The organism is Staphylococcus sp. FSL H8-0121, from assembly GCF_038008425.1.
GTDB classification, from domain to species: Bacteria; Bacillota; Bacilli; order Staphylococcales; family Staphylococcaceae; genus Staphylococcus; species Staphylococcus pasteuri.
The window spans coordinates 115,343-172,036 of sequence record NZ_JBBOZB010000002.1; the positions used below are offsets into that span (position 1 = coordinate 115,343).

A 56,694-nucleotide genomic window follows, 5' to 3' on the forward strand; every position below is an offset into this window, starting at 1 on the left:
ATCATAGCTTGTTTTTTCACTAATGTTCCTTGAATTCTTGGTCCAATGTCTTCTTCAGGGTGATTATATGCAGAAATAGAACCGCATACAGGTATACGCGCATGACGATTTAAATGTTTGAATACTTCATCACTAATTTGGCCACCAACATTTTCATAATATACATCAACGCCATCAGGTAATGCTTGTTCTAGATTACTTGAAAATTGATTGTCTTTATAATCAACACCTGCATCAAACCCTAATGTGTCTGTTAGGTAAGATACTTTTTCTGGTCCACCAGCAATACCAACAACACGACATCCTTTAATTTTAGCAATTTGACCTACAACAGAACCGACCGCTCCAGATGCCGCTGATACAACAACAGTTTCACCTTCTTGAGGACGACCAATATCTAATAATCCATGATAACCAGTCTGTCCTGGCATACCTAGTACACTTAAATATAATTCTAACGGTACCTCAGTAGATGGTACAACTCGTACTTTATCACTAGTTACAGTATTATATTTTTTCCATGGTAATACGCCGGTAACAATATCACCTTGTTTAAATCCATCTACTTGTGATGCAGTTACTTGTGCTACAACGTGACTTTCTATAGTTTGTCCTATTTCAAATGGTTGAACATAAGAATCTCCTTTAGACATTCTTCCACGCATATATGGATCCACTGAAATATATAATGTTTTTAGTTGTACTTCACCATTTTTAGGCTCAGTAATATCTATGTCTTCATATTTGAATGTATCATCTTGTGGCATACCTTCAGGGTATTTATTAAAAATAATTTGTTTATTATCCATGAAATCATCCTTTTTAATTATTGATAATATTTAAATACCTCAATTCAAGATGTCTAAATCATGCCAACTTAATTGTATAAGAAAATAAAATTTTAAATTAAGAATGAATCGTGGTAGTGATTTCTTAAAAAATATAAAAAAGTACAATCTCTAGCTGTTTTCGACTTAACCGATTAATTTTAATAATTAAGTACGAATTCATATCAGTTAGAAACTGTACCTTTTTTTATTTAGCCCATAAAAATTCTACGATTTCATCGGCAACTTTTTTATTTTCGTGTAATTGACTATGTTGAGCAGATTCACCTGTATATTTAGATTCTTTATAACTACTAACACTATTGCCAATTAAGTATTGAAGTGACTTTGATGAACTATTAGAGACACGTCCATCCGAATGTGTGCCGTCTTTTAAATCTCCATATATATTCAATACCTTGATATCTTTATTTTTATAAATATTTTTCAGCGGTAATAATTCTTTAAAATTATCAGTCATTTTGTTTGGCTTACCATTTTTATCAACACTAATTTCATTTACTTTTTCATTTAGATTTAATACGCCGTTAAAAGTACCTGCTATATTAACCTCTTTATTTAATTGTGGTAACTTTTTATCTGTACCATACATTTTCATGAAATATGCAAAGGATAAGTTGCCCATTGAATGACCTACGAAATTGTATTTCTTTATTTCATATTTTGACTTTAATTGGGATAAAACATTTTTAATATTTTTTGCGTTTTGTGATGTGTCCCCATTTTTATTATCTTCCAATCCTATTTTGATAATAGGGTTTATAGCTTTTGACTTCATATGTCCTTTGAAGTTAACTTCACCATTGCTATCTACCTTAGTTGTAATTACATTTTGGGTTACACCCTGTTGATTTGCTTGTTTTACCATAAACGTTTCAGACTTTTCGCTTCCACCATATCCATGTAAAAAGATAGTAGCCGTATGACTTTTTATAAAACGTTGATCGTTTACTTTAGTAGAATGATGTTGACGTGTAATCATCACTGTAGCAATTGCAATGAATGCGATGATTAAAATACTTATAATTAATAGCCATTTTGCTTTCATTAGATTACCTCTTCTATTTTATATATTCTATTAGTATATAGTATTTTTACAACCACCGCACATAAAAACAAGGCGCATTATTTTAAATACACCTTGTTTTATAAGTTATTTTATTTCTCTTGTTTCAGCTACTTGTTTATACCAATATGCGCTTTTCTTCGGATAACGTTCTTGTGTATCAAAATCTACATAGAATAATCCATATCGTTTTTCATAACCATTTGACCATGAGAATACATCCATTAATGACCATAAGAAATAACCTTTTACATTAGCGCCATCTTTAATTGCATCAGCAATAACATTTAAATGTTGCTTAATGTAGTCAATTCTAGCATCGTCATGAACTGTTTTTTCAGATTCAATAAATTCATCTTTATAGCCTAATCCATTTTCAGTGATATAGATTTTATGATAATTCGGATAATCTTTTACAACTCTCATAATTTGATCATATAAACCTTGAGGATAAATCATCCAATCCCAGTCCGTTCTAGGTACATCGACATCAAATTCTCTTTGGCCAACACCTTTTAATTGGTACTTTGATCCACCTTTATCTCCAGTTGAATTATGTGTGATGAGACATTCACCATCATATGCTTTCATCCAATCGCTCATGTAGTAATTGATACCTAAAAAGTCATTTAAATCTTTAGCAGCGTCTAAAATTTGATAGTCTTCTTCTTTAATATCTAATTTACCACCATTAACAGCTAAAATATGTTGAACACCTTCCATAGTTTCTCTTGAATATTTACCTAAGTATGTTGCATCTAAAATAAATTTATTGTGAATGATGTCTTCTAATTCTGCTGCTCTAACGTCTTCTGGGTTGTTAGGATTTAATGGATATTTAGTCGGCAATGCATGTACAACACCAATTTCTCCTTTATAACCACCATCTTTAAATAACTTTACTGCTTTAGCATGTGCAACCATCATATTATGATGTGATTGAAATACTTTTCCGAAATCGTATGTAATTCCTGGTGGGAATTTTCCAACTAAGTATTGTCCATCACCAATAGGTCCAATTTCATTAAAAGTAGTCCAGTATTTTACTTCTGGAAACTCTTTGAAACAATATTCAGCATAATCTACAAAATATTCAATGGTTTTACGGTTTAAAAAATCACCATCTTTATGCAATACTTCTGGCGTATCAAAATGATGTAACGTAACAAATGGCTCTACATGACGTTTATGGCATTCTTTGAATAAATTATGATAGTATTCTACTCCTTTTGGATTAACTTTCCCAAATCCTTTAGGAAAAATTCTTGACCATGCAATTGATATACGGATACCATTAACACCAAATTTTTCACTTAATTCTAAATCAATTGGGTATCGATGATAAAAATCACTTGCTGGTTCAGCAGTATACCAGTAATTTTCTTCTAGATAAGTATCCCATGCAACACGTCCTTTACCATCAGTTTGAGTTGCTCCTTCTGCTTGATATGCGGCAGTCGCTCCACCAAAAATAAAATCTTCAGGTAATTGTTTAGTCATTATGAAAAACGCTCCTATCTAATTTTCAAATTGTTTTTGTACAAATGCTAATGCTGCTTGTCCATCACGTGTTAAATTAATGTACTCGACACCTTGAGTTTTAACTAATTTAATACCTAATTTATCAGTGTCTTGTTTAATATCTTCAAAATTGGATGCTACTTGAGGGGCTAAAATGATTAATTGATAATCTTTCATAATATCGTTATGTGCACCATATCCTCCAGCAGCTGCTTTAACTGGAACATGATATTCTTCTGCTGCTTTATTAAGTGCATTAGCTAGTAATCCACTTGTTCCTCCCCCAACACAAAGGACTAATACATTCGTTTGTTCTGTAATATTATTAGTTAAGTCAGATGTTGACTCTGCTTCTGTATTAGAATGTGAAGCTAATATTGCATCTGCTTTTTTAGTATCAAAGTTAGCTGCTACTTTATCTTGTAATTCGCTATTACTTTCTTTATTACCAGCTTCTTCTTCTAAAATTTCATTATCATAAACTTTTAAGAATGGATAATAAATAATAATATCCACAATAATTAATACTAATGCTAAGACAAATGATAATAATGCAAATTGTGTACCCATGGCGATACCTAAAGGTGCCGGTGTAGTCCACGGTAAGTTAACAGAAAAACTGTTCATCCCTAATACATCTACGAAAAATTTAAAGATCCATACGTTAACAATTGGTGTTAAAACAAATGGAATAAAGAATACAGGGTTTAATACTAAAGGTGCACCAAATAAAATTGGTTCGTTAACACCAAAGAATGTAGGTACCACAGACGCACGACCTATAGCTCTATTTCGTTTAGATTTAGCTATCCACATAAACATAAATGGAACTACTAATGTTGCACCTGTACCACCCATAGTTACGATAAACATTTGAGTACCAGAGGTAATAACATTGTCTGCGTGTTCACCCGCTTGAATTAACTTAAAGTTTGCTTCAATGTTTGCATATGTAATAGCTGCAATAGCTGGTTCTACAATAGATGGACCATGTATACCAACAAACCAGAACAAAGCAAATGCACCAAAGATAATTGTGATTCCAATCCATCCGTTTGCTGCAGTAAATAATGGTTCGAATACTTTAAGAACCGCTGCTGCAACATTAGTTTCGATTGTTGCTCTAACAGTTAAATCAAATCCATAAAGAATTAAAATGACTGCTGAAAATGGAAAAATATCTTTAAATACTTGAGATATGTTTGGAGGTACTTCTTTAGGCATTTTGATAGTAATATTACGTTTAATAAAGAAGTTATAAACAATAACAGTTACAAATGCAGAAATAAACGCTGTTAATAAACCTTTTGTTCCTAAAAATGCGTTTAAGAATCCACCTTCTTTAGCAGGATCTGCTGCTAAGAATAAAAATCCACAAATTGACGCAAGCATAGTAGAAATAAAGTTAATTTGATTCGTACTTTCTAACTTGCGGTTATATGAATCTGTTAAAGATTTGGCAGTTGTTCCAGCAACTAATAATGCTACAAGACCCATTGTGTAGTTATAAGGCTTCATTAAAATGCCTTCCATCTCTTTATCCCACTTAAAGCCAAATACATTCGGTACAAATGCAATCAATAGGAATAAACTTGAAAATAAAATAACAGGCATTGCTGATATAAAGCCATCACGAATGGCTCTTAAATAAATATTTCTCGATAACTTTTCAAAAAATGGTTTACCCTTTTCAATTTGAGCAATTAACTTTTTCATCAAGGTCTTCACCCTCTTTTATATAATTCAATTAAATGTGACATCACATCTTTTAATAATATAGTTGTCATTAAATGGTCTTGACCATGCATCATTGTCACACTATATGCGATATCCTCTCCTTGGGCTTCTTTAGCCAAAAGACTTGTTTGTGCTTTGTGCGCGTCTGCAATAAGACCTTTTCCTTCTTCAATTAAAGCTTCAGCTTTATCGAAGTCTTTATTTTGTGCAGCAGTCAATGCTTCTAAAAATTTAGACCGTGCATCTCCTGCAAAAGCAACTATTTCAAAACCAATTAATTGTACTTCTTCTCTATTCATGAGCGATATACTCCCCTCAATTTAAATTATGTTATTTCCAAGATGTCGCTGTTTGAGTTAGTACTTTGTTAAGATCATCTATATTTTTAAATCCTGTTGTTCTTAACCATTCACGTGCAGCGGCTTCACCTTGTTCAATATATACTTGAACTGCACCAGCCCATGTTGCACGGCCGCATAGTACACCATTAAATTTAGCCCCTGATTCATGTGCAAATTTTAATGTTTCTTGGAATAATTCTGCAGAAACACCTGCACTTAAATAAATGTATGGAAGATTCGTTGATGCTTCTTGATTTCTAAAATGTTGAGCCGCTTCTTCTTTGCTATAAACAACTTCTCCATCAGCAAATCCTTCAACATATTTCATATTTACTGGTACTTCAACTTTTAGTACGTCCACGTTAAAACGTGGTTCAGAGAACAATTTCATAGCTTCGTTAACCTTTCTAGGTTTAACTTTTGCGTATTCAACACTGCTATTATCTGAAATATTGTCATCATATGATAAAACTTCTAAGAAAAATGGGATGTCTTCTGCAACACATTCAGAACCAATTCTTTCAATATATGCTTGCTTTTGAACATTGATATACTCATCATCATCAACGTCGTAGTAAAGTAAAAATTTAACTGCATCTGCGCCTTGTTCTTTTAAACGTTTAGCTGACCATTCAACTAAACAATCAGGTAAGCGACCTTTAGCATTTACGTCATAACCTGTTTTTTCATATGCTAATAATAATCCGCAGTTTTTATTTCTAGCTTCAGTAGCTGGTAAACCATATTCTGGGTCTAATAAAATAGATGATGCATATTGTGTAAGTTCTTCAGCTACAAGTACTTTTAATTTTTCAATTTGTTCAACTGTTGGTTCAGTTGTTTGGAATTTAGACATCATTCGCTTTAAAGCACCACGTTGGTCAAATGCTAATGCTGAAATAACACCATTTTCATTACTTAATTGTGAAATTGCTGTCGTTTTATTTTGAGTTTTTACCATTATTTACACCTCTAATAATTCAATTTGATGATATAATTCGTCATAGTTTTTGATATTGACATATCCTGTACGTGATTCTTGAGCATTGAGCATACCTAAGGTGTTAGCTTTTTTGAGAAGTTCATCATCACTTTCATTGTTTAACAATGCAGAAGCTATACCGGCAACTGTAGAATCTCCAGAACCAACTGGATTTAATACTTTAATAGAAGGTATGTTGACTTTGTAATATTGATTATGATGCTTAGCGAACATACCCTTTGCTCCTAATGAAACAATGACCCATTCTATATCTTTGAATAATGAATCATTTACTGCTTGTTTTAGCCCATCTATACTTTCATCAACAGGTTGACCTAATAACTGATATAGTTCATCAATATTGGGTTTTATAACAGTTGGCTTATGTAATCCTTTTAAAGAAGATACTAATGTTTCTCCAGAGCTATCTAGTATTAATGGAACCTGTTCATCATGACATTTTCCAATAATCTTCAAATAGTAATTGTTATTTAAACCTTTAGGTAGACTTCCTGAAATAACAACCACTTTAGTTTGTCGAATCAATTCATCAACGTGTTCTAAGAAGTTTTGTCCTTCTTTTTTACTAATAGTTGGCCCTTTTTCCAAAATTTCCGTTTGCTTACCTTGATGTAAAATAGCAATACAATTTCTAGTAACATCTTTAATTTTGAAAAAAGAATGTTTAATATGTGAGTCTTCTAATTGTTGTTCAATAAATTCGCCCAGTTGACCACCGATTAATCCACTAGCTATAACTGATTCGTTTAGTTGATTCAATACTCGAGTTACATTGAGTCCTTTTCCGCCAGCAGTTTTATCAATGTTCGATACTCGATTCACAGTATCAAGCTGAAAATCTTCAATAGCATATGAAATATCTACAGACGGATTTAAAGTTAGTGTTAATATCATATGTGTCTTCCTTTAATCGTGATATTCGCCTTTATCCCATTTTTCTAAAAATTCATTAAAGAAATTAGGGTTCGTTTGGTCTTCGTTATGTGTTTCTAAATGTTTAATTTTCGCAATTAATTTTTCATTTTTTTCAGAAGGTTTATACTCTGCTTCAATGAAGGCTTCGATAATGTCACACATTAAAAGTTCACCAATGATTTTACCTCCAAAACCAATGACATTTGCATTTAGCTCTTCCTTGGCATAAAGGGCAGAAGTCATATCTCTTACAAGTGCGGCTCTAACACCTGGTACTTTATTAACTGCATTGTTTATACCAACACCAGTTCCACAAATACAAATACCTAGATCCGCATTCCCACTTGTTACTTGTTCACCCACTTTTTTACCAAAAATTGGGTAATGAGTTCGCGCGAAATCATGTGTTCCTACATCGATAACTTCGTGACCTTTTGATTTCAAAAACTGTGAAACTTCCATTTTTGTATCAGTTACAATATGATCGCAACCTAATGCTATTTTCATTGTTAATCCTCCTCTAATTAGCACATTTTATTAAGCATATCTACGCGTATTTGGTGACGCCCGCCATCGTAGTGTCCATTAACAAAACCTTTAACTACATTTTGTGCCAATGTGTCCCCTACGATTTCTGAACCTAACGTAATCATTTTTGAGTTATTATGACCTCTTGTCATATATGCAGATCTTTCATCTGACACTTCCGCAGCGATCATACCTTTAATTTTTGTAGCAACCATAAAGCTCCCAACTCCGAACGCATCAATTGCGATTCCTAAATTGTCATCATTCTTTTGTACTTCTTTAGCAATGGCAAGTGTAGAATCTACAAAATCTAAATCTTTACCTTCAGTAACGTCTAAAATATCAAAATTACTTTCTACTAAATATGTTTTAATTAAATCTTTTAAACGCTTACCATCCACATCTGATCCAATTATGATTGTCATAGCAATTCTCCTTATCAAATATAGTCATTAAAAGCATCTTATATATATTTAAAGAAAAGGCTTTCAAATCTTTACGTTTAAATTATAAACTTAAACCAACATAAATTCAACATTATATGTTTGTATTTTGTTTGAATTAAACACTTTTCCAAACATTTGTAGCTAAATATTCGATTTTTCACAGAAAAATGTTTTATTATGTTGAAATTCGTTTAATAAGTAATTATTTCAAACAAAAAACCTCGAATCGTTTGATTCGAGGTCATTTATTCTGAAAGTAATATATTATTCTACTACTTCTATATATGTTTTAATTTGTTCTAGCTTCTCTTGATCTTGATTATCCATTATAACTGCGGTCAGATCATCCAAGTGACAAATTGAAGTAAAATCATTTTTTCCTATTTTGGTATGATCTACTAGTAAATATTTTTCAACTGAATGTTCTACTGCAAGTTGCTGTGTGTAGGCTTCATCTAAAGAAGACGTCATAACACTACCTTTATTAACACCATTACTACTAAAAAACATTTTACAAAAACGAAGCTTTTCTAATACTGAGTTTGCCATTTCACCTACAAATGCTTCTGTTAAATGTCTCATTTCTCCACCTAGTAAATAAACTCTGAAATTGGTTGTTTGTTTCTCTAATAATATCTTATAAACGGGCAAACAATTTGTTATCACCGTTAAAGAATGATGGTTTATTTCTTCGGCAAGAACTTCAATCGTCGTTCCTGGTCCAAAAAATAATGTATCACCATCTTCAATTAAACTGGCTGCTTTTTTAGCAATATATCTTTTTTCTTCAATTTGGTGTGTGTGCTTTTCTTTATGTGACATTTCTTTATATTGAAAATTTGAATTACTACGTGCTCCACCATGTATTTTCGTTAAAACACCTTGGTTTTCTAATTCAACTAAATCTCTTCTTACTGTCATATCAGAAACATTTAAACCTTCAACGATTTCATTGGTCCTCACTGTTCCTTTTTTATTGACTAGCTTAGCAATCTCATCTAAACGTTCGTGCTTATTCACTAAATAAATACCTCCTTACATTAGGCCAGTGTCATCATTCAATTTCCATCTTTTATCAATATTCATGATTATTCAATAGTAAAAATACTGAATCTACCTAATCATTTACTAATTTTAATTGTATGCAAAATACATTGTTCAACTGTATTTAATAGTATGTATAAAATCACTTCAATATCTTTAACATTATTACTATAATATATAAATGTAAAGAAGTCATATGTTAAAAGTGATATGCTGTATAATCTATTTTTTACAAGAAGGTGTATTTTTGAATAATAAAATTGAAAGTTTAAAACAACTAATTGATAACTCTGAGAAAATTGTATTCTTTACGGGTGCTGGTGTATCTGTAGCAAGTGGCGTTCCAGATTTCAGATCTATGGGAGGCCTATTTGATGAAATTTCAAAAGACGGCTATTCACCAGAATATCTATTAAGCCATGATTATTTTGAAGACGATCCTGATGGATTTATCAATTTCTGTCATAAAAGATTAATTTATGCTGATAAATTACCTAATAGTGTACATGAATGGATTGCTCATTTAGAACACAACGGTCAATCTCTAGGGGTTATTACTCAAAATATTGATGGATTTCATTCAGATGCAGGCAGTAAGCATGTTGATGAATTACATGGAACATTAAACAGATTCTATTGTCCTAAATGTCATAAGTCATACACTAAAAAAGACGTGCTTGATAGACAGTTAAAACAATGTGACGCATGTGGTAGTACTATTAGACCTGACATTGTTCTGTATGGTGAAATGTTGGACCAATCAGTGATTATGAATGCATTACAAAAAATCGAAAATGCAGATGCGTTGGTTGTACTTGGTACTTCACTAGTTGTGCAACCTGCTGCTGGATTAGTATCAAATTTTAAAGGTGACAATCTAGTTATTATCAATAAAGATGCAACTCCTTATGATAATGAAGCCTCACTTGTCATCAATGAGGATATGGTTGAGGTCATTGATCAACTGAATAGTTAAATCAACAAGCACTTCCCGATTTTTTCGAGAAGTGCGTTTATTTTATGATTGAACTTGTGATAAATGATAATTGACTGCTTCTGAAATAAAACTAGTTAGATAAGGATTATTAAATTTCTTGAAATAATTTTTGAATCTCACATCGTTATGATAAGTGTCAGCAATCAAACATAGTAATTCATTATCAAAATGAGTATATAGATTCATCAGGTCTTTCCACTCATATACAACATCTTTAGCTTCACTAATATTAACTTTATTTATTGCTAAGCCATTAAACTTTTCAAAAATCTGATCTAATCTTTCTATATTTTCTTTATTTGAAAGTAATTGGTCATTATGTTTATTAGTATACGTTTTGTAAACATCTAAATTTTCATATTTTATCTTTGCTTCTTCTTGATATTGTTTGTAAGGTACATGATTCAATTCTTCAATTTCTACAATTGGTATATTATTAATGAATTTTTCAATTGCTATTCTCGAATTTTCTAAAGTATTTATTTTTTGAGTTAGACTCACTTTTTGATTTTCTAATACAGATTTTAATTGTTCATCATTATAATCAATAACTTCATATATTTCTTTTATACTCATATCTAAATTTTTAAGTAATAATATTTTTTGAAGTCTAACTAAATCATTTTGATTATAAACCCTATAATTATTTTCGTTCTTTTGTACTTTTAATAAACCAATCTCATCATAATAATGTAATGTTCGCTTTGTTACTCCAGTAATATCCATAATTTGTTTTAAACTATATTGAAATTCCAAAATTTCTCACCTCGCTTAAAAATTTTATTTTCTTTTCCTTTAAACTAACTAAATAACTCATAACTTGATTAGTACTATTCATCTTAATCCCTCCATAAATTAAACATAAGGTATAACGTAACGTCACTTTCAAGTATTAATTTAAAATTTATTTTATCCCAACAAAAAAAGCACTTCTCGAAGATTCGAGAAGTGCTTGATTTATCGTTCTTATTAATTGTAAACAAATCTGATAGCGAAAAACTTCGCAATAATTTGTATATATTAACGTTTTGAGAATTGAGGAGAACGACGAGCTTTTTTAAGACCTGGTTTTTTACGTTCTTTCATACGTGGGTCACGTGTTAATAATCCAGCGCGTTTTAAAGAACCTCTGTATTCAGGATCTGCTTCTAATAATGCACGAGCGATTCCGTGACGGATAGCTTGTGCTTGTCCTGTGAATCCACCACCGTGAACGTTAACTAAAACGTCATAGTTACCTTTAGTTTCAGTAACATCGAATGGTTGGTTTAAGTCTAAGATTAATGATTCAAATGGTAAGTAGTCACGTACGTCACGGTTGTTAACTTTGATGTTACCTTCACCTGGTACTAAACGTACACGTGCTACTGAGTTTTTACGACGGCCTGTGCCTTTATATTCAACTTGTGCCAATGTAATTTCCTCCTTCTAATTAACCACGTAACTCGTAGTTTTCTGGTTGTTGTGCAGCGTGTGGATGTTCAGCGCCACCATATACAAATAATTTTTTACCTTGTTTTTCACCTAAACGGCTGCTTGGTAGCATACCTTTAATTGAAGTTTCAAGTAAACGTTCTGGGTTTGTTCTTCTTAATTCACCAGCAGAGATTGATTTTAAACCACCTGGGTGATTTGAGTGACGGTAATACATTTTGTCTTGCTCTTTGTTACCAGTGAATTCGATTTTTGAAGCGTTGATGATGATTACATAATCACCTGTATCAACGTGTGGTGTATAAGTTACTTTATTTTTACCGCGTAAGATAGATGCTACTTCTGATGATAAACGACCTAATGTTTGGCCTTCAGCATCGATAACATACCATTTGCGCTCAATGTTTGATTCATTTGCCATAAATGTTTGACGCATAATAATTGTCCTCCTAAAAATAAATGCTTCGTTTTAGTCTCTAGACAAAATTGATTAACCTAAGTTACTTTGTATTGTCTAAATTCTATTTGTTTGAATTAAAAATTTGTTACGATTTAAAGCGTAGATTTCATTTATTTTGTTAACTGTTGTTCTATTTTGCTTATATATCTTGTAACACAATAAGATTCCGGGGCTTATCGTGGGGTGGATATAAAACAATACCGTTAATAATCTTATAATTTCATAGACCTTTTGTCAATGCAATTCAATCATTTTGTAATGATTTTTTATAATGGATTTTAATATGATTACCAAATTCATCCATTAATTCATGATCAGACAGATATATTTTCTCTAAATATAGACCGTCAGATGGTGCAGTAAAAGGTATTTTATTGCGGTTTTTCTCTTCAAGTAATACCGGTATTTCGTCAGGTTTTCTTTTACCTTTTCCAACTTCTATTAAAAATGCCACTAATACACGAACCATATTATACAGAAAGCCTGAACCAGTTACTATATAATCAAAACCATCTTCTGTTTTAATAATTTTACTTTCATATAATGTTCTTACTTTACTTTGAACTTCAGTTTTTTGGGAACAAAAACCAGTAAAGTCGTGAGTACCAATAAATAATTGTGCTGCTTTATTCATGCTATCTAGATCTAATATTTCAGATACATACGTTTTTAATCCACTTTCAAATGGATTCCGATGTTCGGCTTGATATACTTTATATCTATACTTTTTCCCTACACAATCATAACGACAATGAAAATCTTCATCTACGTGTTGAACGCTTTTAACATATATATCATCCGGCAATGCACTATTCATTGCATATTGCCATTTATTATTTTCAATGTTTAAGTCAGTATCAAAATGAAAATACTGTTGATAAGCATGCACTCCTCTATCTGTTCGACTAGAGGGATGTATTCTTACATGACGTTTATGCATTCTTTTAAGAATTTTTTCAAATTGTTGTTGTATTGTGCGACCTTGTTGTTGAATTTGAAATCCTAAAAATTGATTACCTTGATATTCTATTTCTACTAATATACGCAATACTTTTACACTCCAAAAAATTTAATTAACAATAGGATAGCTAATATAGGAATAAGTAATAATAATGTACATGTATCTCTCAGACGCCATTGGAGCATTCTATAGCTAGTTCTCTCAGCATGAGCATCATACCCTCTCACTTCCATAGCTATCGCTAATTCTTCGGCTCTCTGGAAAGCAGAAATAAACAATGGAATCAGTAACGGGACAAATGCCTGAATTCTTGTTACCAACCCACCTGAACTTATCTCTGAACCTCTAGATTTTTGAGCTAAAATAATCTTATCTAATTCGTCCATTAATGTAGGTATAAACCTTAATGCAATAGACATCATCATACTTAATTGATGTAAAGGTATTTTAAGCAATTTGAGTGGCGTTAATAACTTTTCAAATGCGTCAGTTAAATCTATTGGACTAGTCGATAAAGTCATTATAGTAGCTATCATTACAATAAATATCAATCTTAAAGAGATAAAAATACCTTCTAATATCCCTTTACTTTCAATAGTTATAAAGTTCCATTGAAAAAGAATAGTACCACCTTTAGTAAAGAATACATGCATTAAAAATGTAAAAATTAGAAAGATAAATATAGGTGTTAAACCTTTAATCAAAAACATAAAATTAATTTTAGCCATTTTCATAATGATTAGAATAAGAACAAAAAGCCATGCATATGTTCCGAAAGAATGACATAAAAAAATAAATATAATAAAAGCAAATACAAATATCAATTTTGATCTTGGGTCTAACTGATGTATAAATGAATTGGTCGGGAGATAACGTCCAATGATTAATTTATTTTTCATTTTGCCACTCCCTATATAAATCAACAAATTCTTCTTCAGTTAACGCGGTTGAAGATAGTTTAGTTTGATATTTAGTTTCAAAATCTTGCTGTAAGCGGACAACATCAGGCATAGTTATATTCCACTTTTTTAGATTATCTGGTTCACTAAATAACTTGCGAGGACTTGTTTTAACCTTGATTTCACCTTTTTGCATCACAATGACCTCATCAGCATATTTTGCTACATCATTCATATCATGCGTAACTAAAATAATAGTTTTATTTTGTTCATTTTGTAATTTTTTAAGCAATGACATTACTTGATGTCTACTTTTAGGGTCTAAACCAGCTGTTGGTTCATCGACTACTATAATATCTGGATCCATAGCTAATATTGAAACTAAAGCTATTTTTCTCATTTGACCTCCAGACATTTGAAATGGTGATAACGACATCACATTTCTTGAAAAACCTAAATCAAGTAACATATCAAATGCTTTTTCTTTGACTTGTTGAATATTCATATTAAAATTTTTAGGACCAAATTCAATTTCTTTTTCAACAGTATCTTCAAAAAGCTGTGATTCAGGAAATTGAAAAACCATTCCAACATTTTGGCGTATTGGTCTCAAAACTTTATCCTTTGATTTGTGATTAATATAAATACCATTAAAATTGATATCACCACTAGTCGGTTTTAATAAACCATTAATATGTTGAATTAACGTTGACTTACCACTACCAGTTTGACCGACAATCGTATAATAATGACCTTTTTCAAATTTAACTGAAATGTTTTTTATAGCAGTATATTCATAAGGTGTGCCAAGTTGATAAGTATAACTCACATTATTCATTTTAAAACTCATAATAAATCAACCAACCCTTCATATGTAACGAATGTTGATTTTCCAGTTAACAGTTGATTCATCTTCATTGAAAACGGTAGTTCAAGACCGATTTTATTTAAATTAACTATATCATCATATATGTCATTAGGTTTACCTTGTTTATACACTTTGCCTTGATTCATAACTATAATATTATCAGCACTCATTGTTTCTGATAAATCATGTGTAATAGAAATAATCGTTATGTGTTGTTCACGTTGTAATGCTCTTACTAAATCAAGTAAAGATTTCTTTGCCACTGGGTCTAACATTGAAGTAGCTTCATCTAAAATAATTATAGAAGGATTTAAAGCTAACACACTAGCTATAGCTACTCTTTGTTTCTGACCACCAGATAATGAGTGAGGTTCGTAATCAGCTAAATCAAACATATCAACTTGTTTTAAAACTTTGTCTACTTTTTCATGCATCTCATTATATGGTATAGACAGATTCTCTAAACCAAATGCAACATCATATTTAACAGTTGAACCAACAAACTGATTATCTGGATTTTGGAAGACAATGCCTATTTGTCTTCTTACTTGTGTAATCGTTTCTTTAGTTACACCTTGGTTATTTAGAATAATATGACCTTCATCACAGTTTTCAATTCCTACCATTAGTTTAGTAACAGTTGATTTACCAGATCCATTGTGTCCTACTATACTTGTCCATTGGCCACGAGGAATATTAAATGATACATCATTTAACGTGAAGGCAGAATCACTTTGATATTTAAATGATACATTACTAAATTCAATAATATTATCTTGATCCATCACATTTATTCCTCCCCAATGTAGTAATTACCTTTAATATTTTACATGATTTATAAACATATGTATACTTCCACAATTTGTTTATTAACATTTTCATTTTCTTATTTAAATGATTAAACACCAATTAAAATAATTTTATAATTAAAAAAGCTGAGAAATAGTATCTCAGCTTAAAATAAAAAAGCGCGCACCCCATCAGTTTTGTTGAGTTCACGCTTTAATTTAATATTTAGTTTGATGGGGTACTCTGAGCTAGACAAAATCTGTATGTGGCAGATTTTATCGTTGCACTCATTTGCTTTATATATAAGTAGTTAGTGTATTTATAATTAAATTATACTAATTCGATAATTACTGATTCAGCACCGTCACCACGACGAGGGCCTACTTTAAGAATACGAGTGTAACCACCTTGACGATCTGTATAACGTTCAGCGATTTCACCGAATAATTTTTGAAGAGCAGTTTGAGTTGATTCATCTTCATTTAAGATTTCAACATTTTGTAATGTTTTAGCTGCATTACGACGAGAAGCTAAATCTCCTTTTTTACCTAAAGTGATTAATTTCTCTACTACACTGCGAACTTCTTTTGCACGAGCTTCTGTTGTTTCAATACGTTCACTTACGATAAGTGCTGTAGCTAAGTTACGTAACATAGCTTTACGTTGATCAGAAGTACGACCTAATTTTCTGTAACCCATGAGTTAACCTCCTTTATCAATCTTCTTTTCTTAATCCTAATCCTAAATCTTCTAATTTATATTTAACTTCTTCAAGAGATTTACGACCTAAATTACGCACTTTCATCATGTCAGCTTCAGATTTATCAGCTAACTCTTGTACAGAATTGATTCCTGCGCGTTTCAAACAGTTATATGAACGTACAGATAAGTCTAATTCTTCGATAGACATTTCTAATACTTTTTCTTTTTGATCTTCTTCTTTTTCAATCATGATTTCAGCATTTTGAGCTTCATCAGTTAGACCTACAAAGATATTCAAGTGTTCAGTCATTATTTTTGCTGCTAATGAAACTGATTCTTGAGGAGTGATTGAACCATTAGTCCAAACATCTAAAGTTAATTTATCAAAATCACTACTTTGACCTACACGTGTATTTTCAACTGTATAGTTTACACGTTCAACAGGTGAATATAGTGAGTCTACTGGAATTACACCAATTGGTAAATCACTAGTATTATTTGTTTCAGCTAATGCGTAACCTCTACCCTTATTAGCAACAAGACGAACTTTTAAATGTCCACCTTTAGAAACAGTAGCAATTTTTAGTTCTGGATTTAGAATTTCTACATCACTGTCGTGAGTAATATCACTTGCAGTAACTTCGCCTTCATCCTTAACATCGATTTCTAAAGTTTTATCTTCTTCAGAATAGATTTTTAATGCTAATTTTTTGATGTTCATAATAATTGTAGAAACATCTTCAATTACATTATCTACTGCTGAGAATTCGTGTAACACGCCTTCAATTTCGATGTACTTTACTGCTGATCCTGGTAATGAAGATAGTAGGATACGACGTAAGGAGTTTCCTAGTGTAGTACCGTAGCCACGTTCAAGTGGTTCAACAACGAACTTACCGAATTTAGCATCTTCACTAATTTCAATTGTCTCAATTCTAGGTTTTTCGATTTCTATCATTTACAAATATCCTCCTTATATACGTCGACTAGATTTATAATGTTTGCTCAGTGACCTGTAACAACACAACAATAAATTAAACGCGACGACGTTTTGGTGGACGACAACCATTATGAGGTACTGGAGTAACGTCTCTAATTGCTGTTACTTCAAGTCCTGCTGATTGTAACGCACGGATAGCAGATTCACGGCCTGGTCCAGGTCCTTTAACTGTTACTTCTACAGTTTTTAAGCCATGTTCCATAGCTGTTTTTGAAGCTGTTTCAGACGCCATTTGCGCTGCGAATGGTGTTGATTTTTTAGATCCTTTGAATCCTAATGCACCAGCTGATGACCAAGATAATGCATTACCAAATTCATCAGTAATCGTTACAATTGTATTATTGAATGTTGAACGGATGTGTGCAACACCACTTTCAATATTCTTTTTCACTTTACGTTTACGAGATACTTGTTTACGTGCCATTTATTTTTTGCCTCCTTTACCGATTATTTTTTCTTGTTCGCTACAGTTTTAACTGGGCCTTTACGCGTACGAGCGTTGTTTTTAGTTTTTTGACCGCGAACTGGTAAGCCACGACGGTGACGAATACCACGGTATGATGAAATTTCCATTAATCGTTTAATGTTTAAGTTTTGCTCACGACGTAAGTCACCTTCAACTTTGTAGCTATCTACTACTTCACGGATGCGACCTAATTCATCGTCAGTTAAATCTTTTACGCGAGTGTCTGCTGATACGTTAGCTTCTTCAACGATTTTTTTCGCAGTAGAAGTACCGATACCATATACATAAGTTAAAGAAATAACAACGCGTTTTTCACGTGGAATATCCACTCCTGCAATACGTGCCATATACATTTACACCTCTCTTTTATTAACCTTGTCTTTGTTTGTGTTTAGGATTTTCACAAATTACCATTACTTTACCTTTACGTTTAATGACTTTACATTTTTCGCAAATTGGTTTTACTGATGGTCTTACTTTCATTTTAATACCTCCCTATATTATGGAGTGACGATTATTTATAACGATAAGTAATTCTACCGCGTGATAAATCATACGGAGACATCTCAACAGTTACTTTGTCGCCAGGTAGAATTCGAATGTAGTTCATTCTAATTTTACCACTTACGTGTGCTAAAATTTCATGACCATTTTCTAATTCTACTTTAAACATTGCGTTTGGTAAAGTATCTAATACAGTACCTTCTAATTCAATAACATCTTGTTTAGCCATTGATTAACTTCCCCCTTTTTGCAATAGTAAGGTTATTGTCAATAGACAACTTCAACGATACGAATCTATTTGTGACTAGTTTTAATAAGTTTAACAAAAATTACGGGAATTATTATCGTCATTTGTCACTCATATTAAATTTTATACTACAGTTTAATTAAACATTCACATCATCATAGATCGTAAAAGCTGATCTATTGTAATTGATCTAAGATATCAATGACATCAGTAGTAACCTCTTCAATATCTTTTGAACCATCAATGTTATTCAATACACCTTTATTATCGTAATACTCTAATATTGGTTTAGATTGTTTAACATTAACTTTCAAACGATTTGAAACAGTTTCCGGATTATCATCTTCTCGTTGATATAATTTACCACCATCAAGATCACAAATACCTTCAACTTTTGGAGGATTAAATACAAGATGATAAGTCGTACCACATTTCTCACAGATACGACGACCTGTAAGACGATTCATTAGTTCTTCCTCTGGGACTTCAATATTGATGACAGCATCAATACTTCTATCAAGTTCAGCCATAATTGAATTTAAAGCTTCTGCTTGATCAATAGTTCTAGGGAAACCGTCTAATAAGAATCCTTTTTTTGCATCGTCTTCAGAAATTCTTTCTTTAACGATACCCACAGTAACTTCATCAGGGACTAATTCTCCACGATCCATGTATGATTTAGCTTCTTTACCTAAATCAGTCTCATCTTTAATCGCTTTTCTGAACATGTCACCAGTCGATATATGTGGTATTGGGAATTTCTTAACAATTTCACTCGCTTGAGTACCTTTACCTGCACCAGGTAAGCCCATTAAAATGATATTCATAAGTGCCCTCCTACAAATTATCTACCACCAAAGCCTTTATATTCTTTTTGATTTACTTGTGCTTCTAAAGATTTCATAGTTTCAATAGCAACACCGATAACGATAAGAAGACTAGTACCACCAATTTGAATAGATCTTGGTAAGCCCATGAACTTCGTAGCTAAGATCGGTAAAATCGCAATGACTGCTAAGAAAATAGAACCAACAAACGTTAAGCGATAAAGAACTTTAGTAATATATTTTTTCGTTTGTTCACCAGGTCTAATACCTGGGACATAACTACCTTGTTTTTTAAGGTTGTCAGCCATTTTTTCTGGATTAACTTGTACAAATGCATAAAAGTATGCAAACGCAATAATTAATACAATATAGATTACCATTCCTATGTTACTTGATGGATTTGCAGTATCTGCAACTTGTTGAGCCCATTCAGCTTTAGGGAAGAATAGCGTCAACGTTCTTGGTAATAAGAAAAATGCCATCGCAAAAATAACAGGAATAACACCAGCTGAGTTAACTTTTAAAGGTAGATAAGTTGCTTGTGAACCTAATCGTTGAGCTGTTTGTTTCTTCGCATATTGGATAGGAATTTTACGTTTTGCTTCAAGTACAAATATAGCACCTACTGTTAACAATACTAATGCTACAATTAATGCTACTATTTTTAACCAAGCTAATGAAGTATCTTCTTGACCAACAAATGCTTGTTGACCTGCTTGAATAATGCTTGAAGGTAAAGTTGATAAAATACCTGCAAAGATGATAAGTGAAATACCATTACCAACACCAAACTGAGTGATTTGGTCACCAAGCCATATCAAGAATGCAGTTCCTGCTGTTAAAGTAAGTGCAATCAATAAATAAGTTAGTACAGATTGGCTTACAATTAAGCGTCCTCCGTATAAATTATTAAATTGAAATGACATACCAATTGACTGAATGAATGCTAATATTATAGCGAAATAACGTGTTACATTGTTGATTTTCCTTCTACCTACATCACCTTGTTTCGCCCATTCTGAGAACTTAGGAACAATATCCATCTGTAATAATTGCATTACGATAGATGCAGTAATATAAGGCATAATACCCATCGCAAATATTGAAAAGTTCTTCAAGGCTCCTCCACCGAATGTATTAAGTAAATCAGTGACACCTTGAGAACCTTTTGCTGCTTGATCAAAAGCATTAGGATTTACTCCAGGAGCTGGAATGTAAGTCCCAATCTTGAATATAACTAACATTGCTAGAGTAAAGAAAATCTTGTTTCGAACTTCTTTAGTTGTAAAGAAGCTCACAAGCGTTTGAAACATTAGATCACCTCGTGTGCTCCACCTTTAGCATCAATAGCGTCTGCTGCTGAAGTTGAGAACTTATGAGCTTTCACTGTTAATTTTTTATCTAGTGAGCCATTACCTAGTATTTTAATACCAGATTTTTCATTCTTAACAACACCAGATTCTACTAATAAAGCTGGAGTTACTTCAGTACCATCTTCGAATTGATTAAGTTGGTCTAAGTTAACAATAGCATATTCTTTACGATTTATGTTAGTAAAACCGCGTTTTGGTAAACGACGGAATAATGGTAATTGTCCACCTTCAAATCCAGGTCTTACTTTACCACCTGAACGTGCTTTTTGACCTTTATGTCCACGGCCACTTGTTTTACCATTACCAGTTGCTGCACCACGACCTACACGGTTACGTTCTTTACGAGAACCTTCTGCTGGTTTTAACTCATGTAATTTCATGTCGGCACCTCCTTAATTATTTTTCTTCTATAGTTAATAAATGTTTAACTTTGTTGATTTGCCCACGAATAGCAGGGTTATCTTCAACAACTACTGAACTGTTAGTCTTTTTAAGACCTAAAGCTTCAACAGTTTTACGTTGTGTTTCAGGACGACCAATAACACTACGAGTGAGGGTAATTTGTAATTTAGCCATAACTTATTTTCCCTCCTTAATTATATAATTCTTCAACTGTTTTGCCGCGTAATTTCGCAACATCTTCAGCGTTTTTAAGGTTTTGTAAACCATTTAAAGTTGCACGAACCATGTTAATTGGTGTGTTAGAACCTAATGATTTACTTAAGATATCAGTGATACCTGCTAATTCTAATACCGCACGAACTGGACCACCAGCGATTACACCAGTACCAGGAGCTGCAGGTTTCATAAATACGCTACCTGAGCCATAACGGCCAGTGATTGTGTGAGGTGTAGTACCTTCAACACGTGGAACTACAACTAAATCTTTTTTAGCTGCTTCAACAGCTTTTTTGATTGCTTCAGGTACCTCTTGAGCTTTACCAGTACCGAAACCTACACGACCATTTTTGTCTCCAACTACTACTAATGCAGTGAAACGGAAACGACGTCCACCTTTAACAACTTTAGCAACACGATTGATTGTAACAACGCGTTCTTCAAATTCTTTCGTTTCTTCTTCTCTACGAGCCATGTATTTGTCCCTCCTTTAAATTAAAATTCTAAACCGTTTTCTCTAGCAGCTTCTGCTAATGCTTTAACGCGTCCGTGGTATAAGTAACCTCCACGATCAAATACGATTTCTTTAATTCCTTTATCATTTGCTTTTTTAGCAATTGTTTCGCCAACTTTTGTTGATAAATCAACTTTAGTTGCTGATTCGCTAGCGATATCTTTATCTTTAGATGAAGCTTGAGCTAATGTTTCGCCTTTAACATCATCGATGATTTGTGCGTAAATGTGTTTGTTTGATCTATATACATTTAAACGTGGCTTTTCAGCTGTACCTGATAATTTAGTACGAACACGTGAATGTCTTTTCAAACGCACTTTATTTTTATCAATTTTACTGATCATTTTAATACTCCTTTCTTTAGAGTGTTATCTATTATTTACCAGTTTTACCTTCTTTACGGCGTACGTATTCACCTTGGTAACGAATACCTTTACCTTTATAAGGTTCTGGAGGTCTTACTGAACGGATATTAGAAGCGATTGCTCCAACTTGCTCTTTAGATACACCAGAAACTTTAACAGTTGTATTTTTCTCAACAGCGAAAGTAATGCCGTCTTCAGCTTTAATTTCTACTGGGTGAGAGTATCCAACGTTAAGTACTAAATCATTACCTTGCATTTGAGCACGGTAACCTACACCAACAAGTTCAAGTGTTTTTTCGAAACCTTGAGAAACACCTTGTACCATATTATTTAATAAAGCACGAGTTGTACCATGATCTGTTCTGTCATCTTTAGAATCAGATGGTCTTACAACTTCAATTGTGTTTTCTTCTTGTTTAAATGTCATTCTTTCATTTAATGTTTTTGATAATTCACCTTTTGGACCTTTAACAGTGACATGATTATTGTCAAAAGTTACTGTTACGTCACTAGGGATGTCAATAATTTTCTTACCAACACGACTCATGTTATGGCACCTCCTTATTATTTATTACCAAACGTATGCGATAATTTCTCCACCAACATTACGTTTTCTTGCTTCTTTATCAGTGATTACACCTTCAGAAGTTGATACTAATGCAATACCTAAACCATTAAGTACTTTAGGTACTTCGTTAGCTTTAGCATATACACGTAAACCTGGTTTTGAAATACGTTTTAATCCTGTGATAACACGTTCATTGTTTTGACCATATTTTAAGAATAAACGAATAACACCTTGTTTATCGTCTTCTACGTATTCAACGTTTTTAATGAAACCTTCATTTTTTAAGATTTCGGCAATTTCTTTTTTGATATTAGATGCAGGTAATTCTAATTTATCGTGACGAACCATGTTAGCGTTTCTTACACGAGTTAGCATATCTGCGATTGGATCTGTCATTGTCATTGATTGTTGCCTCCTTTCAGACTCTTTTTATTACCAGCTAGCTTTACGTACGCCAGGAATTTGGCCTTTATAAGCTAATTCACGGAAACAAATACGGCATAATTTAAATTTACGATATACAGAATGTGGACGACCACAGCGTTCACAACGAGTGTATTCACGAACTGCGAATTTTTGTTTTTTTTGTTGCTTAGCAACCATTGAAGTTTTAGCCACTTAATTAGCCTCCTTTTAGAGATTATTTACGAAATGGCATACCGAAGTTTGATAACAATTCACGAGCTTCCTCGTCAGTGTTAGCAGTAGTTACGATAACAATATCCATTCCTCTTACTTTACTTACTTTATCATAATCGATTTCAGGGAAAATTAATTGTTCTTTAACACCTAATGTGTAGTTACCGCGACCATCGAATGCTTTTTTAGAAACACCTTGGAAGTCACGTACACGTGGTAATGATACTGAAATTAGTTTGTCTAAGAATTCATACATTCTTTCTCCGCGAAGCGTAACTTTCGCACCGATAGGCATACCTTCACGTAAACGGAATGTTGCAACTGATTTTTTAGCTTTAGTTACTAATGGTTTTTGACCAGTAATTTGTTCTAATTCTTCTACAGCGTTATCTAACACTTTAGAGTTTTGAACAGCGTCACCAACACCCATGTTCACTACGATTTTGTCAATTTTAGGTACTTCCATTACTGAACTATAGTTGAATTTTTTTACTAAGTTCTCAGTAACTTCAGAATTAAATTTTTCTTTTAAACGGTTCAAAGTGGATCCTCCTTTCAACTAGTAATTAATTATTAGATTTGATTTCTTCGCCAGATTTTTTTGCAATACGAACTTTTTTACCATCAACAAATTTGTAACCTACACGAGTTGGTTCGTTTGTTTTAGGGTCTAATAATTGTACGTTAGAAACATGGATAGCTGCCTCTGTTTCTAAAATTCCACCTTCAGGGTTTAATTGAGTTGGTTTTTGGTGTTTTTTAATAACATTAACACCTTCCACAACGACACGGTCACGTTTAGGTTCAGTAGCAACTACTTTACCTTCTTTACCTTTGTCTTTACCTGCGATAACTTTTACGTTGTCACCTTTTTTGATATGCATGTGGGCACCTCCTTATATATTTTGGTTAATTGATTTTATAGTACTTCTGGTGCTAATGATACGATCTTCATGAAGTTACCTTCACGTAATTCACGAGCAACCGGACCAAAGATACGAGTACCACGTGGGCCTTTGTCATCACGAATGATAACACATGCATTTTCATCAAATTTGATATATGAACCATCGTTACGGCGTACACCTGATTTAGTACGTACTACAACAGCTTTGACAACTTCGCCTTTTTTGACAACGCCACCTGGTGTTGCATTTTTAACAGTACATACGATAACATCGCCGATGTTCGCTGTTTTGCGACCAGATCCACCTAATACTTTGATTGTAAGAACTTCACGAGCACCAGAGTTGTCTGCTACTTTTAAACGTGTCTCTTGTTGGATCATTAGTTAAACCTCCCTTATCTCTAATCTTGTATTAAATAATTACTGACTCTTCAACAATTTCTACTAAACGAAAACGTTTTGTTGCTGATAAAGGACGAGTTTCTTGAATTTTAACAATGTCTCCTAATTTAGCTGAATTGTTTTCATCATGAGTTTTGTATTTTTTTGAGTATTTTACTCGTTTACCGTATAATTTGTGTGTTTTGTAAGTTTCAACAAGTACAGTAATAGTCTTGTCCATTTTGTCAGAAACAACTCTACCTACATAAACTTTACGATCATTTCTTTCGCTCACTTTTGTAACCTCCTCTTTCAATTAATTATTGATTAGCCTTACTTTGTTCAATTTCTCTTTCACGAGCAACAGTTTTTAGACGAGCAATCGTTTTTCTTACTGTGCAAATACGTGCCGTTTCTTCTAATTGACCTGTAGCTAACTGAAAGCGTAGGTTAAAAAGCTCTTCTTTTGAAGATTTGATTTGTTCTTCGATTTCTGAAGTGGTTAAGTCTCTAATTTCCTTAGCTTTCATTTGTTTCACCACCCAATTCTTCACGTTTTACAAACTTAGTTTTTACTGGAAGTTTGTGACTTGCTAAACGTAGTGCTTCGCGGGCAACTTCTTCTTGTACCCCAGCGACTTCAAATAAGATTCTACCAGGTTTAACGACTGCAATCCAGCCTTCAACCGCACCTTTACCAGCACCCATACGTACTTCTAAAGGTTTTTTAGTATATGGTGTATGAGGGAAGATTTTGATCCAAACTTTCCCACCACGTTTCATATAACGAGTCATTGCAATACGAGCTGATTCGATTTGACGAGATGTGATCCAAGACGTTGTAGTAGCTTGTAAACCATACTCACCAAATGTTACATAGTTACCGCCTTTAGAACGACCAGTTGTTTTAGGACGATGTTGACGACGATATTTAACACGTTTTGGTAGTAACATGATTATTTTCCTCCTTCACTAGTGTTCTTAGTAGTAGGAAGAACTTCTCCACGATAGATCCATACTTTAACGCCTAATTTACCATAAGTAGTATCTGCTTCAGCGTGTGCGTAATCGATGTCAGCACGTAATGTATGAAGTGGAACAGTTCCTTCAGAATATTGTTCAGCACGAGCGATATCTGCTCCGCCTAAACGACCTGATACTTGAGTTTTGATACCTTTAGCACCAAGTTTCATAGCTCTTGTAATAGCTTGTTTTTGTACACGACGGAATGAAGCACGGTTTTCTAATTGACGTGCGATATTTTCAGCAACTAATCTTGCATCAATATCAATTTTTTTGATTTCAATTACGTTGATGTGTACTTTTTTATCTGTTAAAGCATTTAATTTGTTACGAAGTTTGTCAATTTCTGAACCGCCTTTACCAATTACCATACCTGGTTTACCAGTGTGAATTGCGATATTAATACGGTTAGCTGCACGTTCGATATCTACGTGAGAAACTGATGCTTCTTTTAATTCATTATCAATAAATTTACGGATTCTTAAATCTTCGTGTAATAATGAAGCGAAATCTTTTTCAGCATACCATTTTGCTTCCCAATCACGGATGATACCAACACGAAGTCCGATTGGATTAATTTTTTGACCCACAGTATTCCCTCCTTAGAAAGTTATTAAGCTTCTTTAGCTTCTTCTTTACCGTCACTTACGACGATTGTAATGTGGCTTGTACGTTTGTTTATCGCACTTGCACGTCCTTGCGCACGTGGGCGGAAACGTTTTAAAGTTGGTCCTTCATTAGCATAAGCTTCTTTTACTACTAATTCATCTGTGTTCATGTCGTAGTTATGTTCAGCATTTGCTAAAGCGGACATTAATACTTTTTCGATCACTGGTGATGAAGCTTTGTTTGCTAATTTTAAAATTGCAATAGCTTCTCCAGCATTTTTACCTCTAATTAAGTCAAGAACTAGTCTTACTTTACGAGGTGCGATTCTTATTGTTCTAGCAACCGCTTTTGCTTCCATTAGGATTTCCTCCTCTACTTTTTAAAAATTATCTTCTTGTTTTTTTATCGTCAACAGCATGACCTTTAAATGTACGAGTTGGTGCGAATTCACCTAATTTGTGACCTACCATATCTTCTGTTACATATACAGGTACATGTTTACGTCCATCGTATACTGCGAAAGTATGACCAATGAAATTTGGGAAAACTGTAGAACGACGAGACCATGTTTTAATTACTTGTTTTTTTTCACTTCCGTCTTGTGCTTCCACTTTTTTCATTAAGTGGTCATCAACGAAAGGTCCTTTTTTAATACTACGAGCCATTTGGGCGCCTCCCTTCTTATTCTGTGCGTGCAGCAATTAAGCCGCACACCCAAATAAGTTAATTTTATTATTTTTTCTTACGTCCACGAACGATAAGTTTGTCTGAAGATTTTTTACCACGACGAGTTTTCTTACCAAGCGTAGGTTTACCCCAAGGTGACATTGGAGATGGTCTACCGATTGGAGCACGTCCTTCACCACCACCGTGTGGGTGATCGTTAGGGTTCATTACAGAACCACGAACTGTTGGACGGATACCTTTCCATCTTGAACGACCTGCTTTACCAACATTTACTAGTTCGTGTTGGATATTACCAACTTGTCCAATTGTAGCACGGCAAGTTGAAAGAATCATACGAACTTCACCAGAGCGTAATCTGATTAATACGTATTTACCTTCTTTACCTAACACTTGTGAACTAGCACCAGCTGAACGAGCGATTTGTCCACCTTTACCAGGTTTTAACTCAATATTATGAATTACAGTACCTACAGGAATGTTTTGTAATGGTAAAGCATTACCAATTTTGATATCTGCTTCAGCACCACTTTCAACTACTTGTCCTACTTGTAATCCTTTAGGTGCGATAATATAACGTTTTTCTCCGTCAGCATATACTAATAAAGCAATGTTAGCTGAACGGTTTGGATCGTATTGGATTGAATCAACTTTAGCGTTGATACCATCTTTGTTACGTTTGAAATCGATAACTCGGTATTGACGTTTATGTCCTCCACCGTGATGGCGAACAGTCAATTTACCTTGGTTGTTACGTCCCGCTCTTTTCGGTAGCGGTTGTAATAATGACTTTTCTGGTGTAGTTTTCGTAATTTCAGCGAAATCTAATGAAGTCATATTACGACGACCATTAGTTATTGGCTTATATTTTTTAAGAGCCATTGTCGTTTACCTCCTTATTGGTAATGTTTTAGTTGAATAAGTCGATTGAACCTTCTTTTAGTTTAACAATCGCTTTTCTTCTTTTATTTGTGTAGCCTTGGTAACGGCCCATACGTTTTTTCTTAGGTTTATAGTTGATGATGTTTACATTATCAACTTTTACGTCGAAGATTTCTTCAACAGCAATTTTAACTTGTGTTTTGTTAGCACGAGTATCAACATCGAAAGTATATTTATCTTCCGCCATTGCTTCTGAAGATTTTTCAGTGATTACGGGGCGCTTAAGAATATCTCTAGCTTCCATTATCCGAGCACCTCCTCAACTTTTTTAGCAGCAGCTTCAGTAATTACTAAACTGTCAGCACTTGTGATATCTAATACATTTAAACCTTGAGCAGTTGTTACTTGAACACCAGGGATGTTACGTGCTGATAATTCAACGTTAACATCTTCGTTTTCAACAACAACTAATACTTTTTTAGGTTGTTCTAATGTAGTTAAAACATTTTTGAATTCTTTTGTTTTTGGTGCATCAAATCCGAATGCATCAACAACTGTAAATCCATTTTCTTTAACTTTAAATGACAATGCAGAACGTAATGCTAAACGACGCATTTTCTTAGGCATTTTATATCCGTAACTTCTTGGAGTTGGTCCGAATACAATACCACCACCGCGCCATTGAGGTGCACGAATTGTACCTTGACGAGCACGACCTGTTCCTTTTTGTCTCCATGGTTTACGTCCACCGCCGCGTACTGCTGAACGGTTTTTAACTGAATGTGTACCTTGACGTAATGAAGCACGTTGTAAATTGATAGCTTCGAAAAGGACACTATTGTTTGGTTCGATTGCAAAGACTGCATCGCTTAATTCAACTGAACCACTTTTTGATCCGTCTACTTTTAAAACATCATAATTAGCCATTATGCATTTTCCTCCTTTCGCTTATTGATTATTTATTACCTTTTTTAATTGATTTAATTGAAGTTGAAATTTCTACTAAACCTTTTTTAGGTCCAGGTACATTACCTTTTACTAAGATTACACTGTTTTCAGTGTCAACTTGTACTACTTCTAGGTTTTGTACAGTAACTGTGTTTCCACCCATACGGCCTGGCATTTTTTGACCTTTAAATACTCTTGAAGCATCTGAAGCCATACCTACAGAACCTGGTGCTCTGTGGAAATGAGAACCGTGAGCCATTGGTCCACGAGATTGTCCGTGGCGTTTAATAGCACCTTGGAAACCTTTACCTTTTGAAACACCTGTAACATCAATGATGTCACCAGTTTCGAATGTATCAACTGAGACTTCTTGACCTACTTCGTATTCATCAACATTAACGTTTCTGAATTCACGAATGAAGCGCTTAGGTGCTGTGTCAGCTTTTTTAGCATGACCTTCAGCTGGTTTATTAGCATATTTGTTAGTTTTTGAACCTTTTTTATATGCTTTTTTATCTTCAAATCCTACTTGGATTGCGTTGTAACCGTCAACTTCTTCAGTTTTCTTTTGTAATACAACGTTTTGTCCTGCTTCTACTACTGTTACTGGGATTAATTCACCGTTTTCTCCAAACACTTGTGTCATCCCGATTTTTCTTCCTAAGATTCCTTTGGTCATCGAAAGTCCACCTCCTAATTTTTTCTATTATAATTTAATTTCGATGTCTACACCAGATGGTAAGTTTAAGCCCATTAGAGCATCAACTGTTTTTGGTGTTGGGTTAACAATATCGATTAAACGTTTATGTGTACGTTGTTCGAATTGTTCACGTGAATCTTTGTACTTATGCACGGCACGGATGATTGTATAAACTGATTTTTCAGTTGGTAACGGAATTGGTCCAGAAACATCTGCACCAGAACGTTTAGCAGTTTCAACAATTTTTTCTGCTGATTGATCAATCACACGGTGATCATAAGCTTTTAATCTGATTCTGATTTTTTGTTTTGCCATAATTTTCCCTCCTTATTCGTCTACATTTAAGTGATAGACTTCTCCACGAAAACTATCTCACACAGCGCCATGGCAAAGCGGCCGGGTGTGTCAGTAACCTTTCGCTTCATCGCGTTATTTAAAGTCCAACATTAGATATGTTACATGAAAAACACTGATAAATCAATTGTTTTCATTAACTTTTTTCTGTTTTGTCTAACACATACTTTGTTATTGTACTTTAAATGTATCTCTTGTTCAACCTTTTTAGGGAAATTTTTATATTTAAATATGTAATTACAAGACTAAATTTAATCATATTAATATTAACCTTAATCATTTTCTATTATAATAGTAGAGAACGGGGGTGAATCATTTGAAAAACGGTATTAAGCTTGCCCTATCCATTATTGGCGTCTTCCTAGTTATATGTGAGTTCTTTTATGGGATTCCTTTTTTAGGTGGCAGTGTAATTTTAAGTTTTGGTTGGCAACTTCTATTATTTAACGCTTTTCTCTATTTGGTTTTAACGATTATTCTATTAGTTGATAAACAAAACACAATTAAACCAATGGTCATTATACCTATTTTAGGTATTATTGGTTCGTTTGTCGCATTCATTCCATTTATTGGTATAATTATACATTGGGCTTTATTCGTATTAATGATTTTCTTTGTATTTATAGTCTTAGCTGCTCCAACTTATGTTCCTAATAAAAATGCTCGCGTTATTTATACTCAATATAAAGATGGTCATAAGTCTAAATAAACTTGAATTCATTTCACAACTAAAAAAAGACGTTCGTACTATTTTAAGTACGAGCGTCTTATTTTTTATTTAGCCATGTACGAATACAAAGTATAAGATAAATAATACCATTAATACATACATAATTGGATGTACTTCTTTATGTCTTTTACTAATAATCATTGTAATTGGATAAAAGATAAATCCACAAGCTATACCTGTTGCAATTGAATAAGATAAAGGCATCATGATGATTGTTATAAAAGCAGGTACAGCGACTTCGAATTTTTTCCAATTGATTTCCGCAAAGTTTGCAGCCATTAGTACACCTACCACTACCAATGCCGGTGTAGTTACAGCACTTGTTACAACTGCAATTAGTGGACTAAAGAATAAAGCTAGTAAGAAACAGCAACCTGTAACAATACTTGCGAATCCTGTTCTTGCACCAACTGCAACACCTGACGTAGATTCTATATAAGAAGTAGTCGTTGTTGTACCGAATATAGAACCAACAATTGTAGCTAATGAATCTGAAAATAACGCTCTACCTGCTCTAGGAAGTTTATTATCTTTCATAATTCCTGCTTGAGTTGCAACAGCTACTAATGTTCCTGCAGTATCAAAGAAATCAATAAATAGGAATGTTAGAATAACAATTAAAAATTGAATAGTAAATAATTGACCTGGATCCTTAAATGATTCAAATGCAGCTCCGAAAGTTGGTTTAATACTTGGAACGTGACCTACAATGCCAGTTGGCGTATGTATTTGTCCAGTTATCATTCCTACTATTGCAGTAATTATCATACCTATAAATATAGAACCCGGTACTTTTTTAGTGTATAAAATAACGGTAATAACAATACCAAATATTGCTAATAATACTGGTGCTTTCGTTAAATGCCCTAGGGTAACTAATGTTGAATCATTTTTCACAATAATTCCTGAACTTTGTAAACCTACAAAGGTTATAAACAACCCTATTCCAGCAGAAACAGCCATCTTCATTTGATAAGGTATTGCGTTAATAATTATTTCCCTTAATCCGGTTACTGTTAATATTGCAAAGAATATACCTGAGAATAGAACGCCAGTTAATCCGACTTTCCATGGTATCCCCATTGTAAGAACTACTGTAAATGCGAAAAATGCATTTAATCCCATGCCAGGTGCTAATGCTATAGGGTATTTTGCTATGAGTCCCATAAATAGCGAACCTACAAACGCAGCTAAAGCAGTCGCAACAAAAATGGCTCCCTGATCCATTTTCATATCTTCAGATACACCTTTGACTCCTGCTAGGCTTAATACTTGAGGGTTTACAGCTAGTATGTACGCCATTGATAAAAACGTAGTGATACCACCTAAAATTTCTTTTTTAAAGTTAGTACCATGTTCATCGAACTTGAAGTATTTTTTCACGGCTAATGCTCCTTTTTTTGAAATACTTAATAAGTTTAATACCAAATCTCTAAAATGACAATACTAAATACGAACTTTAGTTATATTCTTTTTCCTTTTGTTCGAATTTATTTATAGTTTTAGATTTTTCAAAGCATCTTTGAACGGATTATTGTCTAATTCTTCTTGTTGATTCATGTATTTCTTCATTTCTTTTTTAGAAACTTTACCGCTTGATTTTTCTTTCATACGTTTATCCATTTGAGCTTGTGTTTCTGAATGACCACATGTACATCTATATGTCGCATCCTTACCTTTACCAAATAAAGTCATTTTCTTTTTACAGTTAGGACAACGTGCATTTGTTTTTCTTTGGACATTTTTCTTTGTTTTACAAGATGGATCTTGGCATACCAACATTTGTCCATTTTTAGTTTTAACTTTAATCATAAATTTGCCACAAGTAGGACATTCTGTTGTAGTTAAATTATCATGTTTATATTTTTGTTCGCTATTCTTAATTGTGTTCACTACTTCTGTTGTTAATTCTTTCATTTCTTTTATAAACTGCTGTTTATTATATTTACCTTTTTCAATAAGCAATAATTTTTCTTCCCATTCAGCAGTTAATAATGGTGATGTTAATTTTTGAGGTGCTAATTCTAAAATTTGTTTACCTTTTGAAGTTACTTTAATTTTACCATCTCTTGATTCTATTGCATTCATATTAAATAGTTTTTCAATGATATCCGCACGTGTCGCAACAGTTCCAATACCGCCTGTTTCCTTCAGAGTATGTGCATGTTTTTTATCCTTAAGTTGAATATAGTTTTGAGGATTTTCCATCGCTTTTAATAATGTTCCTTCATTAAAATAGTCAGGTGGTGTTGTTTGATGATCTTTAATTTTAGAATTTGAGACAGTGACGACTTGATTGTTTTTAAAAGGATGCTGAGTAACAACTGATTGCTCATTTTCTTTTAAAGCCTTATACCCTAATTGTTTTGTAACTTTTTCTTGTAATTCAAATTGATAACCATTAACAGTTAAGTGTACTTTAATACTTTCATATTCATAAGGAGGCATTAAACTTTCTAGAAATCTTTCTACAATAAGCATATAAATTTTACTTTCTCTATTACTTAATTGTGAAAAATCAGGTCTTATCTCAGTAGGTATAATAGCATGGTGATCTGAAACCTTTTGATCATTAAATATATGCATTTTAGCGGAATATGACTTTCCTATTAAATTACGAACACTTTCTTTATAGTCTGTAGCTAATAAGGCTTGTAATCTTTCTTTTATTGTAGAAACCATATCTGCAGTTAAATAATTGGAATCTGTACGTGGATACGTTACTAATTTATGTCTTTCATATAAATTTTGTAACGTATTTAGTGTCTCTTTGGTCCCCATTTTAAATCGATTATAAGCGTCTTGTTGTAGATCAGTTAAATTATAAAGTGGCTTAGGAAATGTTTTCTTAATTTTAGATTCAACTTTTTCTATATTACCTTGCTGTTTATTTATTTGATTCATAATATTTTTTAATTTTTGTTGGTCAGTAATTCTTTGTTGTTTTGAAACATAATTAAATTCAAAACCATCCACTATAGCTGTAAGAGTGTAATAGGTTTGTGGTTTAAATTGATTAATTTCATTTTGACGAGATTGTACTAGTTGAATTGTTGGCGTCTGTACGCGTCCAAGTGATAACTGTGCATCATATTTTGTTGTTAATGCTCTTGTTGCATTAATACCAACCACCCAATCCGCTTCACTTCTGGCTAAAGCTGCTTCATATAAATGTTGATATTGTCTTCCATCTTTCAAGTGGTTAAATCCATCTTTGATTGCTTTTTTAGTTACTGAACTAATCCATAATCGTTTGATTGGCTTTTTATTTGCCACTTTATCTAAAATCAATCTTGCTACAAGCTCTCCTTCTCTTCCTGCATCAGTAGCAATTATAATTTTATTCACATTCTGGTTAAGTATTAGTGATTTTACAGTCTTAAACTGTTTACTAGTTTTACCTATAACTATTGTTTTCATATGTTTTGGAATTATTGGTAAGTCTTCAAGTTTCCATTCTTGATATTTCTTATCATATTGTTCTGGCGTTGCATTAGTCACTAAATGTCCTAATGCCCAAGTAACAATATATTGATTATTTTCATAATAGCCATTTCTTTTTTGATTGATATTGAGTGCATTTGCAATATCTCGAGCTACTGATGGTTTTTCCGCTAAAATTAATGATTGCATGAGTTATAGTTCCCTTTCTATATTTAATACATTTTAAGTTTATGTTTGATTAATTTGCTTTAAGAATAGTTACCTTAATTGTAACATGTACGTATATATATTAACTTTCATTTCAATGCAATTACTCATATAATTAAATTAATAAATACGGTACGGAGGTAAGAACATGGATATTATTCAGTTGAAGGACCCTAAAAAAATAAAAGCTTTTATTGAAACTGCTGATTACCAAGTAACTTCCTATTTATATAAAATACCTCAACAATTTGCAGAATTTGATCATTTATTAGAAGAAGCAATTAAAACTCCTGGCGCTTTTGCCATTTCTGATAATAATCAAATAAAAGCATTAATCATTGCGATTTCTTATGAAACACATAAGTTTAAGATAATTGGCCCTTTTATAGAGCCAAATTTTGACGTCACTCCACAGTTATTTCAAAACCTATTCAATGCAATGACAGAAAATCAACCTGATAATGCTATATATAACTTTTCATTTGAAGAAGGCGTTCAAACTTATAAACCTTTTATTAAGCAAATAAAAGCAAGTTATAATTTTACTGACTATTATTTAGAGGCACATCAAGTTATTGGGGAATTAGAAAATGAACAAAATATTATAGAATATCAAAAAGGTTTCCATAGAGCATTGGCAAAAATGCATCATAAGACATTTAAACATGATGCAATGAAAGCAGATGATATTGTTAATACATTAGATGAAAATAATAAGCTATTTCTTTTTGTAAGCGAAGGACTTTTAAAAGGTTATTTATATCTACATGTTAATCCTCAAAAATCTAAAGCAGAAATTAAACATTTCAGTTCTCACATAGATTATCGAATGAAAGGAATTGCTTTTGATTTATTGGAGTATGCTTTGCATTACGCTTTTTCTCATTATGAACTGCATAAAGTTTATTTTAAAATTCGAAACAAAAATAGTAAGCTCGTAGAACGTTTTAATGAACTTGGATTTACTACTAATTATGAATATAAAAAGTATAAATTAGAACCACAATACATTCATGAAAATGCTACTAATCCAGAAACTTAATTATTGATTAAACTTGGGAGTAGGACTGAAATAATAATTTTCCAAAATTTATTTCGGTCCTACTCCCCTTTTTACTTTTCTAAAATAAGCCGATGTTTTTTACTATTCAACTTAATTGTTTTAGAATTAACTTCAAGTGTTATTAAAGGGGAAGCACTTAATTCGTTTATTTAGGAGAGTGAGAAACATATGCAGTTTCTTGATATTTTAATAGCATTATTACCTGCACTATTTTGGGGTAGTGTTGTAATAATCAATGTATTCGTAGGTGGAGGCCCCTATAATCAAATTAGAGGTACTACTTTAGGTGCACTCATTGTTGGTATTATTTTATTACTAACAGGTAATGCAGCATTTGATGATTTAACTGTTATTATTGTTGGATTATTCTCAGGTGCATTATGGGCATTTGGTCAAGGTAACCAATTAAAATCTGTTAATTTAATTGGTGTTTCAAAAACAATGCCAATTTCTACTGGTATGCAATTAGTTGGTACTACTTTATTTAGTGTTATATTCCTAGGCGAATGGAGCACAATGATACAAGTCGTATTCGGACTGATTTCTATGGTCTTATTAGTTTCAGGTATCGCATTAACATCATTAAAAGCTAAAAATGAAGGTAAATCAAATGATCCTGAATTTAAAAAAGCAATGGGTATCCTTCTAATTTCAACAGTAGGTTATGTTGGCTATGTCGTACTAGGAGATATCTTCAATGTTAGTGGTACAAAAGCACTATTCTTCCAATCTGTTGGTATGGCTATTGGTGGTTTCATTCTTTCAATGAATCACAAAACGTCTATCAAGTCTACTGCCCTCAATTTAATTCCTGGTATTGTATGGGCAATCGGTAACTTATTTATGTTCTATTCTCAACCTAAAGTAGGTGTTGCAACTAGTTTTTCATTATCTCAATTATTAGTTATCGTATCTACACTTGGTGGCATTTTTATTTTAGGAGAGAAAAAAGACCGTCGTCAGATGATGGGTATTTGGTCAGGTATCATACTCATTATTATTGCAGCAATTATTTTAGGTAACCTAAAATAAAACATTTTTAGGAGGCATTTCCATGTTTAAAGAATTAGAAAATAAAGTTGTTATCATTACAGGAGCTGGTAGTGGTATCGGTAAATCTTTTGCAGAAAATTTTGGTAAAGCCAAAGCAAAAGTCGTGCTTAACTATCGTTCTGATAAACATGATGAATCATTACAAGAATCTGTAAATATCATCAAACAAGCTGGTGGAGATGCGTTACTCGTTCAAGGAGATATGGCTAAAGAAGAAGATGTCATTAATTTAATCAATCAATCTGTAGACCATTTCGGTACTTTAGATATCATGATTAACAATGCTGGTTTTGAAAAAGCAACACCATCGCATGAAATGACGATTGAAGAATGGCAAAAAGTGATAGATATCAACTTAACAGGTGCGTTTATAGGTTCACGTGAAGCAGTAAAACTCTTCAGAAAAGAAGATAAAAAAGGTGTTATTATTAATACTTCAAGTGTTCATGATACTATTCCATGGCCAAATTATGTTCACTATGCTTCAAGTAAAGGTGGATTAAAATTAATGATGGAAACCATGTCAATGGAATATGCACAATATGGAATTCGTATTAATAATATATCCCCTGGAGCTGTTGTTACTGAACATACTAAAGAAAAATTCTCTGATCCAAAAACTCGTGAGAAAACATTAGAAATGATCCCAGCTAGAGAAATTGGAGATGCTCAAGATATCGCTAATGCTGCATTATTCTTAGCATCAGACTTAGCTAGTTATATCCACGGAACTACTATTTATGTAGATGGCGGTATGACAAACTATCCAGCTTTCATGGGAGGTAAAGGCTAAGTCAAACAATAAACCATGCAATTTTCATGTGTAACATACATTAAATTAATGTAGTGTGTTCATGAATTGCATGGCTTTTTATTTATAAATAACTATTTCTATTTATTATGAAACAAAGAACGCTTGATAAACATATATAATAACAATACTTATAACAATTGATAAATTAGTTACCATCCCTATTAAGGGTAGTGTTTTATATTTGAATTGTATTGAATAAGGAATAATTGCCACACCAACTGGTAATAACCATGTGATAAGCAATGTCGTTTTAATCATCTGATCTGAAACTGGTAAGAAGAAATATACAATTAATCCAGCAATAAGACCAATTCCATAATGAAGAGAAAGATATTTCATTGCTGCAGGTAAATAAGCTTTTTCAATAGTAAAGTTCAACATTACGCCTAATAAAATCATAGATAGTGGCATATTAGCTTTTCCTAAAATTGAAAAGAAATCAATAGACACTTTAGGTAAATGAATATTCGCCATATTAAGTATAAACATAACAATATAAGTAACCAGTGGTACAGATTGAATTAATTTCTTAACTAAGAATTTAAAATTGAATTGGTCACTTCCCTCACTAAAGTAACTTCCAACAAAGTAAGTGAGACCAAACATAATAACTGCGCCACCAATATCAACCATGCCAAAATAAACCATTCCCTTACTTGGCCATATAGCATCTACTAATGGATAAGCAAATAATCCAATATTCATAGCTCCAATCATCATACCAACAGAACCACGCATTTGATTATCGTATTTACGGAAACTCCAAATAACAATTATTTTTGCGACAACACCGTAGATAATCATCATAATAGGCAAAATAGAAAATGATAGGTTTAAATCAGCTTTATTTAAATTCACGATAACTAAAGAAGGTAAAGTCACATTTAATACTATTGTTGAAAGCACTTGGCTATCTGTTGCTTTCAAATAATTAATACGCTTTAAAAAATAGCCTAAAGCAATTAAAAGAATGATCATTACAAATTGTTCTGTCATATTAGCCCTTCTTTCACGTATCTCAACACTTTCAATTGATAACTTTAACACATTTGCTATAAATTTTAGAACTAGTTTGTTTCATGCTATAATTTAATCATACTTTAAATTAACGAGCGATTGTATAATGGATTTAGAAAGTAAATTAACAGAACTAAAATATGATTATACTAGACTACAAGGTGACTTAGAAAAGCGCGAGTCATTAAATCAAAATATCGATCCTTTAGTCAATCAGCTTGAAGAAATTGAGAAAGAAATGGCCAATGTAAGAAAGCAAATAAATGAACAATAATTAATTACATGTCACAATTTAACTACATTTCTTTAGACATCCTAGTCATAAGTATGTGAACGTGCTAATATATATTCGGAAAAGAAAGGATGTCAATTCATGAAATTATACTTAATCTTATTGCCTTTACTATACTTAATTGTAAGTTACATAAGTATATTCAAGATGAATTCAATTTTCACTAGAATTTTAAGAATCATAATGGGTATATTATTGTTATTTGTTGTAGCAATTACAACGATGCAGTTCCCTAGTGAGAACTGGTGGGTATTTATAGTGTTGCTACTTTTAGTTGGAAATGTAGAAGTTACTGCATTTAAAACACTTAAGAATGATGATAAAGGCGTTAATATTTTAAATATATTATCAATCGGTTTGTTTGTGATTTATATCATTCTAACTTTAATTTTATACTAAAGTAAAAAGCATCATTCCTTTTTGAAGGAATGATGCTTTTTTAATTATTTTCTGTTTAGTTTACGATAAATTTTATCTTTAATTGTGAATAAAATTTCGTAAATTACTGGAACAACAACAAGCGTTAATATTGTTGAAGATATTAGTCCTCCAATAACAGTTGCTGCCATTCCTTTAGATATTAAGATAGAACTATCTTCACCAAATAACAACGGTACTAAAGCACCTATTGTTGCTATTGCTGTCATTAATATAGGACGAATTCTCGTTCCTCCCGCTTCAATTAAAGCAGCTTTCATATCCATACCTGATTTTTCATTATTAATAACTCTATCTATCAAAACAATGGCATTTGTAACAACAATACCAATTAACATCAACATACCAATTAAACTAGGTACTGAGATAGTTTCGCCTGTAATCACAAGTGATAATACAACACCTATTATTGTAAATGGTAATGAGAATAAAATAGTGAATGGAGCTAATCCACCTTTAAATGTAATTACTAATATAAGATACACTATAATTATTGCTGCTAACATAGCTATTGCAAGTTGAGATATAGCAGAGTTGATGTCATCAGTTGCGCCTCCAACATTCACTTTTACGCTATGTGGTTTATCAATTTTATTAATTTTAGACATTACTTTTTGTGAAGTACCACCTACATCACTTGTCGTAATCTTACCTGAAACTGTAGTTGAATAGTCACCATCTTCTTGAGTCAATTTACTTGGTGTAGTTGATTTTTTAAGACTAGCAATTTCACTTAATTTAATTGAACCACCTGTTGGTTTTTTCAATTTAATATTTTCTAATTTACTTTGTGACCAATCAGTTTGCTTGTTTTGTTTTACTTTAACATCTATTTTCTTACCGTTTTCTTTAACTGTCGTAATTGTTTTTTCTGGTAAGTTTTCATTTAAATTCATCGCAAGCTGACTAGCTGATATTCCATTATCTGCCGCTTTATTTTGATCGACTTTTACTTCACATTGATCGTATGTTTGTGATAAATCTGATTTAACATTATTGATACCTTTAACATCTTTCATAGTGCTTTCAATTTTATGAACAGTACCTTTAATAGCATCCGTTGATGGACCTTTAACTGTTACTTCAATAGAATCATTTCCAGCACCAGTACCTAAATCTTGGTTCTTCCATTGACCAGGATGTTTAAATGAATCAACATGTTTTAATACTTTATCTGGCTCTTCTTCAAAGTTTGGCGTATCTTTATCATAATCTACCATCAACGCCATACTATTTGTACTACCAGTAGGATCAGATGGTGTTGGCCCTCCTACAGAATATTGAACAGTGTTAACTTTATCTTTAGATTTTAAATACTTTTGAACTTGTTCACCATGTTCGAGCACTGATTTTTCAGTTTCACCTGGTTTAGGCGTATAAGTTAACGCCATGAATTTATTATCTCCTGATGAAATGTAACTTGTGCCTAATTTTGCAGCACCTAATCCAATACTTCCAACTAGTAATACAATACTAATTATAATGACGATCCACTTATGATTAAGTGACCAATTTAATACCTTTTTATACCCCTCACTAACTACCCCATGCTTTTGTTTTTGAGGTTTAGTTTGGATTCCTTTTCTAAATAGCGTAGAACCTAGCGCTGGAACTACTGTGATTGATACTAATAATGAAGCTAATAAACTGAATGTAATTGCGAGTGCGAATGGTCTGAACATTTCACCAACAGACCCTGACACAAATGCTAATGGCAAGAACACAATAATAGTAACCAATGTTGAAGATAGTATTGGTTTAAACACTTCAGTTGTTGCGTTTATGATTAATGAATCACCTTTGAGTTGTTCATTTTTATCAGATAAACGTCTATATATATTTTCAACCACAACGATAGAATCATCTATAACTCGTCCAATAGCTACTGTTAATGCTCCTAAAGTCAATATATTTAGTGACACATTAGATAATTTCAATGCTACGAATGCAATTAATATTGACATTGGTATTGAAACGACTGAAATAGCTGTTGTTCGTATATTTCTTAAGAATAACAATATAACTACGATAGCTACGATTGTTCCTAATGCTGCTTTTTCAATCATAGTATATAAAGAATCTTCAATTGGTTTAGCAGTATCCATCGTTTTAATAGCTTTCATTTCACTATTATTTTTTTCAAATTCATCTACTTTTTTCTGTACATCTTTTGCAACTTGAACGGTATTAGCATCTTGAGCTTTTGTTATTTGTAAATTTACTGCATCTTTTCCATTCGTTTTCGAAATGGATGTACGTTCATCACCAACCGTAATATTAGCTACGTCTTTTAATTTAAATGTAGGCATAGAGCCTGATGAACTTTGTTTAGAACTACCAGCGGACGCTGATGATTGATCAGATGGCATTAAGCTGTCGCTCTCTCCATCGTCGCTGCTATCACTACTTTGTCCTTGTCCGGCAATCGTTGCAGGGATTTTTAAGTTTTTCAGTGCATTGACTGATGTAAACTGTCCATCGACAACGATAGATTTGTCAGTATCTCCAAATTGGAAAAGCCCTAGCGGCGTTTCTCGAGTCGCTGTTTTTAAATAGTTTTCGACATCATCTGCTGTAACACCTTTTTCATCAAGTTCTTTTTGCTTGAACTTTAATGTTACTTCACGATTTGTTTGGCCATTTAATTGAGCATTTTGAACACCATCGATTGTTTGTAATTTTGGAATAAGTTGCTGGTTTAATTTTTTAGTTACTGATTTTAAATCATTATCTTTATCTGTTAAAGAATAAGCTACGATAGGAAATGCATCCATAGAATTTCTTGTTAATTCAGGATCACTGACCCCGTCTTTGAATTTAAGTTTATCAATTTCTTTTTTTAACTGTTCCTCAGCTTTATCCATGTCTGTATCATTATTATATTCTACAGTTACAATTGAAGCATTTGGGATAGATTCAGTTTTAACGCTTTTAACATATGCCATCGATCTAACTTGACTATCTATTTTACTGCTAATCTCATCTTGAGTAGTTTGTGGTGTGGCACCAGGCATTGTTGTTTGAACTGAGATCATAGGATTCTCTACGTCCGGTAATAATTCAAGTTTTAACTTGGCACTAGCATACACTCCACCTAAAATAACGAGTAATACCATCAAGAATATTGCGAACTTATTGCCTAAAGAAAATTGCAATAGCTTTTTGATCATATAATTAGTGTCCCCTTTTATCAATTTATATATAGTGCTATATTCTATTATTTTAAAAAATGATTCTAAAAAAATCTGAACGTTCTTTATTTATAGAATCGTTCAGATAATAAAAAATTTATTTACGCTTTAATTTTCGTGATAGTTTAATTTTAGCTTTTGTTAATTTTGGTTTAACTTGTTCAATAAGTTGGTAAAGTGGTTGATTTAAAACATAATCAAATTCACCAATTTTTTCACTTAAGTAAGTTCCCCATACTTTTTTAAATGTCCATAATCCATAATGGTCTGAATCTTTGTCTGGATTATTATCAGTTCCACCAAAATCATATGTTTTAGCTCCGTGATCACGAGCATATTTCATCATAGTATATTGCATATGATGATTAGGTAAGAAATCTCGGAAGTCATTAGATGAAGCGCCATATAAGTAATAAGATTTACTACCTGCAAACATTAATAATGCACCTGATAAATAAATACCTTCTGGATGTTCTTTTTCAAGTCTTAATAAATCATCTTTTAAATCTTGAGATTTTTTAATTTTATTATTAGCATCATTGATTTTATTTAGTGTTTTTTTATCTTGCTTTTTATTTTGAAGTTTTTCAATTTCATTTTCTAATTCTTTAATTTCTGAATTCACTGTTTCAAGCACTGGTTTTGGTTCTAATTTAACTAAGAACAATTCTGCATCGCCATCTTCATGTAATGCATCATATATATTTTCAAAGTAACTAATATCTCTAGTTAAGAATCCATCTCGTTCTCCTGTAATTTGCATTAAATGTGCGAATGTTTTTAATCCTTCTCTACCAGCTCTTTCAACTTTCGTACCTCTTTTTAATGCTAATCTCACTTTAGAGCGATTTCGTCTTTCAAAACTTTGAATAATGTCTTCATCAGATTTATCAATTGGTGTGATCATTGTCATTCTTGGTTGAATATAATCTTTAGATAAACCTTCTTTAAATCCTTTATGCTTAAATCCTAAATTACGTAAATTTTTCAATGCTTCAGCACCGTGTTCTACTTCAACGTCTGGATCTATTTTAATTGCGTAAGCTTTTTCTTCTTTAGCTACTTTTTTCGCTTCTTCTAATAATTGTGATAATGCTTCTTTATTATCGTAATCAGTTACAAATCCTCTAGATACATAACATAATGTAAATGGTAGTTTCGGAATTTTTTTGAATAATAATTGTCCAACGCCCTTAATTTCACCATTTTCACCTATCGCAATTCTTCTTGAATACCATCCAGTCAATTTCTTTGTTTCTGCCCATTTCGTAAGTTGCAGTAAATCGCCATTTGGATGAGATTTTACAAATGCGTCATGTTCTTGATTAGTGATATTCATCTTTTCCATGGTTTATAATATCTCCTTTTTATTAACAATAACTATAATTATACAACGTCTATCTATGAGTGTCGATAAAACACATAAATGAATCTACAACAACATTAAAAACATGTTCTTTAATTCCTATAAGTTATTTTATTTCAGCTAAATAATTTTTAAAGCAGTTTTAAAATTGGTATAATAAAACACTAAAATTCTTACGAAAGAGGTGTTCAAATTGCGTCCAACGCTATTAATTTTATTTATCATCTTAAACGCTCTTATCATTGTCATTAGTTTGAATAATGATTTAACAGTCCAATATTTTAGCTTAAGAGTCATACTGGCTGCATTTAGTTTCGTTTTATCATTGTTCTTTTTACTTATTAGAACAACTCAATTTAGCATGTATTTAAGTATTGCTTCGATTATTATTGTAGTTGTCCATATCGCCATTATCATACAAAGTGCTTATACTTATCTATATTAATTATTAGGTTCAAAACGATATTTTGCACCTCTTATATATATTGAATATGGTGATGTTGCCTCAGCGTCTTTAAACACGACAGTGTGATAACCAGATTCTTTACCATCTTCAATTCTAAAGTACATTTGATCTTCCTTTAAAATTAAATCAGTGTATTTATCAGTTTCATTTACAACTTGCATATCAAACCAATTTTGCCAGTTTTGTACTGTCTTTTCTCGTTGACTAGTAGTAACTATTATCATCTCTATAGAGAATTGGGTTTGATATAAAGGTTCTAACTGTGCATATCGATTAGCTTCACCTTGATCCCATTGTATGAAAAATGGTGGTTTAACCATATAACTAGGATCAGCAATATATAAAAGTCGCCAAGTTATTTTTTCACCTTTTTTAGTTTCTCTCTCCATATTTACTGGACCAATAACTTCTATATTACGTTCTTCCAGTGTTTGCTTAATAGCGTCTATATTATTTGTTCTTAGACAAATGGTTTTGAATCCTTGTTTAAAATGATCTTGAGCTATTTTAGTAGCAAATGATACTCTTCCCTCTTCAGTTTTAGCTAATTTCTGCAATTTTTCTTGATCTTCTACATCTAAAAATTCTATGTAATTTCCATTTATATACGATAACTTATTAAATGTTCCAAATTTATTGTGTTTTCCACCTGAATGCAACGTGATAAGGTTACCTGGAAACTTAAATTGCTCTAATTGATCAATATAATGAATGATATGATCAAATTTCAAATCCATCTTTTTGTCCCCTTTTTATTCATTTCTCAGTTCTTATTTTAACAAAATACGAAGTATTATACTTCTAAAAACTTACTTTAAATTGGTATTGAAAAATATTGCTTTTAGTTTTATAATGAATCTTGCGTTTCAAAAAGGTTAGCTAAGCTAACTAAATTATAAATTTTGAGGTGTGCTCATGATTAACAACAAATTTTTCAATAGTTTTATTAGTATTTATCGACCCTATATTAAATTAACTCAGCCTATATTAGAACGACATAATATTCATACTGGCCAATGGCTCGTTTTAAAAGATATTGCGCAATTTCAACCAACGACCTTAGTTAATATATCTTATCGTCGTGCTATAGAAAAACCGACTGCTAGAAAATTTATTAAAGTTTTACTCGAAAGAGAATTAATTTCTTATACTACTGGAAATGATAAACGACAAAAATGGTTAAGTTTAACTGAAGAAGGTCGACAATTTTTTGAAACTATCAATAAAGAGGTAAATGAAATACAGGATGAAATTATTGAAAAATCTGGTATAAATGAGCAACAACTGACAGAAATTACTAATTCAATGTCAATTATTTATGAAACAATACTAAAGGAGAGTCAAGAATGAGTGAAACTTCATCTATTAAAGCACCTATCTTTACTAAACGCTTCAATCTTAATTTCATCATAAATTTTTTCGTGTACTTATGTATGTATTTATTGATTGTAGTCATCGCAGGCTATAGTAAATCTGAATATCATGCATCTGATAGTTTAGCTGGACTAGTCGTGGGGTTATTTATTGTGGGATCATTAATTGGTCGTTTTGGAACGGGTAAATATGTAAATACATTTGGTCCTAAAAAGATTTTAATGTTTGGTCTTTTCTGTCTTGTGATAACTCAAGCATTGTATTTTATTCCTGGTAATATTTATTTCTTAATGTTTGTACGTTTAATCAACGGTATTGCAACTGCAATTGCTACAACAGCAACTGGTACTATCGCAGCTTATGTCACACCACAAACACGTAAAAGTGAAGGCATTAGCTTATTTTCACTAAGTTTAGTTTTAGGTACAGCTGTTGGTCCTTTCTTTGGTATTTTGTTACTGAATGCATTTTCTATCACCTTACTATTTACGTTATGTATTGTGTTAGGCATTTTAGGACTTATCTTATCCTTATTTATTAATATTGATTTTAATCCTACGAATAAAGAACAAAATTCCACAAGTTCAAATGGATTTAGTATTCATAATTTCATCGCTAAAGAAGCTGTACCAGTTGCAATTGTTATGTTATTAGTTGGTATTACTTATGCAGCGATATTAACGTACTTACAAGCTTTTGCTGAGCAACGTGATTTAGTCAGTGCGGCTAGTTACTTCTTTACTTTCTACGCAGTGGCTTCTTTAGTTACACGCCCTATTGCCGGTCGTTTAATGGATAGTAAAAATGAAAATGTAGTCGTTTACCCTTCATTTATTGCTCTTATACTAAGTTTCATTTGTTTAATGTTTAGTTTTAATAGTGGATTATTATTACTTTCTGGTGTATTACTAGGTATTGGTTACGGTAACCTTTCTTCATCAATGCAAGCTATTTCAATTAAAGTATCACCTTCATTTAAGTATGGCTTAGCTACATCAACTTACTTTATCGGATTAGATGTTGGTATTGGCTTCGGTCCTTCATTCTTAGGTTTATTTACACATATGATTTCATATAGTCAAATTTATGGAGCAATGGCTATTTTAGGCATTCTAACTACAATTGTATATTTCTTTGTTCATGGTAAAAAAGTTAAAAACACATATTCATATGAATAGTAGTTACTACAAATAAATTAAAAAGCTAGAGACATCACATTAAAGATGATGTCTCTAGCTTTTATTTTATATATTTAGTTTGCAATACTAATTGCTTCGATTTCGTTTATCATTTTATCCATTAATTTCTTTTGCTTTGCGTTAAAGAAGTAGTAAACTTGTCGCTCATCTGTTTCTGAACGTAATTTTGAAATAAGTTCTTTTTTATAAATCTTACGGATAATCACATCAATTTTACTTGTGTCCCATAACATTTCAAAATGTAACGTATCTCTTAATTCTTTACCACTAATCTTCTCACCTTCAAAGACTTTGTATAAAACGACAAATTCTTCAATTGAAGTGCGATAAGATGTTTTTAACCAGTGCTTAAGTTGACTTAGTTCTCTTTCAGATGCAATAAACCCTTGTACTTTATTATTCATATTAAAATGCCTCCTATGTTGATTCTTAGATGTTATGTTTGTATTGTACAATTAAATTGCTTAACTTTATTATATAACATAGTAAGCATTTTATCTATTACAAATATTAAATTTAAGTCTAAATTTTGTTTAGAAATTCAACATTTTAAAGTACATGTTTAATAGTGAAAAGTATATAAAAGTTATTGTATTGAAATGACGAGACACATATAATCTATAAAAGATTTTATGATTGTATAAATATGACTCTATTTTTCTACTTATTTAAATTAAAATTTAATACTATCCACCAATATAATTCATATTAATCTTATTACGTTTTCTATTTTTTACTGTTTGTTCTGTTCGTTCATCTGAATATCGATCATCTCTAATGTGCCAAAGTGCTTTAAATTGCTCTAATAATTCCTCATCTGTTGCACCAGAGCGCATAAAGTTCTTAACATCAAATCCTTCTACATCTGCAAATAAACATCCGTAAAATTTACCATCTGAGGATAAACGGGCTCTCGTACATGTTGAACAAAATGATTGAGATACACTAGTTATAAGTCCAAACTTCACTTGATTATCTTTGTGACGATAGTATTTAGCTACCTCTCCAAAATATTTAGGTTCTACAGGCTCAACTTCAAAATGTTGTTCAACCATATTTAACATTTCATCTTTACTCACTACTTTGCTAAAGTCCCAGCCATTGTCATTACCGACATCCATAAATTCAATAAATCTTATTTCAATAGCTTTATCTTTAAAATATTCAATCATAGGTATGATTTGATCATCATTCACGCCTTTTTGAATAACGACATTCACTTTAACTTGTAAACCAATCGAAATCGCATAATCAATCTGTTCTAATATTGTAGAAGCTTTAATATTTCTATTATTAATTGCTTGAAAGACTTCATCGTCAATAGCATCTAAACTCACGTTAATACGTCTAAGGCCTGCATTATATAAATTTTGACCATGTTTTTTTAAAAGTAATCCATTAGTAGTCATACCTATATCTTCAATGCCTTCTATTTGATTCAGTTGCTCAATGAGTTGGTAAAGATTTCTTCTTAATAATGGTTCCCCACCTGTTATTCTTATCTTTTTAACTCCTAAATGAGCATACAATCTAGCAATTCTGACCATTTCATCAAAAGACAATAATTCATCTTTAGGTAAAAAGACAAAATCATCGCCAAATATTTCTTTTGGCATGCAATAATCACATCTGAAATTACATCTATCTGTGACTGATAATCTTAAGTCTCTTATCGGGCGACCAAGTTTATCTTTAATTTGCTCCACCATAATGGACCCTCCTTATTGATCTAACTGTTGTTTTAAAGTGTCCAAATCTTGTTGAGAGTTGATATTATAATACCAATATGACGGTGCATCGATGTCTTCTACATTAATCCAATCTACATTCATTTCTTCATACAGTTTCTTAAAACTATAATCATCAGAATTCAAAATTTGTTCAATTACATTTTTCGTTTTAGGACTATAAAAACCAATCGTCGGAATCATATATCCATTTGACTTAACCGTTGCTATATCTATTTGATCTTCAATAAGATGAGACATCATAAATTGATATAGTTGATTTATGGCTTTTTCGTTTATCATCGGAGTATCAACTGACACTACGAAAAACAATTCTTTATCCGGGTATTGTTCCATCACTGACAATATGCCTGCTAGCGGTCCTTTTCCTTTATAATTGTCTTTATCTACAACTATATTTTGATATTTAAATTCATTTTTAAGTTGACTATTCGTACTAATAATAATGTCATTAAACATATTTGTTGATTTAAGTACATTCACTATTCGCTGATAAAACATTTGTCCGTCAACTGAAGCAAATGCTTTGGGACGCCCAAATCGACTTGATTGGCCTCCAGCGAGTATAATTGCTTTCATTTATTTATCCTCCACTCACTGGTGGAATGAGTGCTACAGTATCACCAGGTTCAATCTTATCAGTTAATTTAACGAATTCTTCATTAACTGCAATTTGAAATTGCTTATGTTCCATTTCTGGATAATGTTCAACAATCATCACTTTAAACGCTTCTACAGTTAAAGGATCTGAAACATCTATTGTTTCTGACTGTTGATTAGCTATATCTTTTAATTCTGCAAAGTAAAGTACTTCCAATTTATTTCCTCCCATTAGCTTCATCATAGTCGCCTTTTTGATGGCCTTGCCATTCAGCACCATCTTCCCATATCTCTTTTTTCCATATTGGTACTATTTCTTTAATTCGTTCTATGGCATATTCATTCGCACGATATGCATTTTTACGATGATGAGACGATACTACAATTAAGACAGCTATATCTGATATCTCAAGAGGACCAATTCTGTGTACTATAGTTGTTATAGTACCTGGCCATTTTTGTTCTATTTCTTGACCTATTTGAGCCATTTTCTTTTCAGCCATTGGAATATAAGCTTCATATTCTAAATACTCAGTTTTTACTCCTTTAGTCCATTCACGAACATGTCCAGTGAACGTCACCATTGCACCTTGATGTTCGTTTAGTGTAAATGCACGATATGGCTCTATTTGAATTGGTTCTTTAACGATTTCAAATTGTTTCATTACACTCAATCCTTATGTGTCACTTTATTTATTAACCATTCATCAAATAATTGATAAGCATTAGGTTCATTTAATTTTATCTTATAACATACATTGTTTAAATGATTTAGCTTTTGCAATTGTGATTCACTGTTATAAACTATGATTTTTTCATATTTTTCATCCTTAAAACCTTCAACTAAAATGATGTCATAATCAATTGTAACAGAGTCTTTAATAATCTTTGAAAGGCTTTGTTCATTAATTCTAGTTACAGTCTGTCTATATTCATGCCCTTGTATAATGCTTTGGTCCGCACCTGATTCAAAGTGTTTCATATGATCCACATGTTGTCCTTGTAACTCAATATCCGAACCAGTATGCCCATGATGTTTTATTGTCGCAACTTTTAACTCTATAGATTTTAATTTATTAACTGCATGCATCATGAGTGTTGTTTTTCCAGAATTTTTAAATCCGACTATTTGAAGAATCATATATTCAATTCCTCTTCATAAGCAGATGATTCTGTAAGTATAACGTCTACTAGGTGTCCTTTTTTAAACCCTCGTGTTCCTCCTGGCAACATAATCATTGAATTTGAATGAGCAATAGCGACTACTGCACCTGATTTATTAAATCCAGATGGAACAACTGTAGCGCCAGCAGATGTAAATGTAGCTTTAGCACGTATAAATCTAGTAAATGGATTAGCTTTAGTAAAATCTTCCATTAATGTAGCTTTAACAATTTGAGGATAAACTGCATTAGCGTTCATCATTTGATTAATTGCTGGTTTTACAAACAATTCAAATCCTGTGAAACATGCTGAAGGATTACCAGACAAACCAAATAAATATTTATTATTAGCAACTGCAACAGTTGTTACACTTCCAGGTCTCATTGCAACTTTATTAAATAATACTTCTGCATGTAGTGCTTGATAAATTTCAGGTAAGTAGTCAAAATCTCCGACAGATACGCCACCTGTAGTAATAACAATGTCATGTTCATTCATCGCTTTTTTAACGACTTCAATACTACTTTGTAAATCATCTTGCTGAATTTGATAAGTACCTACTTTTAATCCAAATTGTTCAGCTAATGCTTTAATCATCGGACCGTTTGAGTTTCTAATTTTACCAGGTTGAAGCTCATCTTCCACTTCTAGTAACTCACTACCTGTCGCAATAACAGCTATACTTGGTTTCTTCCATACTTCAATATCTGTATAACCATATGTTGCTAATACAGCTATAGCTCCTGGATTGATTTGTTGTCCTGCTTTCAAAACAAGGTCTCCAGTCTGTGTTTCTTCACCTTTCAATGAAACATTTTCATGTTGTTCAAATGTCTTTCTAATTGAAAACGTATCTTCTTGTTGTACAGTTTGTTCAAACATGACAACTGCATCTGTTCCTTCAGGTAATTGTGCACCTGTCATAATTCTTACCGCTTCATGTTCACCAACTTTTTTATCAGACACGGAGCCAGCGCCAATATGATCAATCACTTTAAAATGTACACGATTTTCACCACTTGCTCCTATAGAGTCTTGACTTCTAATCGCAAATCCATCGTATGGTGATTTATTAAATCTTGGTATATCATAAGTAGCTACAATGTCACTTGCTAAAATATGGCCAGTACTTTGATTTAAAGGAACTGAAATTTTGCTAGAATTTATATCTTGTTTTACAACACGTTGAATTGCTTCTTTAACGGGAATTGGACTTCTTTTTTCAAATGTCATATGATCATCTCCAAAATATTTATTTCGTGATATACTTGTATCGATAAGGAGGGTTAATATGTCAGATTTTACACACATTAACCAACAGGGTAATGCGAAAATGGTTGATGTTTCAAATAAAGAAATTACAAAACGAACAGCAATCGCTTATTCCAGCATTATAGTGAACGAAACTATTTATCAACAAATTGTTCAAAATACTAATGCTAAAGGTAACGTATTAAATACTGCACAAATTGCTGGCATCATGGCAGCTAAAAATACTTCTACAATAATACCAATGTGTCATCCGCTTCCATTAACTGGTATAGACGTCGCTTTTGAATGGGATACTTATCAATCTAACCAATACGAATTGCATATAAAAGCAACTGTATCAACAACCGGAAAAACAGGTGTAGAAATGGAAGCACTAACTGCTGCATCGGTAACAGCTTTAACAATATATGATATGACGAAAGCTGTTGATAAAGGAATGACAATAGGACAAACTTATTTAGCTGCTAAATCTGGTGGTAAATCAGGCGATTACAAGCGTCCAGAATAATAAATAAAATAACTGTATACTTAATTGGGATTGAAGCAATGAAACTTTGACTTCAGTCCTCTTTTATATTATTTTGTTAATTCATGAACTAGATGATTTAATTCTGGCTTAATAAGTTTATCCATAGCTAATTTAACTGCACCAGTTGATCCTGGAAGTGAAAATAACAGTTTATCCTGATGTGTACCTGCAATTGCTCTAGATAAAATAGCTCTCGTGCCTACATCTTCTGTATAACTTAAATAACGAAACATTTCTCCAAATCCTTCAATTTCTTTATCTAATAAAGGACGTACAACCTCAATTGTCACATCTCTTTGTGCTATACCTGTCCCACCAGTCGTTATAATGACATCTATATCATTCTGTTTTAACCATGTAGAAAGTTGTTCATGAATATCTTGCTGATTGTCTTTTACAATCTTATAATAGTCATCTTTCACATTAACATTTTCATTTTCTAATAATGTTTGAATAAGTTGTCCACCTTTATCAGTATTATAATCTCTTGTGTCCGATACAGTTAAAATTGCCACTTCAATATCTCTATCCAGTTTAATATGTTGATGCATGATTTCTCCTCCTTAAATGTTTACCCAAATAATTGATTGATTAGTTTAGTAGCTTCGTTAGGACTAGTTAATCCATGTATTAATAATCGACCTCCATTAAATGCTACGATTCTATAACCTTTAAATGAAAATACAATCATATATGGATTTTGTTTATATTGAATATGGTGAGAATTTAAAAATGATATAAGCATTTCCTGGGTAATATCTTTATTAATATATTGCACTGTATCTCTGCCACATAATGTTGCGTACTGACGTTGACTATTATTCAAATAAGGATAAGTAGGTGATTGTCCGCAGGTAGAACATGAGTCATTTTGCATATTTTTAAAACCAATGGCATGATGATATCCTTCCCACACATCACCATATTTTAATTTAATATCGGTATCTTGATGCGTGAGTATTTTCAATGCATCAGTGATTTGAAAACTAGTTGTCATTGTTACAGCCGGTTGTATCACACCTACAGTATCGCAAGTTAAATTAATTGAAGGTAAATGTGGTAATAAGCAATTAAAACATGGTGTCTTTCCTGGAACAAAGGTAGTTTGAGCATAAGTACTTTGTACAACTCCCCCATAAATCCATGGAATTGAATTTTGATAAGCAAAATCATTAATAAGTTGTCTTGTATCAAAATTATCAGTTGCATCAATGATTAAATCAATTCCAGATGTATGTTTATCTAAAAAGTAAGTATCTACATGTGAGACTAATGCATTGATTGTCACATCTTGTCGAATTGATTGCAGATGTTTCTTGGCAGCAATGACTTTAGGCAGCATATCAAGTGCATCTTGCTCAGTAAATAAAGTTTGCCGTTGCAAATTACTATATTCAATATAATCTCTGTCAACAATCGTAAGTTGTTGTATGCCGGCTCTTACTAAGCCTTCTGAAACATGTGTGCCTAAAGCACCCATACCAACAATCATCACATGTTTTTGACTAATACTGCGTTGACCTTCAACACCTATATGTTTATATAACATTTGTCTTGAATATCTATCCTGATTCATTTCCTGATTCATTTTTGAATCTCCCTTGAAATATGTTATCTCTATTATAAATCTTGTGTATCAAAGTGACAAAACCTCAACATAAAAAGTTCCTATCAAAGTTCTCATTTTTCAATGTTTACTCTGATAGGAACTTATTAAAATTGACTCTCATTAATTTTGATTAATAATTAAAGTTTTATTATGGTTAAGAAATCATAATCATTTCGTCTGCAAGTTCTTTGGCTTCTTCATTCGAATGTGTAACAAATATAATAGGAATTTGCCACTCATTAAAAATCTTTCGAACTAAGGCTATGCTTTCACGTTTAGTCTGATCGTCTAAACTAGAAAATGGTTCATCGAGTAGTATTAAATCTGGTTTTATACTTAAAGCTCTTGCTAAAGCAACACGTTGTGCTTCCCCACCTGATAAGGTGATTGGGTAATGATTCATTAAATGTTTTATATTTAGTGTTTCTAATAAATTATCAATATGCTCCGATGAAGATGTCATAAATGTAATATTCTGTTTCACTGTGAGATGCGGAAACAATTGATAATCTTGAAATAAATAACCAATTTGTCTTTGTTGAATTTTTATATCAATATGCTTTTCAGTTTCGGTTAGTACACGATCATTAATTTGAATCATTCCATCATCTGGTTTTTTTAAACCGGCTATCATATTTAATATAGTCGTTTTGCCTATTCCAGACGGTCCTTGGATTGCATATATTTTGGGAACCTGATCTTCAATGTGAATATGAATTGGACGTTGATTAATTTGATGTGTAATATCAATATTCAACATTTAATCACGCTCCCTAAACTTATCATAATTTAATAAATTGATTGTCATAATAACAACAATAGAGAATGCTACTAGAACTAACACCCACAACCAAGCTTGATTTTCTTTTCCTTCAACAACTAAGAAATAAATTTCTAGTGGTAGAGTATTTGTTTTATTAGGAATATAGCCGGCAACCATTAAAGTTGCTCCGAATTCACCGATAGCTCTAGCGAAACTCATCATAATTCCTGATAATATATAACGTTTAGATAAAGGTAATACTATTCTATAGAAAATCTTTCCTTCACTTGCTCCCATTGTTCTAGCAGTATCCAACATACGTTTATCAATGCTATTAAAACCTTGAATTGTATGTTGATACATCAGTGGAAAACTAACAATAACAGATGCAATAACAGCCCCAGTCAATGTAAATACTACTGGTAAATGCAATATATTACTGAAGAATTTTCCTACAATACCTCGTGGTGAAAATATAATTAATAATATGAACCCCATTACTGTGGGCGGAAGAACAATAGGTAATAATATAAAACTTTCAATGATTTTAACCCATCGTTTCTTACGATGATATAACCATCTTGATACAATAATTCCAAGTACCATTACAATCAATGTACTCAAAGTTGCTACTCGAATCGATAGCCAAAATGCAGTTAAGTCAGGCATTAAAAACAACCCTTATGCTGAGAACTGATAATCTTTGATGATTTGTTTAGCTTTGTCTGATTTTAAGAATTCCATCCATTCTTTAGCTGATTTTTTATCAGAAGTCGCTCCTGCTTCATAAGTAATTGGTTTTGATAATTTTACTTCTTTAATTTCTTTTACTGAATCAATTTTCTTTTTATTTTTATATAAATCTGTTTTATAAACAAATCCTTGTTGTGCGTTACCTTTTTGTACATAGTTTAATACTTGTTTAACGTCTTTTGCGTAAACTACTTTGTCTTTTGTTGCATCCCACAAATTATTTTCTTGTAAGTATTGTTTACCATATTTACCTGCAGGTACTGTTTTGATTTGACCTAAAGCTAATTTTTCATTATCTTTTAAATCTTTAACAGATTTATAATTTTTATCTTTGTCGCCTATAAGTACTAATTTATTTTTGGCATAATTATATGTATCATGCGCTTTCTTTTTATCTTTTAAGATATCAACATCTTTTGTCTTAGCTGACATAATAACGTCTACTGGTGCACCTGATTCAACTTGTTGTCTTAAAGCACCTGAACCACCATAGTTGAAATCAACTTTAGCATCTTTATGATCTTTTTCAAATTCTTTTTTCAATTCTTTACTAACATCTGTTAAACTTGCTGCTGCTGAAATTTGTAATTCTTGTTTCTTATCTTTACTGTCAGATTTTTCACTTTTCTTTCCATTATCCGATGATGAATTCGAACATCCGGCTAGAACCAAAAGTCCCATTAACAAAATCACAAATAAACTTTTAATCTTCACAAAAATTCCTCCTTAAAGTACATTACACTTCGAATTTAATAGATTTATATTTTATTTGAAGTTAATATCTATATGTAGATTATATACTTTAATTTTTTAAATTGAAATAACTATCAAAGCAAATTTATTTATATTTTGTGAAAAACGCACTAATATAGAATTTATAGTGATATAAAGGAGTTACAAAATGAATAAAGATGTTTCATCCAATCAGCACATTATTAGATTTGAAAATGGTGAATTAAAGGATACTGTAGATACTTATGTAACAGAATTCCCATTAACTATCATGGTCAATGGTGAAGAGTTTGCAACTGTTATTTGTAGTCCTACTAATATGGAAGAATTAGTATTGGGGTTCTTAGCATCAGAAGGTGCATTATTAAAAAAAGCAGAACTAAAATCATTACAAATAGATGATAGTAGAGGGTTTGCCCATGTTGAACTAACAAAATCGCTAAATGATCGATTCGAATACTCTAGTAAACGAATGATTGCATCATGTTGTGGTAAAAGTCGTGAATTTTATTTTCATAACGATGCTGCTACTGCTAAAACATCCTTATCTAATATCACTATTACTCCTCAGCAAGTTTTAAATATGATGACTCGCTTACAAACTGCCAGTACAATATTTAAGCAGACAGGCGGATTGCACAATGCGGCTATTAGCGATGGTGATAACTTCTTTGAACATCGTCAAGATATTGGTCGTCATAA

At 32.2% G+C, this 56,694-nt stretch carries 76 protein-coding genes (2 of these 76 only partly in view); 12 read left to right on the plus strand and 64 right to left on the minus strand.

Features of this window, described 5'->3' with window-relative positions; all coding sequences use genetic code 11:
- The 10 genes from LFT63_RS05970 to LFT63_RS06015 all read right to left on the minus strand — a co-directional run.
- Positions 1-809, minus strand: the 5' portion of a protein-coding gene (locus LFT63_RS05970) for an NADP-dependent oxidoreductase (protein ID WP_017638479.1). The gene continues 199 nt to the left of window position 1, outside the view; 809 of the gene's 1,008 nt are visible here — the first part of the coding sequence; the start codon lies at positions 807-809; the stop codon falls past the left edge of the window.
- Positions 810-1,035: 226 nt separating this feature from the next.
- Positions 1,036-1,896 carry an alpha/beta hydrolase gene (locus LFT63_RS05975; RefSeq protein ID WP_029055873.1) on the minus strand — a complete coding sequence of 287 codons (861 nt, stop codon included), beginning with the start codon at positions 1,894-1,896 and terminating at the stop codon, positions 1,036-1,038.
- Positions 1,897-2,001: 105 nt separating this feature from the next.
- On the minus strand, positions 2,002-3,414 hold the full coding sequence (gene lacG / locus LFT63_RS05980) for a 6-phospho-beta-galactosidase (RefSeq protein ID WP_108000318.1): 1,413 nt from the start codon (positions 3,412-3,414) through the stop codon (positions 2,002-2,004).
- A gap of 18 nt (positions 3,415-3,432) precedes the next feature.
- Positions 3,433-5,154 (minus strand): lactose-specific PTS transporter subunit EIIC, encoded by a 1,722-nt coding sequence (locus tag LFT63_RS05985; protein WP_340768296.1) that lies wholly within the window; start codon positions 5,152-5,154, stop codon positions 3,433-3,435.
- A gap of 5 nt (positions 5,155-5,159) precedes the next feature.
- Positions 5,160-5,471: a PTS lactose/cellobiose transporter subunit IIA gene (locus LFT63_RS05990; RefSeq protein WP_023373578.1), complete on the minus strand. Its 312-nt coding sequence runs from the start codon at positions 5,469-5,471 to the stop codon at positions 5,160-5,162.
- Between the two features lie 31 nt (positions 5,472-5,502).
- Positions 5,503-6,474: a tagatose-bisphosphate aldolase gene (gene lacD / locus LFT63_RS05995; protein WP_029055871.1), complete on the minus strand. Its 972-nt coding sequence runs from the start codon at positions 6,472-6,474 to the stop codon at positions 5,503-5,505.
- A gap of 3 nt (positions 6,475-6,477) precedes the next feature.
- A complete protein-coding gene (gene lacC, locus LFT63_RS06000) occupies positions 6,478-7,410 on the minus strand; it encodes a tagatose-6-phosphate kinase (RefSeq protein WP_017638474.1) in 933 nt (310 codons plus the stop codon).
- A gap of 12 nt (positions 7,411-7,422) precedes the next feature.
- Positions 7,423-7,938 (minus strand): galactose-6-phosphate isomerase subunit LacB, encoded by a 516-nt coding sequence (gene lacB / locus LFT63_RS06005; protein ID WP_340768298.1) that lies wholly within the window; start codon positions 7,936-7,938, stop codon positions 7,423-7,425.
- A 17-nt stretch (positions 7,939-7,955) separates the two neighbouring features.
- Positions 7,956-8,384 (minus strand): galactose-6-phosphate isomerase subunit LacA, encoded by a 429-nt coding sequence (gene lacA, locus LFT63_RS06010; RefSeq protein ID WP_017638472.1) that lies wholly within the window; start codon positions 8,382-8,384, stop codon positions 7,956-7,958.
- A gap of 285 nt (positions 8,385-8,669) precedes the next feature.
- Entirely contained in the window at positions 8,670-9,425 is a 756-nt protein-coding gene (locus LFT63_RS06015) for a DeoR/GlpR family DNA-binding transcription regulator (protein WP_017638471.1), read from the minus strand.
- 220 nt (positions 9,426-9,645) lie between these two features.
- On the opposite strand from LFT63_RS06015, the gene LFT63_RS06020 reads away from it, so the two are divergent.
- A complete protein-coding gene (locus LFT63_RS06020; protein WP_181300422.1) occupies positions 9,646-10,425 on the plus strand; it encodes an NAD-dependent protein deacylase in 780 nt (259 codons plus the stop codon).
- Between the two features lie 42 nt (positions 10,426-10,467).
- Here LFT63_RS06020 and LFT63_RS06025 read toward each other — a convergent pair whose 3' ends face one another.
- The 36 genes from LFT63_RS06025 to rpsJ form a co-directional block, all read right to left on the minus strand.
- Positions 10,468-11,202 (minus strand): MerR family transcriptional regulator, encoded by a 735-nt coding sequence (locus LFT63_RS06025; RefSeq protein ID WP_029055869.1) that lies wholly within the window; start codon positions 11,200-11,202, stop codon positions 10,468-10,470.
- Between the two features lie 264 nt (positions 11,203-11,466).
- The gene (gene rpsI / locus LFT63_RS06030) at positions 11,467-11,859 is read right to left on the minus strand and encodes a 30S ribosomal protein S9 (RefSeq protein WP_002450501.1); all 393 of its coding nucleotides are present in this window, start codon (positions 11,857-11,859) and stop codon (positions 11,467-11,469) included.
- 19 nt (positions 11,860-11,878) lie between these two features.
- Positions 11,879-12,316 (minus strand): 50S ribosomal protein L13, encoded by a 438-nt coding sequence (gene rplM / locus LFT63_RS06035; RefSeq protein ID WP_029055868.1) that lies wholly within the window; start codon positions 12,314-12,316, stop codon positions 11,879-11,881.
- A gap of 268 nt (positions 12,317-12,584) precedes the next feature.
- Positions 12,585-13,388, minus strand: a complete 804-nt coding sequence (gene truA / locus LFT63_RS06040; protein WP_029055867.1) for a tRNA pseudouridine(38-40) synthase TruA — start codon at positions 13,386-13,388, stop codon at positions 12,585-12,587.
- Between the two features lie 5 nt (positions 13,389-13,393).
- Positions 13,394-14,200 (minus strand): energy-coupling factor transporter transmembrane component T family protein, encoded by an 807-nt coding sequence (locus tag LFT63_RS06045; protein ID WP_340768303.1) that lies wholly within the window; start codon positions 14,198-14,200, stop codon positions 13,394-13,396.
- Positions 14,190-15,050 carry an energy-coupling factor transporter ATPase gene (locus LFT63_RS06050; protein WP_029055865.1) on the minus strand — a complete coding sequence of 287 codons (861 nt, stop codon included), beginning with the start codon at positions 15,048-15,050 and terminating at the stop codon, positions 14,190-14,192. Before LFT63_RS06050 ends, LFT63_RS06045 begins: the two co-directional genes overlap by 11 nt.
- Positions 15,047-15,856: an energy-coupling factor transporter ATPase gene (locus LFT63_RS06055; RefSeq protein ID WP_029055864.1), complete on the minus strand. Its 810-nt coding sequence runs from the start codon at positions 15,854-15,856 to the stop codon at positions 15,047-15,049. Before LFT63_RS06055 ends, LFT63_RS06050 begins: the two co-directional genes overlap by 4 nt.
- Positions 15,857-16,187: 331 nt before the next feature.
- Positions 16,188-16,556 (minus strand): 50S ribosomal protein L17, encoded by a 369-nt coding sequence (gene rplQ / locus LFT63_RS06060; protein ID WP_017638506.1) that lies wholly within the window; start codon positions 16,554-16,556, stop codon positions 16,188-16,190.
- 16 nt (positions 16,557-16,572) lie between these two features.
- On the minus strand, positions 16,573-17,517 hold the full coding sequence (locus tag LFT63_RS06065) for a DNA-directed RNA polymerase subunit alpha (RefSeq protein WP_340768307.1): 945 nt from the start codon (positions 17,515-17,517) through the stop codon (positions 16,573-16,575).
- Between the two features lie 76 nt (positions 17,518-17,593).
- Positions 17,594-17,983: a 30S ribosomal protein S11 gene (gene rpsK / locus LFT63_RS06070; protein WP_002450509.1), complete on the minus strand. Its 390-nt coding sequence runs from the start codon at positions 17,981-17,983 to the stop codon at positions 17,594-17,596.
- Between the two features lie 23 nt (positions 17,984-18,006).
- Positions 18,007-18,372 (minus strand): 30S ribosomal protein S13, encoded by a 366-nt coding sequence (rpsM, locus tag LFT63_RS06075; protein ID WP_002450510.1) that lies wholly within the window; start codon positions 18,370-18,372, stop codon positions 18,007-18,009.
- A gap of 22 nt (positions 18,373-18,394) precedes the next feature.
- Complete coding sequence (rpmJ, locus tag LFT63_RS06080; RefSeq protein WP_000868342.1) at positions 18,395-18,508, minus strand: 50S ribosomal protein L36; 114 nt, start codon at positions 18,506-18,508, stop codon at positions 18,395-18,397.
- A gap of 31 nt (positions 18,509-18,539) precedes the next feature.
- Positions 18,540-18,758, minus strand: a complete 219-nt coding sequence (gene infA, locus LFT63_RS06085; RefSeq protein ID WP_001829792.1) for a translation initiation factor IF-1 — start codon at positions 18,756-18,758, stop codon at positions 18,540-18,542.
- Between the two features lie 194 nt (positions 18,759-18,952).
- Positions 18,953-19,603: an adenylate kinase gene (locus LFT63_RS06090; RefSeq protein ID WP_029055863.1), complete on the minus strand. Its 651-nt coding sequence runs from the start codon at positions 19,601-19,603 to the stop codon at positions 18,953-18,955.
- Between the two features lie 17 nt (positions 19,604-19,620).
- Entirely contained in the window at positions 19,621-20,916 is a 1,296-nt protein-coding gene (secY, locus tag LFT63_RS06095) for a preprotein translocase subunit SecY (RefSeq protein ID WP_017638508.1), read from the minus strand.
- On the minus strand, positions 20,916-21,356 hold the full coding sequence (gene rplO, locus LFT63_RS06100) for a 50S ribosomal protein L15 (protein ID WP_017638509.1): 441 nt from the start codon (positions 21,354-21,356) through the stop codon (positions 20,916-20,918). The genes secY and rplO overlap by 1 nt, the downstream gene beginning before the upstream one ends.
- Before the next feature lie 16 nt (positions 21,357-21,372).
- Positions 21,373-21,552, minus strand: coding sequence for a 50S ribosomal protein L30 (rpmD, locus tag LFT63_RS06105; protein ID WP_002432330.1), 180 nt, complete (start codon positions 21,550-21,552; stop codon positions 21,373-21,375).
- Positions 21,553-21,568: 16 nt separating this feature from the next.
- Positions 21,569-22,069, minus strand: a complete 501-nt coding sequence (gene rpsE, locus LFT63_RS06110; RefSeq protein WP_002450514.1) for a 30S ribosomal protein S5 — start codon at positions 22,067-22,069, stop codon at positions 21,569-21,571.
- Between the two features lie 20 nt (positions 22,070-22,089).
- Positions 22,090-22,452, minus strand: coding sequence for a 50S ribosomal protein L18 (rplR, locus tag LFT63_RS06115; protein ID WP_017638510.1), 363 nt, complete (start codon positions 22,450-22,452; stop codon positions 22,090-22,092).
- Positions 22,453-22,483: 31 nt separating this feature from the next.
- Positions 22,484-23,020 carry a 50S ribosomal protein L6 gene (rplF, locus tag LFT63_RS06120; RefSeq protein ID WP_017638511.1) on the minus strand — a complete coding sequence of 179 codons (537 nt, stop codon included), beginning with the start codon at positions 23,018-23,020 and terminating at the stop codon, positions 22,484-22,486.
- A gap of 24 nt (positions 23,021-23,044) precedes the next feature.
- A complete protein-coding gene (gene rpsH, locus LFT63_RS06125) occupies positions 23,045-23,443 on the minus strand; it encodes a 30S ribosomal protein S8 (protein ID WP_002450517.1) in 399 nt (132 codons plus the stop codon).
- Between the two features lie 30 nt (positions 23,444-23,473).
- Complete coding sequence (locus LFT63_RS06130) at positions 23,474-23,659, minus strand: type Z 30S ribosomal protein S14 (protein ID WP_001829713.1); 186 nt, start codon at positions 23,657-23,659, stop codon at positions 23,474-23,476.
- A gap of 22 nt (positions 23,660-23,681) precedes the next feature.
- A complete protein-coding gene (rplE, locus tag LFT63_RS06135; RefSeq protein WP_026083545.1) occupies positions 23,682-24,221 on the minus strand; it encodes a 50S ribosomal protein L5 in 540 nt (179 codons plus the stop codon).
- A 25-nt stretch (positions 24,222-24,246) separates the two neighbouring features.
- A complete protein-coding gene (gene rplX / locus LFT63_RS06140) occupies positions 24,247-24,564 on the minus strand; it encodes a 50S ribosomal protein L24 (protein WP_002466469.1) in 318 nt (105 codons plus the stop codon).
- Positions 24,565-24,599: 35 nt separating this feature from the next.
- On the minus strand, positions 24,600-24,968 hold the full coding sequence (gene rplN / locus LFT63_RS06145) for a 50S ribosomal protein L14 (protein WP_017638514.1): 369 nt from the start codon (positions 24,966-24,968) through the stop codon (positions 24,600-24,602).
- Between the two features lie 31 nt (positions 24,969-24,999).
- A complete protein-coding gene (gene rpsQ / locus LFT63_RS06150; protein WP_002432741.1) occupies positions 25,000-25,263 on the minus strand; it encodes a 30S ribosomal protein S17 in 264 nt (87 codons plus the stop codon).
- 25 nt (positions 25,264-25,288) lie between these two features.
- Positions 25,289-25,498 carry a 50S ribosomal protein L29 gene (gene rpmC, locus LFT63_RS06155; RefSeq protein WP_259356198.1) on the minus strand — a complete coding sequence of 70 codons (210 nt, stop codon included), beginning with the start codon at positions 25,496-25,498 and terminating at the stop codon, positions 25,289-25,291.
- Complete coding sequence (rplP, locus tag LFT63_RS06160) at positions 25,488-25,922, minus strand: 50S ribosomal protein L16 (RefSeq protein ID WP_002450520.1); 435 nt, start codon at positions 25,920-25,922, stop codon at positions 25,488-25,490. Before rplP ends, rpmC begins: the two co-directional genes overlap by 11 nt.
- A gap of 2 nt (positions 25,923-25,924) precedes the next feature.
- Positions 25,925-26,581 (minus strand): 30S ribosomal protein S3, encoded by a 657-nt coding sequence (gene rpsC / locus LFT63_RS06165; RefSeq protein WP_017638515.1) that lies wholly within the window; start codon positions 26,579-26,581, stop codon positions 25,925-25,927.
- A gap of 23 nt (positions 26,582-26,604) precedes the next feature.
- Complete coding sequence (gene rplV, locus LFT63_RS06170) at positions 26,605-26,958, minus strand: 50S ribosomal protein L22 (protein WP_029055861.1); 354 nt, start codon at positions 26,956-26,958, stop codon at positions 26,605-26,607.
- Positions 26,959-26,986: 28 nt separating this feature from the next.
- Positions 26,987-27,265: a 30S ribosomal protein S19 gene (rpsS, locus tag LFT63_RS06175; RefSeq protein ID WP_002450522.1), complete on the minus strand. Its 279-nt coding sequence runs from the start codon at positions 27,263-27,265 to the stop codon at positions 26,987-26,989.
- A gap of 67 nt (positions 27,266-27,332) precedes the next feature.
- On the minus strand, positions 27,333-28,166 hold the full coding sequence (gene rplB, locus LFT63_RS06180; RefSeq protein WP_017638517.1) for a 50S ribosomal protein L2: 834 nt from the start codon (positions 28,164-28,166) through the stop codon (positions 27,333-27,335).
- Between the two features lie 28 nt (positions 28,167-28,194).
- A complete protein-coding gene (gene rplW / locus LFT63_RS06185) occupies positions 28,195-28,470 on the minus strand; it encodes a 50S ribosomal protein L23 (protein ID WP_002450524.1) in 276 nt (91 codons plus the stop codon).
- Positions 28,470-29,093, minus strand: coding sequence for a 50S ribosomal protein L4 (gene rplD, locus LFT63_RS06190; protein WP_017638518.1), 624 nt, complete (start codon positions 29,091-29,093; stop codon positions 28,470-28,472). The genes rplW and rplD overlap by 1 nt, the downstream gene beginning before the upstream one ends.
- 28 nt (positions 29,094-29,121) lie before the next feature.
- Positions 29,122-29,793 (minus strand): 50S ribosomal protein L3, encoded by a 672-nt coding sequence (rplC, locus tag LFT63_RS06195; protein WP_017638519.1) that lies wholly within the window; start codon positions 29,791-29,793, stop codon positions 29,122-29,124.
- Positions 29,794-29,820: 27 nt separating this feature from the next.
- Entirely contained in the window at positions 29,821-30,129 is a 309-nt protein-coding gene (gene rpsJ / locus LFT63_RS06200; protein ID WP_001118667.1) for a 30S ribosomal protein S10, read from the minus strand.
- Positions 30,130-30,484: 355 nt separating this feature from the next.
- Here rpsJ and LFT63_RS06205 point away from each other — a divergent pair, with 355 nt between their 5' ends.
- The gene (locus LFT63_RS06205) at positions 30,485-30,877 is read left to right on the plus strand and encodes a hypothetical protein (protein ID WP_340768315.1); all 393 of its coding nucleotides are present in this window, start codon (positions 30,485-30,487) and stop codon (positions 30,875-30,877) included.
- A gap of 69 nt (positions 30,878-30,946) precedes the next feature.
- Here LFT63_RS06205 and LFT63_RS06210 read toward each other — a convergent pair whose 3' ends face one another.
- Both LFT63_RS06210 and LFT63_RS06215 read right to left on the minus strand, forming a co-directional pair.
- On the minus strand, positions 30,947-32,281 hold the full coding sequence (locus tag LFT63_RS06210; RefSeq protein ID WP_017638521.1) for an NCS2 family permease: 1,335 nt from the start codon (positions 32,279-32,281) through the stop codon (positions 30,947-30,949).
- 111 nt (positions 32,282-32,392) lie between these two features.
- On the minus strand, positions 32,393-34,531 hold the full coding sequence (locus tag LFT63_RS06215) for a DNA topoisomerase III (RefSeq protein WP_107999996.1): 2,139 nt from the start codon (positions 34,529-34,531) through the stop codon (positions 32,393-32,395).
- A 166-nt stretch (positions 34,532-34,697) separates the two neighbouring features.
- Between LFT63_RS06215 and LFT63_RS06220 the strand changes: the two genes are divergently transcribed.
- The 3 genes from LFT63_RS06220 to LFT63_RS06230 all read left to right on the plus strand — a co-directional run bounded on the left by LFT63_RS06220 (position 34,698) and on the right by LFT63_RS06230 (position 37,458).
- On the plus strand, positions 34,698-35,591 hold the full coding sequence (locus tag LFT63_RS06220) for a GNAT family N-acetyltransferase (RefSeq protein ID WP_340768319.1): 894 nt from the start codon (positions 34,698-34,700) through the stop codon (positions 35,589-35,591).
- Positions 35,592-35,780: 189 nt separating this feature from the next.
- Positions 35,781-36,644 carry a GRP family sugar transporter gene (locus tag LFT63_RS06225; protein ID WP_029055858.1) on the plus strand — a complete coding sequence of 288 codons (864 nt, stop codon included), beginning with the start codon at positions 35,781-35,783 and terminating at the stop codon, positions 36,642-36,644.
- Between the two features lie 22 nt (positions 36,645-36,666).
- Positions 36,667-37,458, plus strand: coding sequence for a glucose 1-dehydrogenase (locus LFT63_RS06230; protein ID WP_029055857.1), 792 nt, complete (start codon positions 36,667-36,669; stop codon positions 37,456-37,458).
- Positions 37,459-37,563: 105 nt separating this feature from the next.
- On the opposite strand, the gene LFT63_RS06235 is transcribed toward LFT63_RS06230, so the two are convergent.
- Positions 37,564-38,475 (minus strand): AEC family transporter, encoded by a 912-nt coding sequence (locus LFT63_RS06235; RefSeq protein ID WP_029055856.1) that lies wholly within the window; start codon positions 38,473-38,475, stop codon positions 37,564-37,566.
- 127 nt (positions 38,476-38,602) lie between these two features.
- Between LFT63_RS06235 and LFT63_RS06240 the strand changes: the two genes are divergently transcribed.
- Positions 38,603-38,770 (plus strand): SE1832 family protein, encoded by a 168-nt coding sequence (locus LFT63_RS06240; protein WP_017638527.1) that lies wholly within the window; start codon positions 38,603-38,605, stop codon positions 38,768-38,770.
- A gap of 99 nt (positions 38,771-38,869) precedes the next feature.
- Positions 38,870-39,187: a membrane stabilizing protein MspA gene (mspA, locus tag LFT63_RS06245; RefSeq protein ID WP_017638528.1), complete on the plus strand. Its 318-nt coding sequence runs from the start codon at positions 38,870-38,872 to the stop codon at positions 39,185-39,187.
- A 44-nt stretch (positions 39,188-39,231) separates the two neighbouring features.
- Here mspA and LFT63_RS06250 read toward each other — a convergent pair whose 3' ends face one another.
- Complete coding sequence (locus LFT63_RS06250) at positions 39,232-42,396, minus strand: efflux RND transporter permease subunit (RefSeq protein WP_340768327.1); 3,165 nt, start codon at positions 42,394-42,396, stop codon at positions 39,232-39,234.
- Between the two features lie 118 nt (positions 42,397-42,514).
- Positions 42,515-43,765, minus strand: coding sequence for a lipid II:glycine glycyltransferase FemX (locus tag LFT63_RS06255; RefSeq protein WP_017638530.1), 1,251 nt, complete (start codon positions 43,763-43,765; stop codon positions 42,515-42,517).
- A gap of 202 nt (positions 43,766-43,967) precedes the next feature.
- Between LFT63_RS06255 and LFT63_RS06260 the strand changes: the two genes are divergently transcribed.
- The gene (locus LFT63_RS06260) at positions 43,968-44,228 is read left to right on the plus strand and encodes a hypothetical protein (protein WP_231290217.1); all 261 of its coding nucleotides are present in this window, start codon (positions 43,968-43,970) and stop codon (positions 44,226-44,228) included.
- Here LFT63_RS06260 and LFT63_RS06265 read toward each other — a convergent pair.
- Entirely contained in the window at positions 44,225-44,986 is a 762-nt protein-coding gene (locus tag LFT63_RS06265) for a VOC family protein (protein ID WP_029055854.1), read from the minus strand. The two genes, LFT63_RS06260 and LFT63_RS06265, sit on opposite strands and share 4 nt — an antisense overlap.
- A gap of 178 nt (positions 44,987-45,164) precedes the next feature.
- Between LFT63_RS06265 and LFT63_RS06270 the strand changes: the two genes are divergently transcribed.
- Entirely contained in the window at positions 45,165-45,599 is a 435-nt protein-coding gene (locus LFT63_RS06270; RefSeq protein WP_017638533.1) for a MarR family winged helix-turn-helix transcriptional regulator, read from the plus strand.
- The gene (locus LFT63_RS06275) at positions 45,596-46,801 is read left to right on the plus strand and encodes an MFS transporter (RefSeq protein WP_340768330.1); all 1,206 of its coding nucleotides are present in this window, start codon (positions 45,596-45,598) and stop codon (positions 46,799-46,801) included. Before LFT63_RS06270 ends, LFT63_RS06275 begins: the two co-directional genes overlap by 4 nt.
- A gap of 74 nt (positions 46,802-46,875) precedes the next feature.
- Here the strand turns inward: LFT63_RS06275 and LFT63_RS06280 are convergent, their stop codons facing one another.
- The 7 genes from LFT63_RS06280 to LFT63_RS06310 form a co-directional block, all read right to left on the minus strand.
- Positions 46,876-47,226: a SarA family transcriptional regulator gene (locus LFT63_RS06280; protein ID WP_017638535.1), complete on the minus strand. Its 351-nt coding sequence runs from the start codon at positions 47,224-47,226 to the stop codon at positions 46,876-46,878.
- A 282-nt stretch (positions 47,227-47,508) separates the two neighbouring features.
- Positions 47,509-48,531, minus strand: a complete 1,023-nt coding sequence (moaA, locus tag LFT63_RS06285) for a GTP 3',8-cyclase MoaA (RefSeq protein WP_029055853.1) — start codon at positions 48,529-48,531, stop codon at positions 47,509-47,511.
- A 12-nt stretch (positions 48,532-48,543) separates the two neighbouring features.
- Positions 48,544-49,149: a molybdenum cofactor guanylyltransferase MobA gene (mobA, locus tag LFT63_RS06290; protein ID WP_340768334.1), complete on the minus strand. Its 606-nt coding sequence runs from the start codon at positions 49,147-49,149 to the stop codon at positions 48,544-48,546.
- Between the two features lie 4 nt (positions 49,150-49,153).
- Positions 49,154-49,387 carry a molybdopterin converting factor subunit 1 gene (moaD, locus tag LFT63_RS06295; protein ID WP_029055851.1) on the minus strand — a complete coding sequence of 78 codons (234 nt, stop codon included), beginning with the start codon at positions 49,385-49,387 and terminating at the stop codon, positions 49,154-49,156.
- A gap of 1 nt (position 49,388) precedes the next feature.
- Positions 49,389-49,835 (minus strand): molybdenum cofactor biosynthesis protein MoaE, encoded by a 447-nt coding sequence (locus tag LFT63_RS06300; protein ID WP_340768337.1) that lies wholly within the window; start codon positions 49,833-49,835, stop codon positions 49,389-49,391.
- Positions 49,836-49,840: 5 nt separating this feature from the next.
- Complete coding sequence (gene mobB / locus LFT63_RS06305) at positions 49,841-50,311, minus strand: molybdopterin-guanine dinucleotide biosynthesis protein B (RefSeq protein WP_029055850.1); 471 nt, start codon at positions 50,309-50,311, stop codon at positions 49,841-49,843.
- Positions 50,308-51,567, minus strand: a complete 1,260-nt coding sequence (locus LFT63_RS06310) for a molybdopterin molybdotransferase MoeA (RefSeq protein ID WP_029055849.1) — start codon at positions 51,565-51,567, stop codon at positions 50,308-50,310. Before LFT63_RS06310 ends, mobB begins: the two co-directional genes overlap by 4 nt.
- A 58-nt stretch (positions 51,568-51,625) precedes the next feature.
- Between LFT63_RS06310 and moaC the strand changes: the two genes are divergently transcribed.
- Positions 51,626-52,114, plus strand: coding sequence for a cyclic pyranopterin monophosphate synthase MoaC (gene moaC, locus LFT63_RS06315; protein WP_017638542.1), 489 nt, complete (start codon positions 51,626-51,628; stop codon positions 52,112-52,114).
- A 68-nt stretch (positions 52,115-52,182) separates the two neighbouring features.
- Here moaC and LFT63_RS06320 read toward each other — a convergent pair whose 3' ends face one another.
- The 5 genes from LFT63_RS06320 to modA all read right to left on the minus strand — a co-directional run bounded on the left by LFT63_RS06320 (position 52,183) and on the right by modA (position 55,974).
- Positions 52,183-52,686: a MogA/MoaB family molybdenum cofactor biosynthesis protein gene (locus tag LFT63_RS06320; RefSeq protein WP_017638543.1), complete on the minus strand. Its 504-nt coding sequence runs from the start codon at positions 52,684-52,686 to the stop codon at positions 52,183-52,185.
- Positions 52,687-52,706: 20 nt separating this feature from the next.
- Positions 52,707-53,711, minus strand: a complete 1,005-nt coding sequence (locus tag LFT63_RS06325) for a ThiF family adenylyltransferase (RefSeq protein WP_029055848.1) — start codon at positions 53,709-53,711, stop codon at positions 52,707-52,709.
- Positions 53,712-53,898: 187 nt separating this feature from the next.
- Entirely contained in the window at positions 53,899-54,504 is a 606-nt protein-coding gene (locus LFT63_RS06330; RefSeq protein WP_017638545.1) for an ATP-binding cassette domain-containing protein, read from the minus strand.
- On the minus strand, positions 54,505-55,176 hold the full coding sequence (modB, locus tag LFT63_RS06335) for a molybdate ABC transporter permease subunit (RefSeq protein ID WP_017638546.1): 672 nt from the start codon (positions 55,174-55,176) through the stop codon (positions 54,505-54,507).
- A 12-nt stretch (positions 55,177-55,188) separates the two neighbouring features.
- Positions 55,189-55,974 (minus strand): molybdate ABC transporter substrate-binding protein, encoded by a 786-nt coding sequence (gene modA, locus LFT63_RS06340; RefSeq protein ID WP_340768342.1) that lies wholly within the window; start codon positions 55,972-55,974, stop codon positions 55,189-55,191.
- A 187-nt stretch (positions 55,975-56,161) separates the two neighbouring features.
- Here modA and fdhD point away from each other — a divergent pair, with 187 nt between their 5' ends.
- Positions 56,162-56,694, plus strand: the 5' portion of a protein-coding gene (gene fdhD / locus LFT63_RS06345) for a formate dehydrogenase accessory sulfurtransferase FdhD (protein WP_029055847.1). The gene runs 271 nt beyond the window's last position; 533 of the gene's 804 nt are visible here — the first part of the coding sequence; its start codon is at positions 56,162-56,164; the stop codon falls past the right edge of the window.

Bases quoted from the DNA above. Each gene is read 5' to 3' on its own strand.
- rpsK (WP_002450509.1), bottom strand. From the start codon at position 17,983: ATGGCACGTAAACAAGTATCTCGTAAACGTAAAGTGAAAAAGAATATT.
- LFT63_RS06020 (WP_181300422.1), top strand. From the start codon at position 9,646: ATGTTAAAAGTGATATGCTGTATAATCTATTTTTTACAAGAAGGTGTA.
- LFT63_RS06045 (WP_340768303.1), bottom strand. From the start codon at position 14,200: ATGAAAAATAAATTAATCATTGGACGTTATCTCCCGACCAATTCATTT.
- LFT63_RS06270 (WP_017638533.1), top strand. From the start codon at position 45,165: ATGATTAACAACAAATTTTTCAATAGTTTTATTAGTATTTATCGACCC.
- lacG (WP_108000318.1), bottom strand. From the start codon at position 3,414: ATGACTAAACAATTACCTGAAGATTTTATTTTTGGTGGAGCGACTGCC.
- rplO (WP_017638509.1), bottom strand. From the start codon at position 21,356: ATGAAATTACATGAGTTAAAACCAGCAGAAGGTTCTCGTAAAGAACGT.
- rpmJ (WP_000868342.1), bottom strand. From the start codon at position 18,508: ATGAAAGTAAGACCATCAGTAAAACCAATTTGCGAAAAATGTAAAGTC.
- rplQ (WP_017638506.1), bottom strand. From the start codon at position 16,556: ATGGGTTACAGAAAATTAGGTCGTACTTCTGATCAACGTAAAGCTATG.
- rplP (WP_002450520.1), bottom strand. From the start codon at position 25,922: ATGTTACTACCAAAACGTGTTAAATATCGTCGTCAACATCGTCCTAAA.
- LFT63_RS06065 (WP_340768307.1), bottom strand. From the start codon at position 17,517: ATGATAGAAATCGAAAAACCTAGAATTGAGACAATTGAAATTAGTGAA.
- rpsM (WP_002450510.1), bottom strand. From the start codon at position 18,372: ATGGCACGTATTGCAGGAGTGGATATTCCACGTGAAAAACGCGTTGTT.
- LFT63_RS06240 (WP_017638527.1), top strand. From the start codon at position 38,603: ATGGATTTAGAAAGTAAATTAACAGAACTAAAATATGATTATACTAGA.
- moaC (WP_017638542.1), top strand. From the start codon at position 51,626: ATGTCAGATTTTACACACATTAACCAACAGGGTAATGCGAAAATGGTT.
- LFT63_RS06310 (WP_029055849.1), bottom strand. From the start codon at position 51,567: ATGACATTTGAAAAAAGAAGTCCAATTCCCGTTAAAGAAGCAATTCAA.
- LFT63_RS05990 (WP_023373578.1), bottom strand. From the start codon at position 5,471: ATGAATAGAGAAGAAGTACAATTAATTGGTTTTGAAATAGTTGCTTTT.
- rpsH (WP_002450517.1), bottom strand. From the start codon at position 23,443: ATGACAATGACAGATCCAATCGCAGATATGCTAACTCGTGTAAGAAAC.
- LFT63_RS06325 (WP_029055848.1), bottom strand. From the start codon at position 53,711: ATGAATCAGGATAGATATTCAAGACAAATGTTATATAAACATATAGGT.
- rpmD (WP_002432330.1), bottom strand. From the start codon at position 21,552: ATGGCTAAATTACAAATTACCCTCACTCGTAGTGTTATTGGTCGTCCT.
- rplR (WP_017638510.1), bottom strand. From the start codon at position 22,452: ATGATCAGTAAAATTGATAAAAATAAAGTGCGTTTGAAAAGACATTCA.
- rplC (WP_017638519.1), bottom strand. From the start codon at position 29,793: ATGACCAAAGGAATCTTAGGAAGAAAAATCGGGATGACACAAGTGTTT.
- LFT63_RS06235 (WP_029055856.1), bottom strand. From the start codon at position 38,475: ATGACAGAACAATTTGTAATGATCATTCTTTTAATTGCTTTAGGCTAT.
- LFT63_RS06220 (WP_340768319.1), top strand. From the start codon at position 34,698: ATGGATATTATTCAGTTGAAGGACCCTAAAAAAATAAAAGCTTTTATT.
- rplW (WP_002450524.1), bottom strand. From the start codon at position 28,470: ATGGAAGCTAGAGATATTCTTAAGCGCCCCGTAATCACTGAAAAATCT.
- rpsE (WP_002450514.1), bottom strand. From the start codon at position 22,069: ATGGCTCGTAGAGAAGAAGAAACGAAAGAATTTGAAGAACGCGTTGTT.
- lacD (WP_029055871.1), bottom strand. From the start codon at position 6,474: ATGGTAAAAACTCAAAATAAAACGACAGCAATTTCACAATTAAGTAAT.
- rpsJ (WP_001118667.1), bottom strand. From the start codon at position 30,129: ATGGCAAAACAAAAAATCAGAATCAGATTAAAAGCTTATGATCACCGT.
- LFT63_RS06250 (WP_340768327.1), bottom strand. From the start codon at position 42,396: ATGATCAAAAAGCTATTGCAATTTTCTTTAGGCAATAAGTTCGCAATA.
- rpmC (WP_259356198.1), bottom strand. From the start codon at position 25,498: ATGAAAGCTAAGGAAATTAGAGACTTAACCACTTCAGAAATCGAAGAA.
- LFT63_RS06225 (WP_029055858.1), top strand. From the start codon at position 35,781: ATGCAGTTTCTTGATATTTTAATAGCATTATTACCTGCACTATTTTGG.
- infA (WP_001829792.1), bottom strand. From the start codon at position 18,758: ATGGCTAAACAAGATGTTATTGAATTAGAAGGTACTGTATTAGATACT.
- rplV (WP_029055861.1), bottom strand. From the start codon at position 26,958: ATGGAAGCAAAAGCGGTTGCTAGAACAATAAGAATCGCACCTCGTAAA.
- rplN (WP_017638514.1), bottom strand. From the start codon at position 24,968: ATGATCCAACAAGAGACACGTTTAAAAGTAGCAGACAACTCTGGTGCT.
- rplB (WP_017638517.1), bottom strand. From the start codon at position 28,166: ATGGCTCTTAAAAAATATAAGCCAATAACTAATGGTCGTCGTAATATG.
- LFT63_RS06275 (WP_340768330.1), top strand. From the start codon at position 45,596: ATGAGTGAAACTTCATCTATTAAAGCACCTATCTTTACTAAACGCTTC.
- secY (WP_017638508.1), bottom strand. From the start codon at position 20,916: ATGTTTCAAACGCTTGTGAGCTTCTTTACAACTAAAGAAGTTCGAAAC.
- moaA (WP_029055853.1), bottom strand. From the start codon at position 48,531: ATGGTGGAGCAAATTAAAGATAAACTTGGTCGCCCGATAAGAGACTTA.
- LFT63_RS06050 (WP_029055865.1), bottom strand. From the start codon at position 15,050: ATGAGTTTTAAAATGAATAATGTGAGTTATACTTATCAACTTGGCACA.
- lacA (WP_017638472.1), bottom strand. From the start codon at position 8,384: ATGACAATCATAATTGGATCAGATGTGGATGGTAAGCGTTTAAAAGAT.
- mspA (WP_017638528.1), top strand. From the start codon at position 38,870: ATGAAATTATACTTAATCTTATTGCCTTTACTATACTTAATTGTAAGT.
- rplX (WP_002466469.1), bottom strand. From the start codon at position 24,564: ATGCATATCAAAAAAGGTGACAACGTAAAAGTTATCGCAGGTAAAGAC.
- LFT63_RS06090 (WP_029055863.1), bottom strand. From the start codon at position 19,603: ATGAATATCATTTTAATGGGCTTACCTGGTGCAGGTAAAGGTACTCAA.
- LFT63_RS06230 (WP_029055857.1), top strand. From the start codon at position 36,667: ATGTTTAAAGAATTAGAAAATAAAGTTGTTATCATTACAGGAGCTGGT.
- LFT63_RS06300 (WP_340768337.1), bottom strand. From the start codon at position 49,835: ATGAAACAATTTGAAATCGTTAAAGAACCAATTCAAATAGAGCCATAT.
- LFT63_RS05975 (WP_029055873.1), bottom strand. From the start codon at position 1,896: ATGAAAGCAAAATGGCTATTAATTATAAGTATTTTAATCATCGCATTC.
- rpsS (WP_002450522.1), bottom strand. From the start codon at position 27,265: ATGGCTCGTAGTATTAAAAAAGGACCTTTCGTTGATGACCACTTAATG.
- LFT63_RS06215 (WP_107999996.1), bottom strand. From the start codon at position 34,531: ATGCAATCATTAATTTTAGCGGAAAAACCATCAGTAGCTCGAGATATT.
- LFT63_RS06255 (WP_017638530.1), bottom strand. From the start codon at position 43,765: ATGGAAAAGATGAATATCACTAATCAAGAACATGACGCATTTGTAAAA.
- mobB (WP_029055850.1), bottom strand. From the start codon at position 50,311: ATGATTCTTCAAATAGTCGGATTTAAAAATTCTGGAAAAACAACACTC.
- LFT63_RS06280 (WP_017638535.1), bottom strand. From the start codon at position 47,226: ATGAATAATAAAGTACAAGGGTTTATTGCATCTGAAAGAGAACTAAGT.
- lacB (WP_340768298.1), bottom strand. From the start codon at position 7,938: ATGAAAATAGCATTAGGTTGCGATCATATTGTAACTGATACAAAAATG.
- rplM (WP_029055868.1), bottom strand. From the start codon at position 12,316: ATGCGTCAAACATTTATGGCAAATGAATCAAACATTGAGCGCAAATGG.
- rplD (WP_017638518.1), bottom strand. From the start codon at position 29,093: ATGGCTAATTATGATGTTTTAAAAGTAGACGGATCAAAAAGTGGTTCA.
- modB (WP_017638546.1), bottom strand. From the start codon at position 55,176: ATGCCTGACTTAACTGCATTTTGGCTATCGATTCGAGTAGCAACTTTG.
- mobA (WP_340768334.1), bottom strand. From the start codon at position 49,149: ATGAAAGCAATTATACTCGCTGGAGGCCAATCAAGTCGATTTGGGCGT.
- LFT63_RS06320 (WP_017638543.1), bottom strand. From the start codon at position 52,686: ATGCATCAACATATTAAACTGGATAGAGATATTGAAGTGGCAATTTTA.
- LFT63_RS06265 (WP_029055854.1), bottom strand. From the start codon at position 44,986: ATGGATTTGAAATTTGATCATATCATTCATTATATTGATCAATTAGAG.
- LFT63_RS06330 (WP_017638545.1), bottom strand. From the start codon at position 54,504: ATGTTGAATATTGATATTACACATCAAATTAATCAACGTCCAATTCAT.
- lacC (WP_017638474.1), bottom strand. From the start codon at position 7,410: ATGATATTAACACTAACTTTAAATCCGTCTGTAGATATTTCATATGCT.
- rplF (WP_017638511.1), bottom strand. From the start codon at position 23,020: ATGAGTCGTGTTGGTAAGAAAATTATTGACATCCCTAGTGACGTAACA.